The 57,671-nt window shown below is 72.7% G+C and carries 36 protein-coding genes (2 of these 36 cut by a window edge); 13 read left to right on the top strand and 23 right to left on the bottom strand.

Annotated elements, in window-relative coordinates; translation table 11 throughout:
* Together ACFYOB_RS30510 and ACFYOB_RS30505 are read right to left on the bottom strand one after the other, a co-directional pair.
* Positions 1 to 577: the 5' portion of an NAD(P)H-binding protein gene (locus ACFYOB_RS30510; protein ID WP_388565168.1), read on the bottom strand. It extends 326 nt beyond the left edge of the window; 577 of the gene's 903 nt are visible here — the first part of the coding sequence; the start codon lies at positions 575 to 577; its stop codon lies off the left edge, out of view.
* Complete coding sequence (locus tag ACFYOB_RS30505) at positions 571 to 1,206, bottom strand: ScbR family autoregulator-binding transcription factor (RefSeq protein WP_388565165.1); 636 nt, start codon at positions 1,204 to 1,206, stop codon at positions 571 to 573. Before ACFYOB_RS30505 ends, ACFYOB_RS30510 begins: the two co-directional genes overlap by 7 nt.
* A gap of 275 nt (positions 1,207 to 1,481) precedes the next feature.
* Between ACFYOB_RS30505 and ACFYOB_RS30500 the strand changes: the two genes are divergently transcribed.
* From ACFYOB_RS30500 to ACFYOB_RS30490, 3 genes are all read left to right on the top strand, one after another.
* The gene (locus ACFYOB_RS30500) at positions 1,482 to 2,366 is read left to right on the top strand and encodes a ScbA/BarX family gamma-butyrolactone biosynthesis protein (protein ID WP_388565162.1); all 885 of its coding nucleotides are present in this window, start codon (positions 1,482 to 1,484) and stop codon (positions 2,364 to 2,366) included.
* A gap of 492 nt (positions 2,367 to 2,858) precedes the next feature.
* Positions 2,859 to 3,173, top strand: coding sequence for a hypothetical protein (locus ACFYOB_RS30495; protein ID WP_388565159.1), 315 nt, complete (start codon positions 2,859 to 2,861; stop codon positions 3,171 to 3,173).
* Between the two features lie 110 nt (positions 3,174 to 3,283).
* The gene (locus ACFYOB_RS30490) at positions 3,284 to 3,802 is read left to right on the top strand and encodes a hypothetical protein (RefSeq protein ID WP_360703742.1); all 519 of its coding nucleotides are present in this window, start codon (positions 3,284 to 3,286) and stop codon (positions 3,800 to 3,802) included.
* Positions 3,803 to 3,931: 129 nt separating this feature from the next.
* Here ACFYOB_RS30490 and ACFYOB_RS30485 read toward each other — a convergent pair whose 3' ends face one another.
* The gene (locus tag ACFYOB_RS30485) at positions 3,932 to 4,537 is read right to left on the bottom strand and encodes a TetR/AcrR family transcriptional regulator (RefSeq protein WP_388565156.1); all 606 of its coding nucleotides are present in this window, start codon (positions 4,535 to 4,537) and stop codon (positions 3,932 to 3,934) included.
* A 236-nt stretch (positions 4,538 to 4,773) separates the two neighbouring features.
* Between ACFYOB_RS30485 and ACFYOB_RS30480 the strand changes: the two genes are divergently transcribed.
* From ACFYOB_RS30480 to ACFYOB_RS30470, 3 genes are all read left to right on the top strand, one after another.
* On the top strand, positions 4,774 to 5,943 hold the full coding sequence (locus ACFYOB_RS30480; RefSeq protein ID WP_388565153.1) for an FAD-dependent oxidoreductase: 1,170 nt from the start codon (positions 4,774 to 4,776) through the stop codon (positions 5,941 to 5,943).
* Positions 5,944 to 6,175: 232 nt separating this feature from the next.
* Positions 6,176 to 6,568 (top strand): tyrosinase cofactor, encoded by a 393-nt coding sequence (locus ACFYOB_RS30475; RefSeq protein ID WP_388565151.1) that lies wholly within the window; start codon positions 6,176 to 6,178, stop codon positions 6,566 to 6,568.
* Positions 6,565 to 7,407 (top strand): tyrosinase family protein, encoded by an 843-nt coding sequence (locus ACFYOB_RS30470; RefSeq protein ID WP_388565148.1) that lies wholly within the window; start codon positions 6,565 to 6,567, stop codon positions 7,405 to 7,407. The genes ACFYOB_RS30475 and ACFYOB_RS30470 overlap by 4 nt, the downstream gene beginning before the upstream one ends.
* Here ACFYOB_RS30470 and ACFYOB_RS30465 read toward each other — a convergent pair.
* The gene (locus ACFYOB_RS30465) at positions 7,404 to 7,562 is read right to left on the bottom strand and encodes a hypothetical protein (protein WP_388565146.1); all 159 of its coding nucleotides are present in this window, start codon (positions 7,560 to 7,562) and stop codon (positions 7,404 to 7,406) included. The genes ACFYOB_RS30470 and ACFYOB_RS30465 overlap by 4 nt on opposite strands.
* Positions 7,559 to 8,464 carry an MBL fold metallo-hydrolase gene (locus ACFYOB_RS30460; protein WP_388565143.1) on the bottom strand — a complete coding sequence of 302 codons (906 nt, stop codon included), beginning with the start codon at positions 8,462 to 8,464 and terminating at the stop codon, positions 7,559 to 7,561. Before ACFYOB_RS30460 ends, ACFYOB_RS30465 begins: the two co-directional genes overlap by 4 nt.
* An 86-nt stretch (positions 8,465 to 8,550) precedes the next feature.
* Here ACFYOB_RS30460 and ACFYOB_RS30455 point away from each other — a divergent pair, with 86 nt between their 5' ends.
* Positions 8,551 to 9,462 (top strand): AraC family transcriptional regulator, encoded by a 912-nt coding sequence (locus ACFYOB_RS30455; RefSeq protein ID WP_388565140.1) that lies wholly within the window; start codon positions 8,551 to 8,553, stop codon positions 9,460 to 9,462.
* 20 nt (positions 9,463 to 9,482) lie between these two features.
* A complete protein-coding gene (locus ACFYOB_RS30450; RefSeq protein ID WP_388565138.1) occupies positions 9,483 to 10,223 on the top strand; it encodes an ABC transporter ATP-binding protein in 741 nt (246 codons plus the stop codon).
* A gap of 33 nt (positions 10,224 to 10,256) precedes the next feature.
* Here the strand turns inward: ACFYOB_RS30450 and ACFYOB_RS30445 are convergent, their stop codons facing one another.
* Together ACFYOB_RS30445 and ACFYOB_RS30440 are read right to left on the bottom strand one after the other, a co-directional pair.
* On the bottom strand, positions 10,257 to 11,123 hold the full coding sequence (locus ACFYOB_RS30445) for an isocitrate lyase/phosphoenolpyruvate mutase family protein (protein ID WP_388565135.1): 867 nt from the start codon (positions 11,121 to 11,123) through the stop codon (positions 10,257 to 10,259).
* A 108-nt stretch (positions 11,124 to 11,231) separates the two neighbouring features.
* Complete coding sequence (locus tag ACFYOB_RS30440) at positions 11,232 to 12,773, bottom strand: tryptophan 7-halogenase (protein ID WP_388565133.1); 1,542 nt, start codon at positions 12,771 to 12,773, stop codon at positions 11,232 to 11,234.
* A gap of 145 nt (positions 12,774 to 12,918) precedes the next feature.
* Between ACFYOB_RS30440 and ACFYOB_RS30435 the strand changes: the two genes are divergently transcribed.
* Positions 12,919 to 13,146, top strand: a complete 228-nt coding sequence (locus ACFYOB_RS30435) for a DUF6269 family protein (protein WP_388565130.1) — start codon at positions 12,919 to 12,921, stop codon at positions 13,144 to 13,146.
* Between the two features lie 59 nt (positions 13,147 to 13,205).
* On the opposite strand, the gene ACFYOB_RS30430 is transcribed toward ACFYOB_RS30435, so the two are convergent.
* Positions 13,206 to 15,083, bottom strand: coding sequence for a BTAD domain-containing putative transcriptional regulator (locus tag ACFYOB_RS30430; protein ID WP_388565116.1), 1,878 nt, complete (start codon positions 15,081 to 15,083; stop codon positions 13,206 to 13,208).
* A gap of 206 nt (positions 15,084 to 15,289) precedes the next feature.
* Between ACFYOB_RS30430 and ACFYOB_RS30425 the strand changes: the two genes are divergently transcribed.
* Complete coding sequence (locus ACFYOB_RS30425) at positions 15,290 to 15,493, top strand: hypothetical protein (RefSeq protein ID WP_388565114.1); 204 nt, start codon at positions 15,290 to 15,292, stop codon at positions 15,491 to 15,493.
* Positions 15,494 to 15,517: 24 nt separating this feature from the next.
* Here the strand turns inward: ACFYOB_RS30425 and ACFYOB_RS30420 are convergent, their stop codons facing one another.
* The 4 genes from ACFYOB_RS30420 to ACFYOB_RS30405 form a co-directional block, all read right to left on the bottom strand.
* Positions 15,518 to 18,505, bottom strand: coding sequence for a BTAD domain-containing putative transcriptional regulator (locus tag ACFYOB_RS30420; protein ID WP_388565112.1), 2,988 nt, complete (start codon positions 18,503 to 18,505; stop codon positions 15,518 to 15,520).
* A gap of 128 nt (positions 18,506 to 18,633) precedes the next feature.
* A complete protein-coding gene (locus ACFYOB_RS30415; protein ID WP_388565110.1) occupies positions 18,634 to 18,864 on the bottom strand; it encodes an acyl-CoA carboxylase epsilon subunit in 231 nt (76 codons plus the stop codon).
* Positions 18,865 to 18,875: 11 nt separating this feature from the next.
* The gene (locus tag ACFYOB_RS30410; protein ID WP_388565275.1) at positions 18,876 to 20,417 is read right to left on the bottom strand and encodes an acyl-CoA carboxylase subunit beta; all 1,542 of its coding nucleotides are present in this window, start codon (positions 20,415 to 20,417) and stop codon (positions 18,876 to 18,878) included.
* A gap of 33 nt (positions 20,418 to 20,450) precedes the next feature.
* Positions 20,451 to 21,503 (bottom strand): polyprenyl synthetase family protein, encoded by a 1,053-nt coding sequence (locus ACFYOB_RS30405; protein ID WP_388565106.1) that lies wholly within the window; start codon positions 21,501 to 21,503, stop codon positions 20,451 to 20,453.
* 237 nt (positions 21,504 to 21,740) lie between these two features.
* Between ACFYOB_RS30405 and ACFYOB_RS30400 the strand changes: the two genes are divergently transcribed.
* From ACFYOB_RS30400 to ACFYOB_RS30390, 3 genes are all read left to right on the top strand, one after another.
* Positions 21,741 to 22,427: a hypothetical protein gene (locus ACFYOB_RS30400; protein WP_388565103.1), complete on the top strand. Its 687-nt coding sequence runs from the start codon at positions 21,741 to 21,743 to the stop codon at positions 22,425 to 22,427.
* 115 nt (positions 22,428 to 22,542) lie between these two features.
* The gene (locus ACFYOB_RS30395; protein ID WP_388565100.1) at positions 22,543 to 24,717 is read left to right on the top strand and encodes an MMPL family transporter; all 2,175 of its coding nucleotides are present in this window, start codon (positions 22,543 to 22,545) and stop codon (positions 24,715 to 24,717) included.
* A gap of 78 nt (positions 24,718 to 24,795) precedes the next feature.
* On the top strand, positions 24,796 to 26,769 hold the full coding sequence (locus ACFYOB_RS30390; RefSeq protein WP_388565097.1) for an ABC1 kinase family protein: 1,974 nt from the start codon (positions 24,796 to 24,798) through the stop codon (positions 26,767 to 26,769).
* Between the two features lie 19 nt (positions 26,770 to 26,788).
* On the opposite strand, the gene ACFYOB_RS30385 is transcribed toward ACFYOB_RS30390, so the two are convergent.
* The 11 genes from ACFYOB_RS30385 to ACFYOB_RS30335 all read right to left on the bottom strand — a co-directional run.
* Positions 26,789 to 28,033 carry a cytochrome P450 gene (locus tag ACFYOB_RS30385; RefSeq protein ID WP_388565093.1) on the bottom strand — a complete coding sequence of 415 codons (1,245 nt, stop codon included), beginning with the start codon at positions 28,031 to 28,033 and terminating at the stop codon, positions 26,789 to 26,791.
* A gap of 60 nt (positions 28,034 to 28,093) precedes the next feature.
* A complete protein-coding gene (locus tag ACFYOB_RS30380; protein ID WP_388565090.1) occupies positions 28,094 to 28,687 on the bottom strand; it encodes a hypothetical protein in 594 nt (197 codons plus the stop codon).
* A gap of 1 nt (position 28,688) precedes the next feature.
* On the bottom strand, positions 28,689 to 29,228 hold the full coding sequence (locus ACFYOB_RS30375; RefSeq protein ID WP_388565087.1) for a DUF3995 domain-containing protein: 540 nt from the start codon (positions 29,226 to 29,228) through the stop codon (positions 28,689 to 28,691).
* A gap of 24 nt (positions 29,229 to 29,252) precedes the next feature.
* Positions 29,253 to 30,125 (bottom strand): tryptophan 2,3-dioxygenase family protein, encoded by an 873-nt coding sequence (locus tag ACFYOB_RS30370; RefSeq protein WP_388565084.1) that lies wholly within the window; start codon positions 30,123 to 30,125, stop codon positions 29,253 to 29,255.
* Between the two features lie 28 nt (positions 30,126 to 30,153).
* Complete coding sequence (locus tag ACFYOB_RS30365; RefSeq protein WP_388565081.1) at positions 30,154 to 30,978, bottom strand: ABC transporter permease; 825 nt, start codon at positions 30,976 to 30,978, stop codon at positions 30,154 to 30,156.
* Positions 30,975 to 32,003: an ATP-binding cassette domain-containing protein gene (locus tag ACFYOB_RS30360; RefSeq protein ID WP_388565078.1), complete on the bottom strand. Its 1,029-nt coding sequence runs from the start codon at positions 32,001 to 32,003 to the stop codon at positions 30,975 to 30,977. Before ACFYOB_RS30360 ends, ACFYOB_RS30365 begins: the two co-directional genes overlap by 4 nt.
* 10 nt (positions 32,004 to 32,013) lie before the next feature.
* A complete protein-coding gene (locus ACFYOB_RS30355) occupies positions 32,014 to 39,063 on the bottom strand; it encodes an amino acid adenylation domain-containing protein (RefSeq protein WP_388565075.1) in 7,050 nt (2,349 codons plus the stop codon).
* A complete protein-coding gene (locus ACFYOB_RS30350) occupies positions 39,060 to 46,955 on the bottom strand; it encodes an amino acid adenylation domain-containing protein (RefSeq protein ID WP_388565072.1) in 7,896 nt (2,631 codons plus the stop codon). The genes ACFYOB_RS30355 and ACFYOB_RS30350 overlap by 4 nt, the downstream gene beginning before the upstream one ends.
* Positions 46,952 to 53,314 (bottom strand): amino acid adenylation domain-containing protein, encoded by a 6,363-nt coding sequence (locus tag ACFYOB_RS30345; RefSeq protein WP_388565069.1) that lies wholly within the window; start codon positions 53,312 to 53,314, stop codon positions 46,952 to 46,954. Before ACFYOB_RS30345 ends, ACFYOB_RS30350 begins: the two co-directional genes overlap by 4 nt.
* A gap of 34 nt (positions 53,315 to 53,348) precedes the next feature.
* Positions 53,349 to 57,287, bottom strand: coding sequence for an amino acid adenylation domain-containing protein (locus ACFYOB_RS30340; RefSeq protein ID WP_388565067.1), 3,939 nt, complete (start codon positions 57,285 to 57,287; stop codon positions 53,349 to 53,351).
* Positions 57,288 to 57,548: 261 nt separating this feature from the next.
* On the bottom strand, positions 57,549 to 57,671 hold the 3' portion of the coding sequence (locus tag ACFYOB_RS30335; protein ID WP_388565064.1) for an MbtH family protein. The gene runs 90 nt beyond the window's last position; 123 of the gene's 213 nt are visible here — the last part of the coding sequence; its start codon lies beyond the right edge, outside the window; the stop codon is at positions 57,549 to 57,551.

Here is a 57,671-nt window from a genome sequence, read left to right as displayed (position 1 = left end):
TCAGGACCGCAGCGGCCGCCTCGGCCACGTCCAGGGGATCGACGCAGGCGTTGCGCGATGTTCCGTACAGCGCCCGCACCGCGCCGTCGCGCCGGACGCCCGGCGCCCAGCCGAGCGCGTTGGACATGAACGCGCGCGGGCGCAGCAGGGTCCAGTCCATGCCCGAAGTACGCACCATCTCCTCGCACTCGCGCTGCCGCCGCGTCATCGCGTCCGTGGCCCGCGGGTCGGTGACGGCGAGCGCGGACAGTTTGACGACGTGGCGTACGCCGGCGGTGCGCGCCGCCGCCAGGAGGTTCTCGTCGTGGGACAGGCGGAGCGGATCGCCGGTGATCACGAACAGGGCGTCCGCTCCCGCGCAGGCCCGGACGAGACCCGGGCGGTCGTCGTTGTCGGCGCCCACGATCCGGCCCGCCAGGCCCGCCCGCGCCGCCCGGACCGGATCCCTCGTCAGCGCCGAGACCTCGTGGCGGGCGGCCAGCAGGCGGACGGTCCGTCTTCCGACGGTTCCTGTCGCGCCCGCCACCACGATGCGCCGGCGTCTGTCGCCGCCGGTGGCGGCGCCGGCGCTCAGCACGCGATCGACTCCCCCTTCCCACGGTTCGGGTCGAGGTCGATGGAGGCCGCGACCGCGGCAGGGGCCAGGCCCGGGAGCAGGAACCGCCACATCCTGACCACGCGGTCGGTGAGGTCCGCCCTCCCGCACATCAGCTGCGAGTGCAACTGGGTGCCGGTGCACGTACCGACGATGAACTGGGCCACTTCGGCCGGGTCGATCCCGTCCAGGAGCTCGCCGGCTGCCTGAGCGTCCTTCAGGCAGGCCTCCATGATCTCCTCCCAGTCGCGGAACGAGGTGTCGTCCTGAACGCCGAGGGCCCGCTGCTCGACGGCGAGCTGGACGCCGGCGCGCAGGAGCAGGTCCGTCCGAAGGCGCCAGGACCACACCAGCGTGATGTCGACCAGGCGCTGGAGGCCGGCGGATCCCAGGTACGGCACGATCGTGTCGGGCTGCGCGTTGATGACGGCACGCGCGAGCTCTTCCTTGTTGGGGAAGTGGAAGTAGACGGCTCCCAACGTGACTCCGGCCTGCTGGGCCAGCGCCCGCATCGAGGTGCCGCGGTACCCGTACTCCTCGATCAGAGTTGCTGCTGCTCGCAGGATCTGCTCCCGCGTCCTGGCTGCGCGTTCCTGCTTCGGTTCGTGCACAGGCCCTCAACTCCCTCGACAAATAAAAAGAACACGCGTTATGTTACGGCCCTCGGTCCCCCCACCGCCAGCGACTGAGGTCACTACGAGGCTTGCTCGGCCGTATCTGGAGTGAATCGATGATCAGCATCCAGTCTGCGCATGTCCGTTCCAGTGCCTTACCTGACCGGCTCGACCGTCCCGCCCTTCCTCTACGTCCCCTCCGTCCTCTCCGTCCTGCCATTCCTGAACAGCAGTCACGTCGAGTCGCCTCGGCGGACCTGCTCCAACTGCTCGTGCACAAGCGGAGACCGGCGGAGGTACTCCTGACCGGCTGGGAGCGACGCGGTTCGAACACCTTCACCGTGAGCGCCCACTGGCCCGTGGCACACACCTTCTACGAGCCGCGCTGCGGCGTCTTCGATCCGCTGCTGTTCGCGGAGACCGTGCGGCAGAGCATCCCGCTGCTCTCGCACGCCGCCTACGAGGTCCCGCTCGGACACCAGCTGATCTGGGAGTACTTCACGTACGCGGTCGATCCGGCGGCGATGCGGGTCCAGCACCGCCCGGCCGTCGTCGAACTGCGCATCACCTGCTCGGACATCGTGCGGCGCGCAGCCCGCATGGCCGCGATCACCATGGACGTCGAGGCTTTCGCGAACGGCGCGCCGATCGGTACGGCCCGCGCCCGCTTCACCAGCAACCCGCCCGCGATCTACAAGCGGCTGCGCGCCGGCTACGCGGACCCCGTGGCCGCGATGGCCGCGGCCGGGCGGGCTGCCCCGCCGATACCGGCAGCCGTCGTGGCGCGCGAGCGGCACACGGACGTGGTGCTGTCCGCCGGCGACGGACCCGCCCGCTGGCTGCTGCGCACCGACACCTCGCACCCGGTCCTCTTCGACCACCCGGTGGACCACGTACCGGGCATGCTGCTGCTGGAAGCCGCCCGCCAGTCTGCGCTGGCCCGGGTTTCCCCGGCCCACGCGAGGGCGGTCGGCTTCGACTCGACGTTCTTCCAGTACGTCGAGTTCGACGCCCCGTGCTCGATCGCGGCGGAGCCTACGCTGCCCGACGAACAGGGCCGGCCGCGCGTGGACGTGGTCGCGCTGCAGCGGGGGACGGTCGCCTTTTCCTGCATCGTGACCCTTGAGACGCACGACCACTCACCGGCAGCCGCGTGACCTCCGGCCTCGGCTCCCCTGGCACCAGCGCCCCAAGGGGCAATTCGGTGAATTTTCCTCATACACCATAAATACGACGCGCAGAACGGGGCCCTGGGCGTCCGATCACGGAGCTTCCGGTACGGCGGGCGCATTCACCCGCTCCGAGGCGCCCAGCTGGCCACACAGCGATTCCGGCCCTCCCGCCGCGGAGTCCGGTACCCCGCGCGGCACCCGTCGCAGGAGTGGTTGAGACTGAGCGGCCGAGTTGGCCCCTTAGCGCTGAGTTGGCCCCGCTGAGCGTTGTTGTTGGCACGCAGAGTAGCGGTTGGCGCGCTGACCTGCTGTCCAGCTGGCCGGTGCACCCGCTGACGCAGCACGCCCCCGGATCCGGTAGCTTGAACGCGTTCAGGTCATCGGGTCCGGGGGTTGGTCATGCAGGCCGCTGCGCGAGCGAGCGTTCATCCATGGCAGCTCGGCCTCGTGCTGTGCGCCGTGGTCACCCCCCTACCGGTGCTGATCGTATGGTTCGCGGGTTCCGCCATCCCGGCGCTCGCCTTCGCGACCGCCGCGGTGGTCTCCGTGCCGTTGTTCCTGTACGCCCGGCCGTCCGGCTTCGTCTACGTCGCGGGCACCATCGCGGCGCTGCTGGTGCTGTGGTCGTTCATCGGCGCCATGGCCGGGATGTTCCTGTTCTTCCCCTCGGCGCTGCAGCTCCTGCTGGCCACCGGGGCGGACCCGCGCGAACGCCCGACGGCCGCCAAGGTGATGGCCGGTGCCGGACTCCTGCTGTCGGCGGCGGTCGTGGTGCAGTCGTTGAGGCGCTGAGCGCTCCCAGGGGGTGTCCGGCTAGCGGGTGCGCGGCTGGTTGAAGCGGAGCATGTTGCCAGCGGGCTCCGCCTACTTGTGATGTCGTACTCCGCTTCTATGCTCCTGCGATGACGTCTTACGAAGGCACGCATCCCACCGTTCTTGTCCGGGTGGGCAACCTCCACGCCCAGATCGACGAGCAGCTCGCACCAGCTATCCAGGCGATCTGGGAGTGTGGCATCGACACGTTCACCTGCTGCCAGGACTTGGCCGAGAGCAACGCGGATTGGCCAGCGAAGTTGCCGCACATGGCGGAGTGGGTGGAGTCCCGCCGCGGCTGGATGCTCATCGACTTCCCGGTCGACAGCGGACTCTCCTTCCTCTCGGCCGTAGCAAATGCCGGACCGCGGGATGCCTTCTACGTGCGGATGACGCACTGGGCCGCCCCCGACGCCTGGGACGTGAAGATCAAGCCGATGGACGCGGCAATGTTTCAGGGCGACCAGCCGTCGGACTTCGCCCTGCGCCTCCTGCAGGTCAGCTTCCCTGCCTACGATCTGCCAGAACTGACCCGGCGCCTCCGCGAACACATCGCAGGCCGTACGGTGCCGCCTGCCCCCGCTGACTGGAGCACGGTGGGTCGCTAGCTTCCGACCGGATGGCTCTGGATGCGGGCTCCAGCTGAGCGCTCTGATTGGCCAGACGGGCCAAGTCGAGCGCTCAGTCACACAGTGGTTCATTCGGCGAGAGCGTTGCGACCTTTGGAGAGGTCGCGGTCACCCGTTCCGACGCGGGCGGTCTTCCTGTTGTGCCAGGGGGGTGGCGGCCCAGCCATGTTCCAGCAGGGTGAACAGGTCGCGCATGGTCCTGGCCGGGTCTTCGCTTGCACGGGCGATGCCGGGAGTTTGCAGGGCGAAGCGTGCCAGGCCGGTGACGGCGGGGGCGTCGGGGGCGAGCCCGGTGGCCTCGGCGAGGGTGGTGGCCAGCGTGTTCTCGTGGCGCGACCACATGCGTCGGGCGTAGTCGCGCAGCGCGGGGGTGGATTCGACGAGGACGAAAGTCGGGTCGTCGGTCCGCACGGCGGTTCGGGTGTGCACCATGTGGTCGCGCAGGGCGTGCAGCACGGGCTGGCCGGGGGCTCGGTCGCGAACGGCGGCGACCAGGGCGCCCTCGATGTCCGCGTCCAGGTCGAAGACCAGGGCTTCCTTGCTGGGGAAGTGCTTGAAGAGCGTACTCAGCGAGACGTCGGCCGCCTCCGCCACCTCGCGTACGCCGACGTTGTCGAAGCCGTGCTCGGTGAACAGCCGCAATGCGGCATCCGCCAGGGCCTGCCTCGTCTGGGCCTTCTTGCGTTCGCGGCGTCCTGTCGTTGTCTCGGTCACGCCCCCACCTTACCTCCTTGAGGAGATTCGATCACAAAGGAGGTCGAGTAGAAAATCGGAGCAGTTGTACTTTTAGATCTGCTGTGCTTCTGTGAGTGGGGACGCCTGACCAGCACCCAACTGCCGGAACCCCAGCACGCGTTCCCGCACCGGAACGAGTGATCCGCCTGCCTGAAGCAGGGCGCCACCACAAGACACCGGCCCTCTCCTCAACCGTCGAACGGAGCGTGACCCTCATGTCCACCGCACCTCGCATCGCGATCGCCGGCGCCGGCCTAGGCGGCCTCGTCTGCGCTCGTGTCCTGCAGCAGCACGGCGTGCCGGTCACGGTCTTCGAGCGTGAGACCGACCCCCACTCCCGCTCGCAGGGCGGCACTCTCGACATCCACGAAGACACAGGCCAGGCAGCCCTGCACGCAGCCGGACTGTTCGACCAGTTCCTCGCCCTGTCCCGGCCTGAAGGCCAGGAGTGGCGCCTGTACGACCGCCACGCGACCCTGATACGCCACGACCAGGCCGACGACGACGATCTGAGCAGGCCTGAGATCGACCGGGGACAGCTTCGCGCGCTGCTGCTGGACTCTCTCGCCCCCGACACGGTCCGCTGGGGCCACTCCGTAAGGGCCGTCACCCCACTGCCCCGTGGCACCGCCCGCCTGCACCACCATGACCGCACGGGAGAAGACTTCGACCTGGTCATCGGCGCCGATGGTGCCTGGTCCCGAGTGCGCCCCGCGCTCTCCGACGCCCAACCCTTCTACGTCGGTGTCACGTTGGTGGAAGCCCACTTCGACGACGTCGACCACCGTCACCCCGACATCGCTCACCTGGTCGGTCGCGGCACCATGTCGGCCAAGGCAGGCCGCCGCAGCCTGGTGCTGCAGCGCAACAACAATGGACACGTCCGCGCTTACATCAACTTCCGCGGCCCCCGCGACTGGCATGCCGGCCTCGACCTCGCAGACACCCACGCAGTACGCGCGCGCCTCCTCGCCCAGTACCAGGGCTGGCACGAGAGCCTGCTGGACATCGTGCGCGACAACGATGGCGGTTTCGTCAACCGGCCCGTGTTCGTCCTTCCCGTTCCCCACTCCTGGCAGCGCGTCCCCGGCATCACCCTGCTCGGCGATGCCGCCCACCTGATGCCGCCCGTCGGCGTCGGCGCCAACCTTGCCCTGCTCGACGGCGCCGAGCTCGCCCAAGCCGTCATTGCCCACTCCAGCATCGACGAGGCCCTCGACGCCTACGAGAGCGTTATGCTGCCCCGCGCCGCCGACCACGCGAAGACCGCCCAGCAGATGCTCACCACCCTCATGCCTGACAGCGACTCCGACGATGCCGCCTTCCCCGACAGCCTCTGGCCGGCCAGCACCCTCCCTGACTCGCGCCCCGCTCACACCAGCTGAGCTCGGCCGACAAGACACCCCCGACCTCCGCCAACGGGACAGCTGCCAGGAGTGATCTCAGAGACGGCCGAGTGGTTCGCGTGAGCGCTTCAGCCGGCGAAGCCCGCCAGGTGAAGCGCTCAGTCGCAGGTGTCGCGCGGCCGGGGCCGACCGGCGTCCCGCGAGCGGGCCGATCCGTGGAAGTCCGGGGCGCTGATCAGCCGTTCACGGGCTTCTGATACCACTTCAAGCCATGAAGAAGATCACTCGCCGTCATGCCTTGGGCATCACTGCCGGCGCAGCCACCGCCTTGGGGCTGACCGCCTGCTCGTCGTCGGCCGCCGACCCGGCGGCGGGCGCCTCCGGGTCCCCCGCTTCCATACCCACCGGCACCATCGACGAGGTCTACGAAGGCCGCCGTATCCAGATCACCCTCGGCGCGGGCGGCCACCACGGCGTCGGCACGCCCGTCATCAAGATCGACGGCAACGAGCTGCACCTGATGGCCAACGCCGACAAGAGCTGGGTCACCGTCGTCAACCACTACGAGACGTTTCCGGACCCCATCTCGGCCGCCCGCGCCGCCATCCGCGACCTGCAGGGCGCCGCCCTCGTCCCGTTCACGCCGAAGGGTGACACGCTGTGACCGTCCGCAAGAATCAGGCCAAGCTCACCGCCGAGGAGAAGCGCGCCTTCACCAACGCGGTGCTCGAACTCAAGCGGACGGGCGTCTACGACCGGTACGTCAACGCCCACAACGCCTTCCTCATGAGCGATTCAGACTTCGGCGACCGGGTCGGCCACCGCGCCCCCTCCTTCCTCCCCTGGCACCGCCGCTTCCTGCTGGACTTCGAAGCGGCCTTGCAGAAGGTGGATCCGAAGGTCTCGCTCCCGTACTGGGACTGGACCGTCGACCGGACCCCTGGCTCCTCCCTCTGGGCCGCGGACTTCATGGGCGGCACCAGCCGCGCCCGGGACGGGCAGGTACTGGACGGGCCGTTCGCCTACCCGGCGGGCAAGTGGGCCATCACCGTAGGGGTGGACCAGCGCCAGTACCTGCGGCGCACCCTCGGCACGGGCACACCCGAGCTGCCGACGAAGGCCGAGGTGAACGCCGTCCTCGCCATGCCCGAGTACGACATGGCCCCCTGGAACAGCTCCTCCGGCGGCTTCCGCAACCACCTGGAAGGGTGGCGCGGGGCCAACCTCCACAACCGCGTCCACGTGTGGATCGGCGGCCACATGGCCACCGCGGCGTCTCCCAACGACCCGGTCTTCTGGATGCACCACGCCTTCATCGACATGCTCTGGGCCGAGTGGCAGGTCCGGCACCCGCAGTCCACCTACCTGCCCGCCACCCCGACGCCGAACGTGGTCGACCTGCGCGGCACCATGCGGCCGTGGAACAACGTGACCCCGGCCGACATGCTGGACCACCGCAAGTTCTACACCTTCGACACCGAAGGGGCCCCCGCCGCCCGTTAGGCGGTGGGCGCGGGCATGGTGACGGGGGTGCCTTCGGCGCGCAGGCGCTCCACCTCGGCTTCGCGGCCGGTGACCGTGAGGGCGAGGACCGGGCCGGCTGCCTCCCGGTCGCGCTGGGCGGCGGGGAGGACGGCCCACGTCTTCGGGCTGCTCACCACCGGTCTCGACGGGTGACGGCGAAGGCCTCGCCCGCCTTCCGGACTTCCACCGCGCCCGCCCCGCCGAAGTGCGCGGGGACCACCAACTCGCGGGTGTCCGCGGCCCGTTCGAGGATCCGTCGGCGGGTGGCCACCGCCTGATCCGCGTCCAGGCAGAAGCAGCTGTTGCAGGAGGGCCGCAGGATCTGTACGGGGCTGTGCAGGATGTCGCCGACGAAGACCGCCCGGTCGTCGCCGGAGTCGAGGCGCAGGACGCTGGAGCCGGGGGTGTGGCCGGGTGCGGACTCCAGGGTGAGGTGTTCGTCGATGCGGTGCGTGCCCTCCCAGAGCACGGCCTGCCCGGAGCGGTGGACGGGCGCGATGCTGTCCTCGTAGATGAGCCGGTCGTCCTGGCGCAGCCCCTTGCCGTACGCGTTGCCGGGGCCGAAGTGGAAATCGTCGGCCGCCGGGATGAGGTACTGGGCGCCCGGGAACGTCGGTGTCCACTGCCCGTCGACGTCGTGGGTGTTCCAGCCGACGTGGTCGCCGTGGAGGTGGGTGTTGACGACGGTGTCGACGTCCTGCGGGCGGATCCCGGCCTGGGCCAGTCGTCCCAGGAAGTCGCCCTGCCAGTGGTGGAACTGCGGCGAGCCGGGGCGTTCGCGCCCGTTGCCCACCGCGGTGTCGACGAGGACCGTCCGTCCGGCGCTGCGCAGGACCCAGGTCTGCAGGGCCACCACCGCCAGGTCCTCGTCCGGTCGCCAGTGGTCCGGGGCCAGCCAGTCCTCGTTGTCCTTCCACACGTCCGTCCCGGACTGCGGGACGAGGGCGCGGGCGGGTACGAACGGACCCGCCCATTCGACGATCCGGATGACCTCTACGTCTCCCAGCACGGTGCGCTGTACGTTCTCGCTGTTCATGGCTTCGACCCTAGAAAGAGCCGGTGAGGCTCTCAATGCTCGCTGGGCTCACCGGAATACGAGGGCGTCTCATCTAATCTGGCCCGATGGACGTGGTGAGCGATGCGATCTCGGCCGTGCGGATCGGGCGGCCCTCCTCGGACCGGGTGCGGGTGGGGGGCCGCTGGTGCACGCGGCTCGCACCGTACGACGGCGCCGGCTTCCACGTCGTACTGGAGGGAAGCTGCTGGCTGCTGCCCGACGGGGGTTCCCCCGTCGTGCTGGGCCCCGGTGACGCGGTGCTGCTGCCGCACGGGAGCGGGCACGTGATGGCCGACGGACCCGCGGACGCGGCGGCAGTGGAACGGGCCGTGCCCTTCGAGCGGTTGGCCGCCGGGGCGGCGGCGCGGCCGCAGGACGGCTCCGGTGCGGTGGAGGTGCTGTGCGGGAAGTACCGGCTCGACCGCAGCCGGGTGCACCCGCTGATGGCGGAGCTGCCGGAGGTCGTGCACCTGCCGAACCGGGCGGGCACCCATCCCGAACTCCGCGCCGCCATCGGCCTGCTGGGCCGGGAGCTGGACGGGCGGCGGCCGGGCGCCTGCATCGCGGTGCCCAGCCTGCTCGACCTCCTGCTCGTCTACATGATCCGCTCCTGGATGGACGAGGGCCGCACCGGGGCGTGGCCGGCCGTACTGGGCGATCCGGTGGCGGCCGCCGCCCTGCGCGCGCTGCACTCGGACCCGGCGGCCCCGTGGACCAACCAGCGCCTGGCGGCCGAGGCGGGGGTGTCGCGGCCGACCCTGGCCCGGCGGTTCACCGCGCTGGTCGGCCGTCCGCCGATGGCGTACCTCACCTGGTGGCGGCTGAACCTCGCCGCCACCTTGCTCAGGGACACCGGGGACCCGCTGTCGGCGGTGGCCCGCCGGGTCGGGTACGGCACCTCGTACGCACTGTCGCACGCCTTCAGCCGCGAGTTCGGCATCACTCCGGGGCGGTACCGGGCGCAGGCGGCGGCCTAGGTGTGTTGTAGGTGTTGGGCATGCAAGACAACCAGGTAGTCAGGCTCGAAGGCGTCAGCCGGTGTTTCGCGGCCGGGTCGTCGGCGCAGGTGCGCGCCCTCGACGGGATCTCCGTGAGCTTCGAACACAGCACCTTCACCGCCGTGATGGGCCCCTCGGGCTCGGGCAAGAGCACCCTGCTGCAGTGCGCGGCGGGGATCGACCGGCCCGACTCGGGCCGGGTCGTCGTGGACGACGTCGATCTGGGCCCGCTCGGTGAGAAGGCACTGACCGAACTGCGCCGGGACCGGATCGGATTCATCTTCCAGGCGTTCAACCTGATCGGCGCGCTCACCGCGGAGCAGAACGTGGGGCTGCCGCTGCGGCTGGCCGGCCGCCGGCCGGACCCCGCCGAGGTACGGGCCGCGCTCGCGCAGGTCGGGCTCGGCGAGCGGGGCGGCCACCTGCCCTCCCAGCTGTCCGGCGGCCAGCAGCAGCGTGTGGCCATCGCCCGGGCCCTGATCAGCCGCCCGAAGGTGCTGTTCGCCGACGAACCGACCGGGGCCCTGGACAGAGGCTCCAGCCGGACCGTGCTGAGGCTGCTGCGCGGTCTGGTCGACGAGCAGGGGCAGACCACGATCATGGTCACTCACGACCCGGTGGCGGCCTCGTACGCGGACCGCGTCATCTTCCTCGTCGACGGCCGCGTCACCGACGAGATGCACGGGCCGACCGCGCAGCGGGTGGCCGAGCACCTGGCGCAGCTGGAGGCCGAGCTGTAGCGCCCGCGCGCCCCTGGCTCTGGCCTGCGCCCGTCAGTGGGACCGGTGGTGGTCGGCGGTGGCCGTCCCCTCGGCGAGCAGCGCGTTGGCCTCGGCGTAGGGCAGGGCGTCCGCCCCGAAGCCGAAGGTGCCGTACTCGGTGATCTCACGAGCGGCCCGGGTGAGGGCGCCGAGCGCCGCTCGGGACAGGGCCGATCCGGTGCTGATCCGGCGCACCCCGAGGGCGCCGAGCTCGGTGACGGACAGCTTGAGGGCGCCGCCCATCAGGACGTTGACGGGCCGGGTCACCGAGGAGCAGACGGCCCGGACGGCGTCGGCGTCGGGCAGGGCAGGGGCGTAGAGCACGTGGGCGCCGGCCGCCTCGTACGCCTGGAGGCGGCGGATGGTGTCGTCGAGGTCGGGCCGGCCCAGGAAGAAGTTCTCGGCGCGGGCCGTGACGGTGAACGGGAAGCCGAGGCGCTCGGCGGCCTCCACGGCCGCGGCCACCCGCTCCACGGCTTCGGCGAGCGGGCGCACCGGGTCCTCGTCGCGTCCGGTGGAGTCCTCGATCGAGCCGCCGACCAGTCCCGCGTCGGCGGCGAGGCGGATGGTCTCGGCGACGTCCTCGGGCTTGTCCCCGAAGCCGCTCTCCAGGTCGGCGGTGACGGGCAGGCCGCAGGCCTCGACGATCTGGCGGGCGTTGTCGAGGATCTCGGCGCGGCCGACCCGGCCGTCGGGGCGGCCGAGGGCGTGGGCGAGGCCGGCGCCGGTGGTGGCGAGGGCGGCGAAGCCGAAGCCGGCCAGGATGCGCGCGCTGCCCGCGTCCCAGGGGTTGGGGACGACGAAGGGCCGGGGGCCGTGGTGCAGGTCCCGGAAGGCGACGCCCTGCCGGTGGCGGGCGTCGGTGGTGCGGTGGTCCATGGGTTCCTCGCTGCGGTCCGTCGGCCCCGGCTCCGGCTCCGGCCGGGGCCGCTCGGCTCAACGTACTCATCTGCGGCCGGTTTCACCCCACTTGGCGCGGTGGACCCGTCAGACCGTCGCGAGCGAGTCGTCGCCCTGAGGGATCCGGCCGTGGAGGCGGTCCAGGTAGGTGTGGGCCGGGGGCAGGGTTTCCAGAAGGATCCGCTGCTGCCGCTTGATCCGGGTGAAGTGGTCTTCGGCCGTACGAACGGCGTGGGGGTGGTGGGAGAGGGCCGGGGGCGGGGACGCGGTGTGCGGGGTGAGGGCGGTCAGGAGGGCGCGCAGCGGAGCCTCCCCGGGTGTGACGGACAGGCCGGCCCGGTGTGCTTCCACGGTGGCGTGCAGGGCGTCGGAGAGGGGCAGGGTGCGCTGCTGAGCCCAGAACGGGCCGTCCGTGCGCGGTGAGGCCGCGTAGCGGAGCTGGGCGAGGTCGAGGGCGTCGCGGTAGTGGGCGGCGGCCGCCCGGTTGAAGCGCGGCGCGGGGACTTCACGGGTATCGAGGGACGGGAGGTCCCGGATCAGGCGGTCGAGCAGGTCGAGCGTGGCGCGCTGGTCGTCGGCCAAGGGGTCGGTGGACCAGGCGGCCGCACCGAGGGCCACGCAGTTCTTGACCCAGGCGCGCCTGGTACGGCCGGCGCGGAGGGGGGTGTGGGTGAGCTCCGTGGGCTCGCGGGGCAGGCCCAGTGTCCTGCGCAGGCTCCGGGCGGCTTCGTCCGGGGTGGTCAGGGCGCTCGCGTAGACGAGGCCCGCGCCGTAGCGGCCGAGCAGGGGGCGGCGCCAGGTCCAGCCGTGCGCGAGGGCGGTGGCCGTGGTGTACGGCTCGACGCCGTGCAGGCCGCTGTCGTCCGGGACGGTGAGCGACAGCATGCTGTCGGCGAGGAGGTGGTCGGCCGCGCTGAGGAAGGGTTCGCCGAGGAGGCCGGCCAGCAGTCCGCTCTCGTGGCCGGTGCAGTCCAGGAAGAAGTCGCCCGTCAGGTCTCCGCGGGTGGTGTGCAGGGCCGTCAGCATGCCGCTCGCGTCGCGGTGGGCGCCGAGGAGCTCGCCGGTCACCATGCGCACGCCGCAGGTCTCCATCGCCTTTCTGCGCAGGAAATGGGTCAGCATGGTGGTGTCCGCGTGCCAGCCGTACGGAATCGCCGCCCGGCCGTCCAGCCAGCGGGGGGATTTCCGGGCGTCCATGAGCGGCGGTTCACGGAAGCAGGCGTAGTCGGGGGGTTCGACCGTCCGGCCGGTCCGTCGGCGGAGGAGCCAGAAATCGGACAGGGGAAATCCCTCGCAGTCCGGCGGCGTCCCGTCCTGCGGAATGTAGAAATGGTGTTCCCCACCGCCCCAGTTCGAATATTTGACGGCCGCGCTGAAGGACGCCGAACTCGCGCGCATCCATTCGTTCTCGGGAATTCCCAGGCGGTCGAAGAGATCGCGCTGCACCGTGGGCGCGAGGGCGGGGACGCGGTGTGCGGGGCGGTGCGGGGTTTCGAGAACCGTGACACGAACCGTCCCGCGGCAGGCGGAGGCCAGTCTGGCGGCGGCGATCCAGGCGGTGAGGGTGCCGCCGGCGATCACCGCTTCCCTGATTTCGGTGGGTGCGGCCGCGACCGTGTTCGTGTCCATGGGAGGAATTTCGGGGCCACCTCTGTACTGGATGTGTACGACGTCTGTATCGAGGGATACGGGTGGACCGGAGAACGCGTACAGGGGGCGAGCCGAATCTGTTGGTGCGGGACCTGAACGGGGCCCGACACCCACAGGAGGAATGATGTTCGAGAAGCCCCTGGTCCAGCACCCCCTGGAAATTCTGACGGAGATCGAGCGCAGTGCGGCAGTGGATCAGGAACTGCTGCTGCGGGACAGCGGAACGCCGTGGGCGGAGATTCTCGCGGATTATGTCGACGCGTTGAACGAACTGGCCACGCGGGGCACCGCGGACAACGGGTACATCGCCACCTACGGCCTGGACGAGGGGCACGCCGGCGGCTGCGGGTGAGTCCGCGCATGGGGAAGCGGCCCGGTGGGGGAACCACCGGGCCGCCGGGGAGCGGGAGTTCAGACCGCCGTGAGGACGCGGGTCCGGCTGAACAGCCTGACCAGCGGCATCAGGCGGAACTGCGGGACGATGTTGTCGGCGGGCCGGGGTTCCAGGAGGCGGGCGTCGGCCAGCCGGTCCAGGACGTCCTCGGCCTCGTGGAGCGGCAGGTCGAGGAGGGCGGCCGCGTCCGGGGGTGTGAAGGTGGGGAGGTCCGTGGCGGTGAGGACGGCGAACGCCGTGGCGGTGGACGGGTCGAGGGCGGTCAGGGCGTGCCGCAGTCCGGTGGTGACGTCGAGGCTGCCGATGCGCAGTTCGCCGAGCCGGCGGTCCTCGGCGGCGAGGCGGGCGGCGAGGTGGGCGGCCGGCCGGTCGGGGCGGTCGGCGAGGCGGGCCGCCGCGATGCGCAGGGCGAGCGGGAGCCGGTCGCAGTATTCGGCGATGCGGGCGACCGCTTCGGGGTCGGCGGCCAGCCGGTCGGGGCCGGCGATCCGGGCGAGGAGACCGGTCGCCTCGGCGGGGGTCATGGGGCCCAGTCGGACCAGCCGGGTGCCTTCGAGAGAGGCGAGGCCCGGGCGGATGCCGGTGACGAGGGTGCGGGTGGCGCCGCCGCCGGGAAGCAGGGGGCGTACCTGGGCGTCGTCGGCGGCGTTGTCGAGGACGATCAGCATGCGGCGGCCGGCGAGGAGCGTGCGGTAGAGCTGGGCGCGCTCGTCGAGGCCGTCGGGGATCCGCCCGGGGGCGGCACCCAGGGCGTGCAGGAACCAGCCGAGGACCTGGGCCGGGGTGCGGGGGGTGCCGTCGGGGGTGCGCAGATCGGCGTAGAGCTGTCCGTCGGGGAAGGCGGGGCGGGCCTGTTCGGCGGCCTTCAGGGCGAGTGCGGACTTTCCGGTGCCGTGGGCTCCGGTGATGACGACGTCCTGGTGGCTGTCGAGGGCGTCCAGCACGTCTCGGCTCTGGGCCTGGCGGCCCGTGAAGTCGCCCGGCGCGGCCGGCAGCAGAGCCGGGACCGGGCGGGCGGCGGGGCCGGGGACGGCGGAGGCCTGATCGACCGAAGTCCAACCGACGGGGGCCGGACCGACCGGCGCCCGACCGGCCGGGGCCGGACGCGGCGCGGGCGGCTCGGCGGTGAGGGTGGTCGTCAGGTGTTCGGGGGCGGCGGGGGCCGGCAGGGTAGCGGCGAGGATCTCCTGGTGCAGGGCACGCAGTTCGGGGCCCGGGTCGATGCCGAGTTCGTCGGCGAGGACGCGGCGGCCCTCCTCGTACAGGCAGAGGGCGTCGGCCTGTCGGCCGCAGCGGAACAGTGCGGTCATCAGCTGGCCGCGCAGGCGCTCCCGTACGGGGTGAAGGGTGACCTGCCGGGTGAGACCAGGGACGAGTTCGCCGTGGCGGCCCAGGGCGAGGGCGGCCTCGGTGTGGTGTTCGGTCGCGGCGAGGTGCGCCTCGGTCAGGCGCGGACCCTCGGCGGCGGCGAGCTGTTCGGTGACGTCGCTGAGGGCGGGGCCGCTCCAGAGGGCGAGCGCCTGGCCGAGGCGGCGTTCGGCGTCGGCGTAGCGGCCCGCGAGGAGGTCGGCGCGGCCGGTCTCGGCGAGTGCGCGGAAGCGGTCCCAGTCCAGGGCGGCGGGGGTGATGTCCATGCGGTAGCCGGCGCCGTGGCGTTCCAGGCCGTGGCCCGGTCCCAGCCGGGTGCGCAGCCGCGATACGTAGGTGTAGAGCTGCCTGGTGCTCGTGGCGGGCGGATCCCAGCCCCAGAGCAGGGTGGTGAGCCGCTCGTCGGTGATGACCTGGCCGTGGGCGAGGAGCAGGGCGGCGAGCGCGGTGCGCTGTTTGGAGCCGTCGAGGGGGACCGGGCGGCCGTCGAGCTCGGCGGACACGGGCCCGAGGATCTTGAAGTCCATGGAGTCCCCTCCGTTTCGCGAGCCCGCGTCTGCTCGCGGGCCAACCACCGCGAAACGCTAGTGACCTGCGGTTTTCTATCCCTCTCGGATCGATTTCGGTGATCCGAAAGGGTTTTGAAAGCGCACGAAAACGGGGGCTCCATAGCGTTCAGGGCGTACCGCGGGGCACCGGCCCACGGCGGACGACGAGGGTCCGGGAGGACACCATGAACCGCGCCATTCTCTCCGCTCGCAAGACCGCCCGGACCGCGACGGCTGCTCCGGTGGGCCGGCTGGTGGGGACGGCGGCCCTGCTGCTCGCGGCGGTCGGAGGGATCGCCGCGAACCAGGGTGTGACGCCAGTCGGCGACGACGCGGCCTCGCGGCTGTCCGCCGCCCAGGCCGTCATGGCGGACGACCCGTGGGTGTGAACCCGGTGCCCGGGGGGACCGCCGTCAGGGCTGGTCGCTCGCGAACAGCCGCCGCAGGCCGACCGGTTCGTCTTCCGCGAGCGCCACCAGGAACTGCTCCACACGCTCTTGCCACCCCCGTGCGCCGACCTCGGTGAAGAGGTCCGCCGCACTCTTGAACGCAGTCGCGGCGCCGCTCACATCCGAGCGCAGTGCCTGCGCACATCCGAGCACGACGGCTGCCCGTGCCCGGAGGTAGGCGTCCCTCACCTGTTCCGCGGCCTGAAGGGCGCTGCGGGCGACCGCCTCGGCCTCCTCAAGCTTTCCCTGGCGCCACAGCGCCTCCCCCAGAGCACGCAGCACGTGCGTCTCGCCCCTGCGGTCACCACTGCCGAGCACCAGCTCCAGCGCACGTCGGCAGGCCTCCTCGGCGCGCGCCCCGTCGCCCTGGTGGAGCAGCGCCTTCCCGAGCCGCAGCATGCTCTGCGCCTCACCCCGCACCGACCCGAGCCCTCTGCTCCTGGCCACTGCCTCCGACGACAGCACCAGGCTCGCCTGGGCGTCCCCCCGTTCCAGTTCGATCTGCGCCAGCAGACCCAGTACATGTGCCTCGGCGTAGGGGTCGGCGACCGCGCGGAAAATCTCCAGTGAACGACGGCCCGTCTCCACCGCCCGGCCCGTGTCCCCGCGATGGCGCTCGCACATCGCCAGGTTGCGCAGCACCAGGGCACGTCCCTGGTCCTGGCCCTGCTCCTCGAACAGGGACAGAGCCAGGTTGAGGCGCTCGTACGCGCTGTCGTGCTCGTACTGGATGATCTCCAAGGTACCGAGCGACTGGAGCATGGCCGCCTCACCCAGCCGGTCGCCGGTGCGACGGGCGGCGTCCAGGGCCGCTTCGCCGCATTCCCGCCAGTCCTCCAGGTAGTTGCGGTTCTGGAAGAGGGTGACGCTGGTCATCGTCAGCTCCCACGCGTAGCCGGACTCGCCCTCACGGGCCGCCTGCTGCACGAGCCCCGTGATGGAGGAGCGCTCGGCCTCGAACCACTCCATGGGGTCCTCCACGAGGGATTCCACCAGGTGGGCGGGGAGGTCCCGCAGGGGGGCCAGGCCGGGAACGACGGTGTAGTCGCCGCCGTAGAGCCGCCGGTGTGCCACCTTGGCGAGCCCGAGCCATACCCCGCAGGCGCGCCGCAGGGCGGCCCTCAGTTCTCCTTCTCCGTCCTCGGCAAGCGCGCATTCGCGAGCGAAGAGGCGGAGGAGGTCCTGGAACCGGTACCGGACGTGGCCGGCGCTGGCGCTGAGGGGTTCGAGGAGCTGGGCGTCGACGAGCTGTTCGATGAGGTCCTCGGCGTCGACCGGGCCGATGTCGAGCAGGGCGGCGCCGGCCCATGCGGAGAACTCGCTGACGTTCAGCGAACCGAGCAGCCGGAACATACGGGCGGTGTCGGCCGGCAGGTCGCGGTAGCTCAGCCGCAGACCGGCCCGTACCCCGCGCGCGTCCAGGCTCAGTTCGTCGAGTCTGCGGTGCTGGTCCTCCAGGCGGGTGACGAGCGTGCGCACCGTCCAGTGCGGTTTCGCCGCGAGCCGGGCGGCCGCGATGCGCAGCGCGAGGGGAAGCCGGTCGCACAGTTCGCTGAGCCGGGCGGCGGCCACCGGGTCGCCGGCGAGCCGGTCGTCGCCGGCCACCCGGGAGAGCAGGGTGATCGACTCGTCCTGTTCGAGGGAGCCGAGGTTCAGCGGTACCAGGGCGTAGTCGCCGGCCAGCCGGCTGCTCATGCTGTCTCGGCTGGTGACCAGGACGCAGCAGCCGGACGTGCCGGGCAGGAGGGGCCGTATCTGTTGGAAGGAGCGGGCGTTGTCGAGGACGATCAGCACCCGGCGGCCGTCCAGGACGCTGCGGAAGAGCGCGGTCCGTTCGACCTGGTCGGCGGGGATCTGAGGGCCGGGCACGCCGAGGGCGCGCAGGAAGCGGTCGAGGACGGCGCCGGGCCTGCGGGGTTCCTCCTCCTCGTCGTAGCCGCGCAGGTCGGCGAAGAGCTGCCCGTCGGGGAAGCGGGAGGCGACCTGGTGGGACCAGTGGACGGCGAGCGCGGTCTTGCCGACACCGCCGGTGCCGGTGATGGAGCCGACGGGCGGGGAGGCACCGTCGAGCAGGTCCAGCAGCCGGTCGAGGGTGGACAGGTCCTGGTTGCGGCCGGTGAAGGACGCCGCGGCCGGGGGGAGATGGGCCGGCACCGTGGTGACCTGGGCGGGCAGGGGGCTGCCGGTGGGAAGGGTGAGCTTCGGGGAGTCGGCGAGGATGTCCTCGTGCAGTTCCTGGACCGCGGGCCCGGGGTCGATGCCGAGCTCCTCGGCGAGCAGGCGTGCGCCGTCGCGGTACGCCTCCAGGGCCTCGGCGCGGCGGCCGGAGCGGTAGTGGGCCAGCATCAGCTGGGCGAGGGCCTGTTCGCGCAGCGGGTTCGTCCGCACGAAGCCGGTGAGCTCCCCGATCAGTTCGCGGTGCTGGCCGAGATCCAGGCGCAGGGCGGTGAGCTGTTCGTACACGTCGAGGCGGAGCTCGGTCAGGCGCTCGGCCTCCGCTTCGACCCGTTCGGCGGTGATGCCGGCGAGGGCGGGGCCGCGCCACATCGCGAGGGCTTCCTCGAAGTGGGCACGGGCCTCCTCGGTACGGCCGCGACGGGCGGCCTCGCGCCCTTCGGCGGCCCGCCTCTCGAACTCGACGGCGTCGATGCGGTGTTCGCCCGGGTGCAGCAGGTAGCCGGGGTGGCTGGTGACCAGCAGGTCGTCGATGCCGGTCGCGTTCTTGAGCGTCTTGCGCAGGCCGGAGACGCAGATGGCGATCTGGTTGCGGGCGGTGGCGGGCGGGCTGCCCTGCCAGACGGCGTCGGCGAGGGTGTCGACGGAGACCACCCGGCCGGGCGCCAGCAGCAGCATGGACATGAGGGTGCGCTGGCGGGCGCCCTGGAGGGCGACCGGGCGCCCGTCGGCGCTGATGTCCAGTGGCCCCAGGATCCGGAACACCACCTGAAGCACGGCGCCCTCCTCACAGTTCGACCGCGGTCGTGCCGGAACGACCGATTCGCCGCCCTTCACTCTGAGTTACAGGGGCTGCTCTCGGCCGTGCAACGCGGACGGCAGCAAGCTGCCAGGAGGGCCGCTGATCAGGGGCGGGCCGCCCACGAGGTGGGCGGGAGGATGTCACTGCGGTCCCATCGGGCGGACGGTCCGGGGTCGGCGGGCGCGTCGCGGCCCGCGACGGCCGGGGGCGGGACGAGCGCGGTCAGGAGAGCGGCGACGGCGGCCAGTTCCTCCGGGGTGGGGCGACCGTTGATGATCTTGAACAGGGCCGGCGCCAGGGGGCTTTCGACGGCGGGCAGGGGTGTTCCGGGCATGGCGTCGCTCCTCACATCGGGGGGTTGCCGTGCTTTCGGGCGGGGGTCATGGCGTGCTTGCTGCGGAGCATGGCGAGCGCGGCGATGAGGGTGGCCCGGGTGTCGGCGGGGTCGATGACGTCGTCGACGAGGCCGCGCTCGGCCGCGTAGTACGGGTGCATCAGCTCAGTCCGGTATTCCTTGACCAGTTGCTGCCGGGTGGCCTCCGGGTCCTCGGCCTGGGCGATCTGCCGGCGGAAGACCACGTTGGCGGCGCCCTCGGCGCCCATGACGGCGATCTCGTTGGCCGGCCAGGCGTAGGTGAGGTCGGCGCCGATGGACTGGGAGTCCATGACGATGTACGCGCCGCCGTAGGCCTTGCGCAGGATCAGCGAGATCCGCGGGACGGTGGCGTTGCAGTACGCGTAGAGCAGCTTCGCGCCGTGCCGGATGATGCCGCCGTGCTCCTGGTCGACGCCCGGCAGGAAGCCCGGTACGTCGACCAGCGTCACCAACGGGATCGAGAACGCGTCGCAGAGCTGGACGAAGCGCGCGGCCTTCTCCGAGGCGTGGATGTCCAGCACCCCGGCCAGCGACTGCGGCTGACTGGCGACGATGCCGACGACCTGGCCGCCGAGCCGGGCCAGGGTGGTGATCACGCTGGTGGCCCACCGCTCGTGGACCTCCATGTGCTCGCCGTCGTCGACGATCTCGGTGATGACCTCGCGCATGTCGTACGGGCGGCTCCCGTCGAGCGGGACCAGGTCGAGCAGCCGCGGGCAGGCCCGGTCGAGGGGATCGTCGCCGGGGGCGGCGGGCGGAGCGGCCCGGTTGTTGGAGGGCAGCATCGAGATGAGGTAGCGGACCTCGGAGATGCAGGTCTCCTCGTCGTCGTACGCGAAGTGCGCGACGCCCGAGGTCTCGGCGTGAACGTCCGCGCCGCCGAGGCCGTTCTGGGTGATCTCCTCGCCGGTCACCGCGCGGACCACGTCCGGGCCGGTGATGAACATCTGGGACGTCTCGCGGACCATGAACACGAAGTCGGTCAGGGCCGGGGAGTACGCGGCGCCGCCGGCGCACGGGCCCAGCATCACCGAGATCTGCGGGATCACCCCGGAGGCCCGGGTGTTGCGCTGGAAGATGCCGCCGTAGCCGGCGAGGGCGGAGACGCCCTCCTGGATACGGGCTCCCGCGCCGTCGTTGAGGGAGACCAGCGGAGCGCCGGCCGCGATGGCCATGTCCATGATCTTGTGGATCTTCGTGGCATGGGCCTCGCCCAGGGCGCCGCCGAAGATCCGGAAGTCGTGCGCGTAGACGAAGACCGTGCGGCCCTCGACCGTCCCCCAGCCGGTGATCACACCGTCGGTGTACGGCTTCTTCGCCTCCAGGCCGAACCCGGTCGCGCGGTGGCGGCGCAGCTGCTCGACCTCCTTGAAGGAGCCTTCGTCGAGGAGCAGCGCGATGCGCTCGCGGGCGGTCAGCTTGCCCTTGGCATGCTGCGCCTCGGTGGCGGCGGCGACGCCGTCCTGGATTTCCTGGCGGATGCGGACGAGTTCGCCGACCCGTTCGGCCATGGTCATGGGGACTCCCTTGCCGGTTCGGCCGGCTCAGCTGGTGCGAAGTGCGACGTAGTCGCAGAGTGTGAGCAGGGCGCGGCGGGCCGGCAGCGGAGGCAGCAGCCCGAGGGCGGACCGGGCCCGGTCGAGCCGGCGGTGCATCACGGCCTCGGTCTCGGTGAGCGCGGACGAGCGCGCGAAGAGCTCCAGGGCGCGCGGCACGGCGGCGGCCGGGACGGGGCCGTCAGCGAGCAGGCCGCGCAGTTCGGCGTCGGCCCGGTCGCCGCCCTCCCGGGCGAGCAGGACGGGCAGGCTCTGGACGCCGGCCAACAGGTCCTTGCCGCGCTCCTTGCCGGTGAGTTCGGCCGAGGACCGCAGGTCGAGGAGGTCGTCGGCTATCTGGAAGGCGATGCCGAGCTGTTCGCCGGCCTCGGTGAGGGCGGCCGTGGCGGGCACGGGGGCCGCGGCCTGTACGGCACCGATGCCGAGGGACATGGCGAGCAGCGCCGCCGTCTTGCCGGCCGCCACCTGGAAGTAGTGGGTGACCGGGTCCTCGTCGGGCCCGGGCCCGGTGAGCTCGCGCAGCTGTCCGGCGACCAGGCGGCCGGCGGTCTGCGCGTTCAGGTGCACGGCCGCGGGACCGAGTTCGGCGGCGAGCTGGGCGGCTCGGGCGAGCAGCCAGTCCCCGCCGAGGACGGCGGCCCGCTCGCCCCAGCGGGCGTGCACGCTGGGGACGCCGTGCCGTGTGGCGGCGCCGTCCATCACGTCGTCGTGGTAGAGCGAGGCGATGTGCACGAGTTCGGCGATGGCCGCGGCCTGGGTGACACCGTCCGCCCAGGGGTCTCCGAACTCGGCGCCGAGGAGGACCAGGAGGGGGCGCAGGCGCTTGCCGCCGGCGTCGGCGAGGTGGCCGGTGAGGGCTGCGACGCGCGGGTCGAGGGCGTCGTGGGCACTGGCCTGCAGCCACTTCTCGGCGCGGCTCAGGGCCTCCCGTATACGCGTCTCGAACTCGGGTTCGTCCAGGACGAGTTGCTCCAGAAGAAGGCCTGCCGGGAAATCCGGCGAAACCGATGCCCCGGCCCCGTACATTTGTCCAGCACCCATGGGGAAACCCCTCTGTTCCGAGACGCGGTGAACATTGATGTGATTCACGTTCGTTCGAAACTTTCGACGGACACCGAGTAGCGGGCAACAGTGTTGACATGAAGGTGCCACTACGTCCTCGGCACACCGGCTGAACAGGCGTTTGTCAGCTTCCTGCCAAACTTCCCATCGTCAGGTCCGCCTCGAATTCCCGACCTTTACGCTCCCTCACGAAAACTTCTGAGGAAGGCTGGGGAATTGCGTAACCGATTCACACTCGCCGCTGTACTCGCCGCCGTGCTGGCGCTGACGGCCGTCCCGGCCACCGCCGCCGGGGCGGCCACGACCCCCGCCGGAACCGCGGGGAAGTCCTGCGGAGCGGTACGGCTGTCCGGCTCGCTCCCCGCGCCGCCGGCCGGGATGACCGTCCGGCAGGAGGTGACGATCGGGGCGGACTGCACGCCTCGGTTCGGGGAGGTACGGCTGGTTCCGGCGGCCGTCCCCGACGCCGGGGCGGCCGGGGCCCTGGCCGCCCCGGCGTCGGGGACGGAACACCAGGTGAAGAGCTGGAACGAGATGTTCGACTGCTGCAACATCCGGATGACCGGCGTGTACTCGACCTCCCGGTGGACCACGGACGGCGGCCGGATCACCTCGGCGGCCACCACCGTGACGCAGGGCTGGAACCGGGAGCCGTGGAACGCCGGCTGGTCACTGAAGTCCGCCTCGAAGGAGACCGACTGCCTCGCCGACTGCGCCGTCTCGCACTCGCGGGCGCACGCCGAATTCACCTACAAGGGGATTTTCGACGTCTCCGGGAATGTGTACGCGAACTCCCACGACTCGTACGTCGACCTGAATGCGGACGGAACGGCGACCTGCCGTTTCGACGTCCAGCTGCGCCATAGCTTCATCGGCTGGAACTGGCAGCGCGGCTGCTCCTGACCGGCGACGGCATGCGGGGAGTGTGACAGCAACCGGACATCACCGGGACGGTGGTTCACCCCCGCTGCCTACGCTCCCGGGACATACCCGCGTCTCGTGCTTGTGAAGGAGTCTCATGTTCGGACGGATTGGACGTGCTGTCGTCCTCCGGCCCTGGGTGACCATCTCGCTCTGGTTGATAGCCGCGGTGGCACTGGGCGTCTTCGCGCCCCAGCTGAAGGCCACCAGCGACCAGGCCGACTTCCTGCCCTCCCACTACGAGTCGGTCCAGGCCGCGAAGGCACAGGAGCGTGCGTTTCCCCAGCATGAGGCGCCGGCGGCCATCGCGGTGTTCCAGCGGACCGACAAGGGCAAGCTGACCGAAGCCGACCAGGCGGCGGTCGCCAAGGTCTCCGCCGGCCTGGAGGCACTGCGCCTGGACCACATCAAGCGGGTGGAGACCAACCCGCAGGCCGTCTCCCCCAACGGTGAGATCGCCCTGGCCAACGTCGTGTCCGACCTCAAGGACCCGTACGACCAGGCCCTGTCGGAGTCGGTCAAGAAGCTGCGGACGGAGGCGAAGCAGCTGCTGTCCGGTACGGACCTCCAGCTCGGGATCACCGGCCAGGCCGCCAGCGCGCTGGACTCCCGGGAGGCTTCCGGGGACACCGACTCCATGATCATGTCGGCCACCCTGCTGCTGATCGTGGTCCTGCTGCTGATCATCTTCCGCAGCCCGCTGATCGCCGTACTGCCGGTCCTGATCATCGGCATGGCGTTCGCGGTGGCTACCGGCCTGATCTCCACCGCCTCCGAACTCGGCGGACTGAAGTCCGACGGTTCCATCTCCGCGATCCTGATCGTGGTGCTGTTCGGCGTGGGCACCGACTACATCCTCTTCCTGCTCTTCCGCTACCGCGAGCTGCTGCGCGGCGGGCAGGACCCCAAGCACGCGATGATCAGCGCGGTCGCGCTGGTGGGCGAGACCATCGCCTCGGCGGCCGGCGCCGTCATCGTCGCGTTCCTCGCGCTGCTGCTGTCCACCATGGGGATGCTCCGGTCCATGGGCCCGGCGCTCGCCATCTCGGTGGCGGTGGCGCTGCTGGCCGGGCTCACCCTGGTGCCCGCGGTCTTCTCGCTGCTCGGCGCCAAGGCGTTCTGGCCGTCCAAGGCCTGGCGCGAGGAGCCGAAGAACGCGGTGGCGGGTCGCATCGGCAACCTGGCCGCCAAACGCCCGGCCGGTGTCGCGGCCCTCACCTCCGCGCTGCTCGCGGTGCTCGCCGTCGGCGTGCTGAGCTTCCACGCGGAGTTCGACAGCGAGAGCTCGCTGCCGCAGAACCTGGAGTCCGTGCAGGCCATGAAGGACCTGCAGCGCGGGTTCTCGGCCGGGCAGACCGACCCCACCGCCGTCCTCCTGGAGAAGCAGGACGGATCCGCCCTCGACCAGGCCCAGATGGACGCGTTCGGCGCCGCGCTGAAGAAGGTGGACGGGGTCGGCGACGTCTCCCCCGCCGTCACCGGCGCGAACGGCGCCCTCGCCCAGTACAGCGTCGTGCTCACCCACCGGCCCACCGAGGACAAGGCACTGGCCCTGGTCGACGGGCCGCTGCGGGACGCCGCGCACCGGGCCGCGCCGGAGGGCACCAAGGCGCTGGTCGGCGGCACCACCGCGGTGCTCGCGGACATCCGTACGGCGGTCAACCACGACTACAAGGTGGTCTTCCCGGCCGCCGGACTCGCCATCATGATCATCCTGGGACTGCTGCTGCGCAGTGTGGTCGCCCCGCTGTACCTGATGGTCTCGGTCGCTCTCGGCTTCGGCGCGACGCTGGGCGCCACGGTGTGGCTGTTCCAGAACGGGATGGGCAAGAACGGCCTGCTGTTCACCCTGCCGGTGATCGTCTATCTCTTCGTGGTGGCGATCGGCACCGACTACAACATCCTCATGGTGGCCCGGCTCCGGGAGGAGATCGGACAGGGCCGCCCACCGCGCGAGGCGGTTCGCCGAGCGGTCACCGCGTCCGCTCCGACGATCGCCGCGGCCGCGGTCATCCTGGCCGGCACCTTCGGCGTGCTGATGCTCGCCGAGAACTCGATGCTCCAGCAGATGGGCTTCGCGGTGGCCTTCGGCATCATGCTGTCCGCCTTCGTGATGGCCGTCCTGCTGGTGCCCACGCTGACCACCCTGCTGGGCCACCGCGCCTGGTGGCCCGGGCACCGCTCCACCCAGCCGCAGCCCCGGACGGGCGGGGCGGCGGCCGAGCAGGCCGGACCGGCCGCGTCCCGCGCCGACGACCGGACACTCGTATAACCGCGCGATCTGTGCGAGAGGAGGGCGCCGTCCGGACCCCGCCGCTGACCTGCGGCGGGGCCCGGGCGGCGCACAGCCATGGAGTTGACCCTGTTCCTGTTCGTCGCCGCACTCACCCTCGTCGTGGCCGTCGCCGCGCTCTCGGTCGGGGCCCGGCGGCTTCTGGGCCTGCGCATCGGCAAGGTCCGGGCCGCGCTGACCGGCCTGGTGGCCATGGGCGTGAGCGGACTGATCGGAGCCGCGATGGGCGAAGCCCGTCGCGGCGCCCTCATTTCGGTGCAGCTGGGCCTGACCGTGCTCGCCGCTGTGGTCTTCCTCGCGCTCTCCGAGGTACTGGTGCCGTCCGGCTCGCTGGCCGGGATGGTCCGCTGGCCGCAGGCGCTGCGCCGCCGGGTGGCCCGCACCCGCAGGTACGCGCAGCTGAGCCGGATAGCGATGCGCCACGGCCTGGGCGGCGCGCTGCGCGGCCGGGGCCGCGGCGGGCCCGAGGCCGCGCGGGAGCGCACCCAGCTGGCAGCCAGTGTCCGGGTGGCGCTGGAGGAGGCGGGCGCCACCTTCGTCAAGCTCGGCCAGGTCCTCTCCACCAGGTACGACCTGCTGCCCGGCGAGTTCGTGGAGGAGCTGACCAAGCTCCAGCACCAGGTGGCGGCCGACTCCTGGGAGGAGGTGGAGCGGGTGCTCACCGAGGAGCTGGGCAAGGAACCCGCCGCGTTCTTCGCCGAGTTCGACCACGTGCCGCTCGCCGCCGGGTCCATCGCCCAGGTACACCGGGCGCGGCTGGCCACCGGTGAGGACGTGGTGGTCAAGGTGCAGCGGCCCGGTGCCCGTCCGGTGGTCGACCGGGACCTGGACATCCTGTTCCGGATGAGCCGCAAGATGGAGGAGCACACCTCGTGGGGGCGGGACTTCGGCGCCCTGGACCTCGCCGAGGGGTTCGCGACCTCGCTCAACGAGGAGCTGGACTTCCGGATCGAGGCCCGGAACATGGCCACCATCAGGGCGGCGGCCGGCCGGGCCGAGGCGGTGTCCACGGTGAAGATGCCGCTGGTGTACGAGGAGCTGAGCAGCCGCCGGGTGCTGGTACTGGAGTGCCTGACCGGTGTGCCGCTGAACGCGGCGGCCGGGGCCGCCATCGACGAGCGCGGCCTGGACCGCACCGAGCTGGCCCGCCAGCTGCTGGAGTGCGTGCTGGAGCAGATCATGATCGGCGGGGTGTTCCACGCCGATCCGCACCCCGGAAACATCATGCTGCTCGACGACGGCGGCCTCGGCCTGATCGACTTCGGGTCGGTGGGCCGGATCGACCGGGTTCTGCGGGCGGCGCTGCGCAATCTGCTGCTCGCCATCCACCGCAGCGATCCGGTGGCGCTCTCGGACGCGTTGCTGGAACTGGTCGACCGGCGCGAGGAGATCGACGAGATCCGGCTGGAGCGGGCGCTGGGCCGGTTCATGGCGCGCCACCTCACCCCCGGAGTGCGGCCGGACCGGGAGATGTTCGCGGACCTGTTCCTGCTGGTGGCGCGGCACGGGCTGACCGTGCCGCCGGAGATCGCCGCCACCTTCCGCGCGCTGGCGACGCTGGAGGGGGCGATGGAGCAGCTCGTCCCGGGCTTCGACATCGTGGCCGAGGCCCGCTCCTTCGCCGCCGCGCAGCTGGAGCGCAAGCTGAGCCCCAAATCGATCGGCCAGGTGCTCTCGGAGGAGGCGCTGGCGCTCGCCCCGATGCTACGCCGGCTGCCGCGCCGGGTGGAGCGGATCACCAACGCGCTGGAGCACGGCCGGCTCGGGGTGCAGGTACGGCTGCTGGCCGACGAGCGGGACCGCCGGTTCGTGCGCTCGCTGGTGCACGACGTGCTGCTGACGTTCCTGGGCGGGGTCACCGGTCTGATCGGGGTGCTGCTGCTCGGTACGGACCACGGCCCGGCGCTGAACGAGTCCCTGACACTGTTCCAGCTGATCGGCTACAACCTGCTGGTGGTCAGCTGTGTGCTGGTCATCCGCGTGGTCTTCGGGATCTTCAAGGCGCAGCGCAGGCCCCCGGGCCGCTGGTAGCGGCCCGGGGGAGCCCCGCTCAGGCCGCCCGGAAGGCCACCGGCAGGCTGCTGTAGCCGTAGAGGAAGTTGGAGTACACGCGCCTGGCCTCGCCCCGGGGCTCGATGGCGCCGACCATGTCCCGCAGCGCCGCGAGGAGCGCCTTGAGCTCCTCGCGGCCGAGGAAGGCGCCCAGGCAGAAGTGCGGGCCGAAGCCGAAGGTGACGTGCTTGTTGGGTGTGCGGGCCAGGTCGTAGCGGAGGGGGTCCGCGAACACGCTCTCGTCGAAGTTGGCTGAGGTGTTCCACAGGGTGACGATGTCGCCGGCCGGTATGGTCCGGCCGCCGATCTCCACGTCGACCAGGGCCCGGCGGCCGAAGTGCATGGCGGGCGTGGTCCAGCGCAGCACTTCCTCGGTGGCACTCTCCACGCTCACCTCGCCGGAGGCGAACGCCTGCCACTGGTCCGGGTGTTCGATGAACCCGAGGACGGCGCCGATGGACGCCATCCGGCTGGACTCGTCGCCGCCGATGATCAGGCTGTAGCAGTTGAAGACGATCTCTTCCTCGGTGAGCGGCCGGCCCTCGATCTGCCCGGTCGCGAGCGCGCTGATCACGTCGTCGCCGGGGTTCTTGCGGCGGCTGCGGGCGAGGTCGGAGAAGTAGAGCAGGATCTCGTTGCGGGCGAGCCAGGCCTCGTCGGCGGTGCCGTCGCTGCTGTCCGCGCTGAGCACCTGCTTGTTCCACTCGAGGAGCGGCTGGCGGTCCTGCGGGGGCACCGCCATCAGGTCGCAGATCGTGCCCATGGGGATGTGCTCGGCCATCGCCTCGGCGTAGTCGAAGGCGCCCCGGTCGAGCACCTGGGAGAGCAGGTCGCGGGTGCGGCCCTGCACCTGCTCCACCACGTGGTGCAGCGCCCGCGGCGAGAAGGACTTGAGCATCAGGTTGCGAATGGCGCGGTGCCGGGCGCCGTCGCTGACGGCGAGCATCTTGCCGGCCGCCGAGTCGCCGCCCTGGAGCAGGGTGGACAGGACGTTGCCGCGCTCGGAGGTGAACCGGCCGGCGTCCTTGTAGACGGCCAGCACGTCGTCGTACCGGGTGAGCGCCCAGAAGCCGGGCAGGGCGGAGGTGGCCGGGTGGTGGTGGACGGGCCGCTCGGTGCGGAACCGCTGCCACAGCTCGTGCAGTTCGGCGGGGTCGCCGGTGGCGAAGGTCCTGGGGTCGGTGAGGTCCACGGCGTCCAGGTCACCGTGGCGGCCGTGGACGGTCTCGGTCGTTGTCGTCATGTCCGCTCTCAGTCGGTAGTCGCGTCCAGGGGCTGTCAGCCCTGTTCCGCCGAAGCCCCCTCAGGGGGTGTGGCCCGCCGGGGACTCGGCGCGGCGGCGGATGCCGTGGAGCCACTCACGGCGGATGAGGCCGCTGGGCAGCCGGATGAGCAGCCAGTAGCGGTTGAAGCTGCGCCGGGTGGCGTCGTCCGTGCTGAGCACCCGTGTCTCGGTGGCCAGCCGGCCCTTGTCGTAGTGGAAGTTGAAGGCCACCTTGTAGTGGCCGGGGCGGTCGAAGGCCGCGAAGGACCCGCCCACGGGGTCGGCGAGGGCGGCCGGACCCTTGGGGTCCCGGGTGGCCACCACAGCGCCGACCACCAGTTCGCGCGGGCCGCGGTACAGCTCGGTGAAGCCGCCGCCGGTCATGGAGCCGAGGAAGGGCTCCTCGGCCTTGTCCCGCTTGGTGCCGAGCGAGCCGACCAGCAGCAGCGAGTGGAACAGGGGCAGGTCGCGCCAGCGGGTCTCGTCGACCGCGCGCAGCACCCTCTCGCGGGGCAGGGCCAAAGCGAGCGAATGCCGCTCGCGATGGTCCCAGGCCGGCATCAGCCGGTCGAGCGCCGTGTCCGGGAGCTGCCCGGCCCCCTCCGCCCGGCCCGCCGGGTCCGCCCGCTCCATGTCAGGCCCCCTGGGCCGCGGTGCGGCGGGTGCGCCGCTGGAAGGCCAGCGCCATGACGGTGAACAGCAAGCCGCCGAGCATCCAGTAGGGCTCGTAGAGCAGGACGCTGAACCGGTCCATGCCCTCCAGCGGAGTCCCGCGCCGTCCGGCCAGGTAGACCGCGAGGTCGACCATGGCGGGCAGCGCGTGGAAGACCATCAGCAGGGCGCAGCCCCAGGCCCCGCACAGCACCAGCCAGCGCGGGAAGAACAGGCCCCAGCGCTGCACCAGGGCGAGCGCCAGGGCGGCCCCGCCCAGGTTCATCGGGATGGCGATCAGGTCAATGATGAACAGGGGCGTGTTGTCGACCAGCGACTCGCCCGGCGGCAGCCCGAACGTGCCGCCGAGGGCCCAGTAGGCGTGGAAGGCCGCGAAGACGACCATCCAGACGCATGCGGCGCTGCCCGTCGTTCTCTGCCAGGCGGTGGCGGCCGGGTAGCGGTCCGCGCGGGCCGCTAAGCGGCTGGTGGTACGGCTGGCGTTGGCGGGTGCGGTGCGCATGGAGTTCCAATCGCAGGCGGAGTATCAGGCGGAAAGGTCCGAGCCGTAGCCCATCGGGCAGCCGTAGACGACGTTGCCGTCTCCCTCGGGTGACGCTTCGCCGGCCGGCGCCGCGTGCACCTGGCTGCGGGCTTCGTGAAGTTCGGGGAAGAACCACTTGTCCAGCGTAGTGCGCAGGAATTCCGAGCCGGCGCTGCCTCCGCTGCCGGGGCGGGCGCCGAGGGCGCGGACCACCAGCATCCAGTGCTGGTAGCGCCACTGGTGGAACAGCGCGTCGTAGGCGAGCAGGTCCTCGGCGGTGTCGCGCAGCTCCTCGGCGGCTCGGCCGGGGGCGAAGAGCTTCTCCGGCGAGAGGCCGCGGCGCTCCAACAGGTCCATGAAGGCGTCGTTCAGGGTCGGTTCGTGGAACCTGCGCAGCAGCCGCTCGCGCTCGGCGACCGAGGCGCCCGGCAGGTTGAGGTAGCGGCGGTCGCGCAGGCCGGAGATCATCTCCAGCTCGCGGAACTGGACGGACTGGAAGCCGCTGGACTCCCCGAGCGCGCCGCGGAACTCGTTGAACCCGGCCGGGGTCATGGTGGCGAGGACGTCGAGGTGGCCCAGCCACAGGGAGGTCACGCGGGTGAGCCGGCGCAGGCCCCAGCGGGCCTGGCCGAGCAGTTCGCGGTCCAGGGAGGTGCGGACCTGTTCCAGCTCGTGCAGGGCGCAGGAGAACCACAGCTCGATGGCCTGGTGGGTGATGATGAAGAGCATCTCGTCGTGCGCGTCGGTGCGCGGGCGCTGGAGCTCCAGGAGCCCGGGAACCTCCAGGTAGGAGCCGTACGAGAGCGGTTCGGCCGGGGTGGCCGCGCTCGGGGCGAAGGCGGGCGGGGTGAACGACTCGGCGATGGTGTCCGTCATGGCGTGGGTTTCCCCCTCTGTGCGCCGCTCAACGAGCGACGGCGGTGCGGTACTTACGGATGGCCAGCGGCGCGGAGAGCGCGAGGATCAGCGCCATCCATGCCAGGCTGAGCGAGATGGGATGGTCGGTCGGGAAGGAGTGTCCGGTGGTCGCCTGCGGGTTGCCCCACAGCTCGCGGCAGGCACCCACCACGGAGCTCAGCGGGTTCCACTCCGCCGCCACCCGCAGCCAGTCGGGCAGACCGGTGAGCGGGATGAAGGCGTTGGACAGGAACATCACCGGCATCAGGAGCAGCGAGGGCACGGAGGAGGCGGTCGCGGGGTCGCCCACGGCGAGCCCGATCAGCGCTCCCAGCCAGGCCACGGTGAAGCCGAACAGCAGCAGGATGCCGAAGCCGGCGGCCACGCTCAGGACGCCGGTGTGGGTGCGCCAGCCGATGGCGAGGCCCACGACGGCCATCGCCGCACAGCTGACGGCGCGCAGCGCGGTGTCGCCGACGGTACGGCCGATCAGCACGGCCGCGCCCGACATGGGCAGCGAGCGGAATCGGTCCACCAGCCCGTTGCGCAGGTCCTCGACGGCGCCGACCGAGGTGTCGGGTACTGCGGTCAGCACGCCCTGGGTGAAGATGCCGGCCATGATGAACTCGGCGTAGCCGCCGTCGGGGACGTCGATGACGCTGCCGAACAGCACGCCGAAGAGCAGGACGAACACCATCGGCAGCAGGACGGCGTTGACCAGCCGGCCGGGGGCCCGGCGCAGGTGACGCAGATGCCGTTCGACGCAGATCACTCCGTCGTTCAGCGCGGCGCCGAGGCCGTCGCCGCGGGTCGCTCCGGTCAAGGCGCTCATGCCGCGCTCCGTTCTTCGACGCGTACGCCGGCCGGCTCGGTGGCCTGTCCGCCGTCGGGGTCCTCGGCGGGTGCGCCGGCAGGATCGGCCGGCGCGTGGCCGGTGAGGCTGAGGAAGACGTCGTCGAGGGAGGGGCGGCGGACCGCGAACTCGGTCACCGCCACCCCGCACGCCCGCAGTGCCACCGCGGCGTCGGCGATGTCGTTGAGGCCGGCGGTGAGCTGCACCCGCAGCAGGCCGCCGGTGTCGTCGGCGAGCGGTACCGCGCCGAGGGCGCGGCTGAGCGCCGCGGCGGCGGCGCCGCGCTGGGCCGGATCGGCCAGCCCCACCTCCAGACGTTCGCCGCCCACCGTCCGCTTGAGCTCGTCCGGGCTTCCCTCGGCGATCACCCGGCCGGAGTCGACCACCGCGATCCGGTCGGCCAGCTGGTCTGCCTCCTCCAGGTACTGGGTGGTCAGCAGGACCGTGACGCCCGCGGCGACCTGCTCGCGGATCATCGCCCACAGGTCGATGCGACTGGCCGGGTCGAGGCCGGTGGTCGGCTCGTCGAGGAAGAGGACGGACGGCCCGGCGACCAGGCTGACCGCGAGGTCGAGGCGGCGCCGCATGCCGCCGGAGTACGTCCCGGCCGGCTTGTCCGCGGCGTCGGTCAGCCGGAACCGCTCCAGCAGTTCGGCGGCCCGCTGCTTGGCCCGGGGCCGGGTGAGGCGCTGGAGCATGCCCACCATGCGCAGGTTCTCGGAGCCGGTGAGCTGCTCGTCGACGGCCGCGTACTGGCCGGTGAGGCCGATCGCCCGCTGCACCTCCTTGCGCTGGCGGACCACGTCGTACCCGGCCACCCGGGCACTGCCCGCGTCCGGTTCGAGGAGGGTCGCCAGGATGCGGACCGTCGTCGTCTTGCCCGCCCCGTTCGGTCCCAGTACCCCGAGCACGGAGCCCGTGGGGACCGCGAGGTCGACGCCGCTCAGCGCCTCGTGATCGCCGTACCGCTTGCGGAGTCCCTCCGCCTGGATTGCCAGCTCCACTGTCAGCTCCTCATTCCCCGCGGATCCGGTCCGCGATCAGTCGCCCGATCTCGGCGATCGGTCCGGGCAGAGTCATCTCGTCGTGGGCGCAGGGGAGGTCGTGGACCTCGATCCGCCCGGACACGTGCGGCTCCCACGAGGCGACCGCCGGCGCGTCCGCGCCGCGGCCCTCGGTGGCGAAGAAGTACTGGACGTCGCCCTGGTAGCGGCCGAGCTCCGAGCTCTGTCCGAGGAGCCGGTCGTTGTTGGCCGCGACCCGTTCGACGGCCGCCAGGTGGCGCTCCTCCAGGCCGCCGAAGGCACCGGCGCCGTCCTCGGCACCCGCTCCGCCGTCCAGGGCCCCGGCCAGCTCGCGGCGGAACTCCTCGGTGGTGACCTCCGCCCGCGTGGTGCCGGCGGCGTACGCGTCGAGCAGGGCGAGCAGCGCGACCTCCTCGCCCGCCTCCTGGAGCCGCGTTGCCACCAGGTGGGCCACCACCCCGCCGAAGGACCAGCCGAGCAGGTGGTACGGGCCGGACGGCTGGACCTCGCGGATCCGCGCGGCGTAGTCGTCCGCCATCTCCCCCAGCGTGGCCGGGAGCCCGGCTCCCCCGGTGAGTCCGCGCGCCTGGAGGGCGTAGACGGGCCGGTCTTCCTCCAGGGCCGGGACGAGCCCGGAGTAGACCCAGCCGATGCCGAGGCCCGGGTGGACGCAGAACACCGGCGGCAGCGAGCCCCGGGAACGCAGCGGCAGTACGACGTCCAGCGCGTCGTCCAGGGTGTCGGTGCCGAGCCGCCCGGCGAGCTGGGCGACGGTCGGCGCCTCGAACATGGTGCGGATGGTCAGTTCGGCGCCGAAGACGTCCCGGATCCGGCTGGCCAGCCGGATGATCAGCAGCGAGTGGCCGCCCAGGTGGAAGAAGTTGTCGTCGATGCCCACCCGGGGCAGGTCGAGCACCTCGGCGAAGAGGGCGCAGAGCTGCTCCTCGCGCGGGGTGCGCGGGGCCCGTTCGCCGACGGCGGCGCCGAGGTCGGGGGCCGGCAGGGCCTTGCGGTCCAGCTTGCCGTTGGCGGTCACCGGGAGCCCGTCAAGAGCGACGAAGGCGGCCGGAACCATGTGCTCCGGCAGCCGCCCCGCCAGGTGCGCGCGCAGCTCGTCGGCGGATGCGACCGCGCCCGCCTCCGCGACGGTGTACGCCACCAGGACCTTGTCGCCGGGCCGGTCCTCGCGGGCCAGTACGGCGGCGCTCGCGATGGCGTCGTGGCGGGTCAGGGCCGCCTCGATCTCGCCGAGTTCGATGCGGAAGCCGCGGATCTTCACCTGGTCGTCGGTCCGGCCGAGGTACTCCAGCACCCCGTCCGCGGTCCAGCGCGCCAGGTCACCGGTGCGGTACATCCGCGCTCCGGCCGGGCCGTACGGGTCAGCGGTGAACCGCTCTGCGGTCAGGGCCGGACGGCCCAGGTAGCCGCGGGCCAGCTGGCGCCCGGCGAGGTAGAGCTCGCCCGGCGCGCCCGGCGCGACGGGGCGCAGGGCGGCGTCCAGGACGTAGGCGCGGGTGTTCCACACCGGGCGGCCGATCGGCACCGGGCCGGGGTCGCCGGCGCACTCCCACGCGGTCACGTCGACGGACGCCTCGGTGGGGCCGTACAGGTTGTGCAGCCCGACGCCCGGCAGCAGGGCCAGGAACTGCCTCTGCAACTCCTCCGGGAGCGCCTCGCCGCTGCAGATCACGCGGCGCAGGCCGGTGCAGTCGGCCGCGGCCGGCTCCTGTACGAAGACCTGGAGCATGGACGGCACGAAGTGGGCGGTCGTCACGCCCTCGGCGCGGATCAGCTCGGCCAGGTAGGCCGGGTCCTTGTGGCCGTCGGGGCGGGCCACCACCAGGGTGGCGCCCTGGATCAGCGGCCAGAAGAACTCCCAGACCGAGACGTCGAATCCGGACGGGGTCTTCTGCAGCACCCGGTCGTCGCGGGTCAGGCCGTACTGGTGCTGCATCCACAGCAGCCGGTTGACGATGCCGCGGTGCGGGACCTGGACGCCCTTGGGCCGCCCGGTGGAGCCGGAGGTGTAGATGACGTAGGCGGGGTGGTCGGCGGACAGCGGCGCCGGCGGGCCGGTGGGGGCGGGCTCGTCCGGCTGCTCGCGGTCGACCAGCAGCCGGGGTACGTCCGGGCCGCCGGCCGTGAGCCGGTCCGCGGTGTCCGCGGTCGTCAGCAGCAGGACGGGGGCCGCGTCGGCCAGCATGAACGCGATCCGCTCGGCCGGGTAGTCGGGGTCCACCGGGAGGTAGGCGCCGCCCGCCTTGAGCACCGCCAGCAGCGCGACCACCAGGTCGGGCGAGCGCGGTACCGCGAGGGCGACCACGCTCTCCGGTCCCACTCCGCGGTTGCGGAGCACCCGGGCGAGCGCCTCGGCGCGGGTGTGGAGTTCACCGTAGGAGACGGACTCGCCCTCGAAGGCCACGGCGACGGCGTCCGGGGTGCGGGCCGCCTGCGCGTCGAGCAGGGAGGTCAGGGTGGCCGTCGGCGGGACCTCGGCCGCCGTGGCGTTCCACTCCTCGAGCACCCGCTGCCGCTCTTCGGCGCTGAGCACGTCGGCCCGGCTGATCGGCTCGTCGGGGCGGTCCGTCACCGCGGTCAGCAGCCGGATCAGCCGCGTCACCAGGAGCTCGACGGTGGCCCGGTCGTAGAGGTCGGTGTGGTACTGGAGCACACCGTCGATGCCGGCGGGCGAGCCCGCGGCGTCGAACCGCTCCCCCAGGTGCCCCTCCAGGTCGAACTTGGCGACGGTCTGCTCGGCCGGGTAGGCGTCGGCCGTCAGGCCCGGCATCCGCAGCTCGGCCTCGGCGTTGTTGTGCACCGACAGCAGGACCTGGAAGAGCGGGTGGCGGGCCAGCGACCGGGCCGGGTTGAGCACCTCGACCAGCCGCTCGAAGGGCAGGTCCTGGTGGGCGTAGGCGGCCAGGTCGGCCTCCCGGACGCGGGCCACCAGCTCGCGGAAGGTGGGGTCGCCGGAGGTGTCCGTGCGCAGGACCAGGGTGTTGACGAAGAACCCGACGAGGTCGTCGAGGGCGTCGTCGGTACGGCCCGCGATGGGCGTGCCGACGGGGATGTCCGTACCCGCGCCGAGGGCGCCGAACAGGGCGGCGAGACCGGCCTGGAGCACCATGAACATGCTGGCCCGGCCGTCGTGCGCGAGGCGGGCCAGGCGCGCGTGCAACTGGGCGTCGAGGCTGAAGGAGACGCCGGCGCCACCGTTGCCGAGGACCGCCGGGCGGGGCCGGTCGGTGGGCAGCGCCAGCTGGTCGGGCAGCCCGTCCAGGGTCCGGCGCCAGAAGGCCAGCTGTTGGGCGGCGACGCTCTTCGGGTCGTCCTCGCTGCCGAGCACCTTGTGCTGCCACAACGCGTAGTCGGCGTACTGCACCGGCAGCGGCTGGTAGGCGGGGGCCGCGCCGGCCGTGCGGGACGCGTAGGCGGTGGCCAGGTCGCGGGCCAGCGGCGCCATCGACCAGCCGTCGGTGGCGATGTGGTGCAGCACCAGGAGCATCACGTGTTCCTCCGTGCCGGTGCTGAACAGGCTCGCGCGCAGCGGGACGTCGGTCGCCAGGTCGAAGCCGCGGGCGGCCTCGGCGGCGAGGAGCGGACCCACTTCGTCCTCGGCGGCCGTGGTGAAGGTGAACGCGGTCCGGGTCCGGTCGGCGGCCAGCACCTGCTGTCGGGGCTCGCCGTCGGGCGCGGGGAAGACGGTGCGCAGGCTCTCGTGGCGCTCCACGAGGTCGGCGAGCGCGGCGTCGAGGGCGGCGTGGTCGACGGTGCCCCGGAGGCGTACCGCGAGCGGAATGTTGTACGTCGCGCTCGGGCCCTCCATCCGGTTGAGGAACCAGAGCCGGCGCTGGGCGAAGGAGAGCGGCACCGTCCGGGGGCGGGCGGCGGCCCGCAGCGGGGGCCGGGCGCCGCCGGCCGCGGCGACCCGCTCGGCGAGCTCGGCGGGGGTGGGCGCCTCGAACAGAGCGCGGATGGCGAGTTCGACGCCGAGGTCGGAGCGGACCCGGCTGACGAGGCGGGTGGCGAGCAGGGAGTGGCCGCCGAGGGCGAAGAAACTATCGTCGACGCCGATCCGCTCGATCCCGAGGACCTCGGCGAAGAGTGCGCAGAGCGCCTCTTCCTCGGGGGTCCGCGGGGCGCGTCCGGTGGAGGAGCCGGCCAGTTCGGGGGCGGGAAGCGCCTTGCGGTCGACCTTGCCGTTGGGGGTCAGCGGGAACTCGTCCAGGACGACGGTGGCGGAGGGGACCATGAACTCGGGCAGCGAGGCGCCGATGTGCTCGCGCAGCGCCTCCGGTTCGGCTCGGTGCCCCTCGGCCGCGACCACGTAGGCCACCACCCGCTTGTCGCCGGGCTCGTCCTCGCGGACGATCACCGCGGCGTGGCCGACGCTCTCGTGTCCGCTGAGCACCGACTCGATCTCGCCGAGCTCGATGCGGAAGCCGCGGACCTTGACCTGGTTGTCGGCGCGGCCGGCGAATTCCAGCTGCCCGTCGGCCCGCCATCGCCCGAGGTCCCCGGAGCGGTAGAGCCGGGTGCCGGGCGCGCCGAAGGGGTTGGCGACGAAGCGTTCCGCGGTGAGTGCGGGCCGGTCCAGGTAGCCGCGGGCCAGGCCCGGGCCCTCGATGTACATCTCGCCGACGGCACCGGGCGGCACCGGCCGCAGCCAGCGGTCCAGGACGTACACCCGCGTGTTGACGAAGGGACGGCCGATCGGCGGGGTGCCGCCGATGCCGAGCGGGCCGCTCATGGTGGCGCCCACGGTGGTCTCGGTGGGGCCGTAGCCGTTGAGCAGGCGGCGGCCGGGGGCCCAGCGGGCCACGAGCTCGGGGGTGCAGGCGTCGCCGGTGGAGACCAGGGTGGCGCCGTCGAGGACCTCGCGGCCCGCCGGGAGGGAGGCGAGCGCCACCGGCGGCAGCGTGGCGTGGGTGACCCGGTGCCTGGCCACCAGGGCGGCCAGCGGGTCGCCGGGCAGCAGGTCGTCGGCGGGGCCGAGGACCAGCGCGGCTCCGGAGAGCAGGCCCATGGAGATGTCCCAGAAGCCGGCGTCGAAACTCACCGACGCGAACTGGAGCACCCGGCTGCCGGGGCCCGCCTGGACGGCGTCGGCCTGGGTCGCGACCAGGCTGGCCAGACCGTGGTGGGGCACCACGACACCCTTGGGGCGGCCGGTGGAGCCGGAGGTGTAGATCACGTACATCGGGTGTGCGGTGGTCAGGGGGGCGAGCCGCTCGGAGTCGGTGATGTCGCCGCCGTCGTACGCGGGGAGCGCGGAAACGGTCAGCGGGTCGTCCAGGACCAGCCGGGGCACGTCGCCCGCGGTGTCCCCGAGCAGTCCGGCCGTGGCCTCGGTGGTGATCAGCAGGGTGGGCCGGGCGTCCTCGACCATGAAGGCGAGGCGGTCGACGGGGTACTCGGGGTCGAGCGGCAGGTAACCGGCGCCGGCCTTGATCACCGCCCACAGCGCGGTGATCAGCTCCACCGAGCGGGGCACGGAGACGGCGACGAACTGCTCGGGGCCGACGCCCAGCTCGATCAGGCGGCGGGCCAGCCGGTTGGCACGGGCGTCGAGTTCGCCGTAGGAGACGGTGGTGTCCTGGAAGAGCAGGGCCGGGGCGTCGGGGTCCTGGGCGACCCTGGCCCGGAACAGCTCGGGCAGGGTGGCCGGGGTGATCTCGCGGGTGCTGTCGTTCCACTCGCCGAGGATCCGTCGGCGCTCGGCCGGGGAGAGCACGTCGAGCCGGCCGACGGGCTTGTCCGGGTCGGCGACGACGGCCGTGAGCAGCCGGACCAGGCGGTCGAGGACGGTCCTGGCATCCGACTCGTCGAACAGGTCGGGGGCGTAGCACAGCCGCAGGTGCAGGTCCTCGCCCATGAGACCGGCGGCGAGGTTGAGCGGGTAGTGGGCGCCGTCGCGGCCGTCGACTCCGCTGAACCGGACGCCGTCCACGACCAGTTCCTCGGTGGTCGGGTCGACGGGGTAGTTCTGGTAGACGAGCGTGGTGTCGAACAGCTCCTGGTGTCCGGAGAGCTGTTGTACGTCCGTGAGCCGGACGTGCTGGTGGGCGAGGAGCTCGGACTGTTCGGCCTGGAGCCGGGTGAGGGCGTCCAGCAGCGACTCGTCGGGGCGGAACCGCACCCGGACCGGCAGGGTGTTGATGAAGAGGCCCACCATGGTGTCCACGGCGGCGATCTCCGGCGGCCGGCCGGAGACGATGGCGCCGAAGACGACGTCGTCGCGGCCTGTGAGGGTGGACAGGAGCAGTCCCCAAACGCCCTGGACGACGGTGTTGACGGTCAGCGAGCGGCTGCGGGCGAAGGCGAGGAGGCCGTTGGTGATCTCCACCGGCACCTCGTGCCGGAGCCAGCCCGGCCGGACCAGGCCGCGGCCGCGGCTGACCGGGGCGACCAGGGTGGGCTCGTCGATGTCGGCGAGGGCGGTGCGCCACGCTTCGCGGGCCGTGTCGGCGTCCTGGGCGGCGATCCAGGCGAGGTAGTCGCGGTACGGGGTGACGGGGCGCAGCACGGACGGGTCGCCCTTGCTGCCGTACAGCTCGAACAGCTCGCGCACCAGGACCGGCACCGACCAGCCGTCCATGAGGATGTGGTGCTTGGTCAGCATCAGCCGGAATCGGTCGGGGCCGAGCCGGAACACGGTGAAGCGCAGCAGCGGCGGCCGCGTCAGGTCGAACCCGCGGGCCCGGTCCTCGTCGGCGTGCCGGGCGAGTTCGGCCTGCCGCTTGTCCTCGTCCAGGGCGCTCAGGTCGATCTGCTCCCACGGCACGGCGACCTTGGCGTGCACCAGTTGGACGGGCTCGGTGGAGCGGTCGTGGCGGAAGCCGACGCGCAGGTTGGCGTGCCGCTTGAGCAGGGCTCGGGCGGCGAGCCGCAGCGCCCGGGTGTCCAGGGGACCCTCGAGGTCGAGGAGCAGCTGGTGGACGTAGAGGTCCGGGCCCTCCTCGTCGTACAGGGCCTGGAACAGCATGCCCTCCTGCAGCGGTGACAGCGGAAGGACGTCCTCAATCGCGGACCTGCTCACTTGGCCATCTCCCATTCGTCCGTGAAGTCGTCCTCGTCTTCGTCGTCCCAGTCGTCCGGGCCGACCGGCTCCGTGCCCGAGGTGAAGGCATCGAGCTCGTCCTGGCTGAGCCGGACCAGCGAGAGGTCCGACGGGGTGAGTCCGCCGATGCCGGCGTGCGCAGCGTGTGCGGCCAGGGCCCGCACGGCGCGCGAGAAGCAGGTGCTCAGCTCGGCCACGTCCTGTTCGCGCAGCAGGGTCTGCGGCCAGGACCAGACGAGCAGCAGGCGCGGCCCGTCCGGGTGGTCCTCGGTCATCGCATTGACGCCGAGGGCGTGGGTGAGCGGGGTCTGCGGGTCGGGCCGGCCGCCTTCGAGGTCGGCGCCGCCGACCATCTCGGGGTCCGCGACCGGCGTCCAGGGCGCGCTCGCGCCACTGCCCGCCGGGGTGGACCGGCCCAGGTAGTTGAAGCTGATCTGCGGTCCGGGAAGGTCCCTGAGGACGTCCCGGGTCTGGTGGTTGAGGTGGCGCAGCAATCCGAAGCCGAGGCCGTGGTCGGGCAGCGCGCGCAGTTGCTCCTTGACCCGCTTGAGGGCCTCGCCGACGGCCGGGCCGCCGGCGTCGAGCTCGGCCGGGTCCTGTGCGCCGGGATCGAGCCTCACCGGGTGCAGGCTGGTGAACCAGCCGACGGTGCGGGAGAGGTCGACGCCGTCGACGACGTCGGCGCGGCCGTGGCCCTCGAGGTCGACGAGGACCGCGTGCTCGTCCTCCTCGCCCCGCCGGGCCCGCCAGTCGGCGACGGCGAGCGCGAGCGCGGTCAGCAGCACGTCGTTGACACCCGCGTGGTAGGCGGCGGGAAGCGAGGTCAGCAGCGGGGTGACGTGCTCGGCGGACTCGCTGGTGGTCAGGAAGCGCATGGTGGCGAACACGTCCTGGCCGGGGTCGAGCGGCCGGTCGCCGAGCAGGGCGTCCGGCTCCTCCAGGATGGCTTCCCAGAGCGGGAGTTCAGCGGCCCGCTGCGGCGTGTGGGCGAGCTCCACGAGGTGCTCGGCCCAGCGCCGGAAGGAGGTGCCGGTCGGCTGGAGGGCGGGTTCGCGGCCCTCGGCGAGGGCCTCTCGGGCGGCGGCGAGGTCGGGGACCAGGACCTGCCAGGAGACGTTGTCGACGACCAGGTGGTGGGCGACGAGCAGCAGCCTGCCCGCCTGTGCGGGGCCGGCGTCGAACCAGACGGCCTGGAGCATCACCCCGGCGTCCGGGTCGATCCGGCCCCAGGCGCTCTCGCTCTCCTTCGAGGTGAGGGCGCGCAGGGCGGCCGGGTCGAGCCCGGCCGCGTCGACCCGCAGTACCCGGCCGGCCGCGTCGACGGCGCCGCGCTCCAGCACCTCCAGCCGCCACTGCCCGGTGTCCCGGGTCAGCCGGGCGCGCAGCGCGTCGTGGTGGTCGAGCACCGTCTGGAGGGCGCCGGTGAGGTGCTCCTCGGTGAGGTCGGCCGGGGCTTGGAGCAGCATGGACTGGTTGAACCGGCCGATGGGACCGCCGCGTTCGCGCAGCCAGTGGATGGTCGGGGTGAGCGGGACCTCGCCGATGCCCAGGTCGGGGCCTTCGCTGACGACCTGGTCCAGGCTGCCGGCGACGGCGGCGAGGGCGGCGACGGTGCGGTGCTCGAAGACCTGGCGCGGAGTGATGACCAGTCCGGCGGCCCGGGCCCGGCTGACCAGCTGGATGGACATGATGCTGTCGCCGCCGAGGTCGAAGAAGCTGTCGTCGACGCCGACCGAGGACAGGTTGAGCAGGTCGCGGTAGATGTGGCTGAGTGTCTCCTCGCGTGCGGTGCCGGCCTGCCGTCCGCCGGTTCCCGCGGACAGGTCGGGGGCGGGCAGGGCCCTGCGGTCGAGCTTGCCGTTGGGTGTCTGCGGGAACGCGTCCAGGACGACCACGGCGGCAGGAACCATGTAATCGGGCAGCGAACGACCGGTATGGGCACGCAGCTCGGCCGCATCGGCCGTGTGCCCCGGACGCGGAACGACATAGCCGACGAGCTGCTTGACCCCGGGCTGGTCCTCCCGCACCACGACAGCGACCTGACCGGCGTCCTCGTGACGCGCGAGCGCCGCCTCGATCTCACCCAGCTCGATACGGAAACCCCGGATCTTGACCTGGTCATCGGCGCGGCTCACGTACTCCAGCTGACCGTCGGAGCGCCAGCGGGCGAGGTCACCCGTGCGATACATCCGCTCCCCCGGCGCGCCGAAAGGAGCGGCGATGAAACGCTCGGCCGTCAGCGCGGGCCGGCCCAGATAACCACGGGCCAGAGCGGCACCGGCGAGGTAGAGCTCGCCCACGACCCCGGGCGGCACCGGACGCAGCCGCGAATCGAGAACATACAGCCGGCTGTTGGCCACCGGCGTGCCGATCGGAGGAACACTGCCGGCGGCCAGGGCGCCGCTCATCGAGGCGCAGACGGTCGACTCGGTCGGTCCGTAGGCATTGACCAGACTCCGGCCGGCCGACCAACGGGCGACCAGCTCCCCCGAAAGCGCCTCACCGGCCGAAACCAGCGTGCCCCCGGGCAGCAGACCCGGCCCGGCATCCATCGCGGCGAGCACCACCGGCGGCAGCGTCGCATGGGTGACATGGTGACCGGCAAGGGTGTCGGCCAGCGGTGCACCCGGCAACAGCCCGTCCGCACCGGCCACCACCAGAGCCGCACCGGTGAGCAGACCCATGCACAGCTCCCAGAACGCCGCGTCGAAACTCGGCGAGGCGAACTGGAGCACCCGGCTGCCAGGCCCGGCACCCAAACGCTCGCGCTGCGAGGCGAGCAGACTCGCCACACCCGCGTGGGAGACCACCACGCCCTTGGGACGGCCGGTCGAACCGGAGGTGTAGATCACATACGCGGGATGCGCCGGCATCAGACCCGCCGGCGGCGGCGCCGTGTCCGAAAGACCCCCCAGGTCCAGCTCGTCCAGGAGCACCGGACCGGTACCCTCCGGAAGCCGGCCGGCCGTGGCACCGCTCGCCAGCACCAGCACCGGCCGCGCGTCGTCCAGCATGTACGCGATCCGGTCGGCCGGATACGCGGGATCGACCGGCAGGTAAGCGCCCCCTGCCTTCCACACCGCCAGGGCAGCCACGACCAGCTCCACCGACGAACGGGGCAACGCCAGAGCCACCATGCACTCCGGACCGATACCCCGGCCCACCAGGTACGCGGCCAGCCGGTTCGCCCGCGCGTCCAGCTCGGCCGCCGACAGCACCAGCCCCTCACCGATCAACGCGGGAGCCTGCGGATCAGCAGCCACCCGACGCGCGAACAACTCCGGCACCGTAAGCGCTTCGACGGCACGCGCCGAGTCGTTCCAGTCGGTGAGCACCTGGCGGCGCTCGGCCGGCTCCAGTACGTCGACGGCGGTGACGGGTGCGTCCGGCGCGGCGATGACCGCGGCGAACAGACCGATCAGGCGGTCGATCAGCCGGCGGACGGTGGTGTGGTCGAAGAGGTCGCTGCTGTACTCGACCAGGCCGTCCATGCCGCCGCCGGGCCGCTCGGTGAACTCAAGGCCGAGGTCGAACTTCGCGGCTCCCGTGCCGACCGGCAGCGCGGTGGCCCGCAGGCCGTCCAGCGCCACATCGGCCGCGGCGGTGTTCTGGAGGACGAGCATCACCTGGAACAGCGGGTGCCGGGCCTGGGAGCGTTCCGGGGACACCGCGTCCACGACCCGCTCGAAGGGCACGTCCTGGTGCGCGAAGGCCGCCAGGTCCCACTCCCGGACCCGCCCCAGCAGCTCCCGGAACGTGGGATCACCCGAGACGTCGGTGCGCAGCACCAGCGTGTTGACGAAGAAGCCGACGAGCTCGTCCAGCGCCTCGTCCTGACGACCCGCGACCGCCCCGCCGAGCGGAATGTCCTCACCCGCCCCGAGACGGGAGAGCAACGCGGCCAGGCCCGCCTGGAGCACCATGAACAGGGTGGCGCGTGACTCCCGGGCCAGGGACTTCATGCCCTGGTGGAGTGCGGGATCGACGGTGAAGGTGAGCATGCCGCCGCGGTGGCCGGCCACGGCCGGGCGCGGCCGGTCGGTGGGCAGCTCCAGCAGGTCCGGGGAGCCCGCCAGGGCCTTCCTCCAGTACGCCAGCTGCGTACCGGCCAGGCTCTCGGGGTCGCCGCCGTCGCCGAGCAGCTCGTGCTGCCAGAGGCTGTAGTCCGCGTACTGCACCGGCAGCGGCCGCCACTGGGGCGCACGGCCCTGGGCGCGGGCCGCGTAGGCGCGTCCGAGATCGTGCGCCAGCGGGGCCATGGACCAGCCGTCCGCAGCGATGTGGTGCACCGTCAGGAGCAGCACCTGCTCGTCCTCGCCGAGCACGAACAGGTCCGCGCGCAGCGGCAGTTCACCGGCCAGGTCGAAGCCGCGGGCGGCCGCTGCGGCGAGCGCCGCGTCCAGCTCGTCCGCGCGGATGGCGGTGACCGACAGCTCGCACCGGGCGAGCGCCGGGTCGAGGACGTCCTGGTAGGGGACGCCCGCCTCCTCGGGGAAGAGGGTGCGCAGGCTCTCGTGCCGGGCGGCCACGTCGGCCAGCGCCTCCCGGAGCGCGTCCCGGTCGAGGTCGCCGCGCAGGTGCAGGGCGAGCGGGATGTTGTAGGTGGAGCCGGGGCCTTCGAGCCGGTCCAGGAACCAGAGCCGGCGCTGGGCGTAGGACAGCGGGACCCGGTCAGGCCGTACGGCGGGCAGCAGCGGGGGGCGCGCGACGGCGGCCTCCCCGATGCGCTCGGCGAGCGCGGCGACGGTGGGCGCCTCGAAGAGGGTGCGGATGGCGAGTTCCACGCCGAGCGCGGCACGGATCCGGCTGACGAGTCGGGTGGCGAGCAGCGAGTGGCCACCGAGGTCGAAGAAGTGGTCATCGACCGTGACCGCGTCAGCGCCGAGCACCTCGGCGAAGAGCCCGCACAGGATCTCCTCCTGCGCGGTGCGCGGTGCGCGGCCGCCGCCTGAGCCGGCGCCGGTCTCGGGGACGGGCAGCGCCTTGCGGTCCAGCTTGCCGTTGGGGGTGAGCGGCAGCGCCTCCAGCGCCACGAAGGCGGCGGGGACCATGTACTCGGGAAGGTTCTGGGCGGCGTGCGCCCGTACCTGCTGGATGTCGGCGGACGCGCCCGACGGGGGCACCAGGTAGGCGGCGAGCCGCCGGTCGCCGGGCTGGTCCTCGCGGACGACGACGGCCGTCTGGGCCACCGACGGGTGAGAGCCCAGCACGGCCTCGATCTCGCCGAGTTCGATGCGGAAGCCGCGGATCTTGACCTGGTCGTCGGCGCGGCCGACGAACTCCAGGGTGCCGTCCTCGGTCCAGCGCGCCACGTCGCCGGTGCGGTACATACGGGCGCCGGGCTCCCCGAACGGGTCGGCGACGAACCGGCCGGCGGTCAGTTCGGGGCGGCCCCAGTAGCCGCGGGCGAGTCCTTCGCCGGCCACGTACATCTCGCCGGCGACACCGGGAGCGGCGGGCCGCAGTCCGCCGTCGAGTACGTAGATCCGCAGGTCCGGGATGGCGCCGCCGATCATGCTGCCGGGTCCGGCCGCCGCGCTCGGCGCGTCCAGGGCGAGGTGGCTGACGTGCACGGTGGTCTCGGTGATGCCGTACATGTTGACCAGCACCGGGGCCCGGTCGCCGTGCCGCTCGTACCAGTCGGCCAGGCGCCACAGGTCGAGCGCCTCGCCGCCGAACACGACGTGCTCGAGGGCCAGCCGGTCACCGACGGCGGGGTTCTCCCGGTCGGCCTGCATCAGCTGGTAGAAGGCCGAGGGGGTCTGGTTCAGGAAGGTCACCCGCTCGTCCGCGAGCAGCTTCAGGAACTCTTCGGGGGAGCGGCTCACGGCGTGCGGTACGACGACCAGGCGGCCGCCGTGCAGCAGCGGCCCCCACAGCTCCCAGACCGAGAAGTCGAAGGCGTAGGAGTGGAAGAGGGTCCACACGTCGTCGGGACCGAAGTGGAACCAGTGGTCGGTGGCGCCGAAGAGACGGACCACGTTCTGGTGCGGGACCACCACGCCCTTGGGGCGACCGGTGGAGCCGGAGGTGTAGATGACGTAGGCCGGGTGGTGGGGGTGCAGCGCCGGCTCGGGCGCGGTGTCCGGCTCGGCGGCGAGGGCGGCGCCCACGGCCTCCTCGTCGAGGAGCAGCGTCTGGGTGTCCGCGCCGAGCCCGGCGGGCAGGCCCGCGTCGGTCCGGGTCACCAGCAGGGCGGGGCGGGCGTCCTCCACCATGTAGGCGAGCCGGTCCGCCGGGTAGTCCGGGTCCAGCGGCACGTACGCGGCACCCGACTTGAGCACGGCCAGCACCGCGACCACGAGGTCGGCCGAGCGCGGCAGCGCGAGCGCCACGAACCGCTCGGGGCCGGCGCCGCGGCGGGCCAGCAGCCGGGCCAGCCGGTTGGCGCGGGCGTCGAGGTCGGCGTAGGTCAGGCTCTCGCCCTCGTAGGAGACGGCGACGGCGTCGGGGGTGCGGGCGGCCTGGGCGGCGAAGAGGTCGGGAATGGTTCCCTCGGCGACGGGCGCACCCGCGCCGTTCCACTCCTGGAGCACCTGGTGGAGTTCCTCGGGACCGAGGACGTCGATCCGGCCGACCGGCCGGACGGGGTCGGCGGCGAAGGCCTCGAAGATGCGGACCAGACGGTCGCCGATGCGGCGTACGGCCTCGGCGTCGAAGAGGTCGGGGCGGTGGTCCAGCCGCATCCGCAGCCGGTCGTCGGCCACGCTCGCGATGACGCCCAGGGCGTAGTGCGTGGCGTCGGTGGCCTGGAGGTCGGTGAGGGTCAGGCCGCTGCCGTCGGGCTGCAGCCCGGCCATGTCGAGCGGGTAGTTCTCGAAGACCGCGATGGTGTCGAAGAGCGGGCTGTGCCCGGCGATCCGCTGCACCTCGGTGAGGCCGAGGTGCTGGTGGGCCATCAGTCCGGCCTGGCGGGACTGGAGCCGGGCGAGGGCGGTGGCGAGCGGCTCGGCGGCCGGCAGTTCGATCCGCACCGGGAGGGTGTTGATGAACAGGCCGACCATGGTCTCGATGCCTGGGATCTCCGGTGGTCGGCCGGACACGGTCGCGCCGAAGACGATGTCCTCGCGGCCGGTGAGCTTGGACAGGAGCAGCGCCCAGGCGCCCTGGAGCACGGTGTTGAGGGTCAGGCCGTGCCGGCGGGCCTGGTCGCGCAACCGGGTGGTGAGCTCCTCGGTCAGCTCCACGGTGATGTGCCGGGGCGGCGCCGCGGGCGGCGGCGCGTCGGCGGGGGTGAGCAGGCTCGGCTCGCCGAGGCCGGCGAGCGCCTCGGCCCAGGCGGCCTCGGCGGCGGCCTTGTCCTGTCCGTCCAGCCAGGCCAGGTACTGGCGGTACGGGGTGACGCGGGGCAGGGCCGCGTCGTCACCGTGCGAGGCGTACAGCTGGAACAGCTCTCGCACCAGGACCGGCATGGACCAGCCGTCCATCAGGATGTGGTGCTTGGTCATCACGAAGCGGTGCTTGCCGTCGCCGAGCCGGTAGAGCGCGCAGCGCAGCAGCGGCGGGCGGGTCAGGTCGAACTTCTCGGCGCGGTCGGCTGCCAGCAGCTCCGCCAGTTCGGACTCTTGCGCGGCGGGGTCGGTCCGGTCCGACAGGTCGGCCTCCCGCCAGGGCAGGGCGACCTCGTGCGGCACGATCTGAACGGTGCGGCTGAGGCCCTCGTAGCGGAACGCGGCGCGGAGGTTGGGGTGGCGGCGCAGCAGGCCCTCCGCCGCCGCGCGCAGGGCGGCGGCGTCCAGCGGGCCGGCCAGGTCGAAGATCAGCTGCACGGTGTAGACGTCGGCGGCGTGCTCGTCGTACAGCGCGTGGAAGAGCAGTCCTTCCTGCAGCGGCGAGAGCGGCAGTACGTCGGCGAGTCCCGGCTTCGTCATGAGGAGGTTCTCCAGTCGGCTTCCAGCAGGTCGATCTCGGCCTGGGACAGAGAGACGAGGGTCAGATCGGAGGGGGTGTGCCCGCCGGCCTCGGGTGCCCGGGCGTGGTCGGCCAGTACGGCGAGGGCGCGGAACCAGGTATCGGCGAGGTCGGCGACCTCGGCTTCGGAGAACAGCTCTCCGGCGAAGGACCAGGTCGCCAGGAGGCGCGGTCCGTCGGGGTGGTCCTGGGTCAGCGCGTTGAGTTCCAGTTCGTGGGTGAGCGGCATGGCGGGGTCGGCGCCGCCGCCGAGCAGGTCGGCTTCCGGGGCCGCGGTCCACGGCTCGTCGGCGTGGGCGGCGGCCGGGAACCGGCCGAGGTAGTTGAACCCGAGCTGCGGCGCCGGGGGCTGCGGCAGCCTGGGGTCGGCGACCAGGTGGCGGAGCATCCCGTAGCCGATGCCGCTGTCCGGCAGGGCGCGCAGCTGTTCCTTGACCCGTTTCAGGGCCTCGCTGGCGGCGGGGCCGCCGGTGCGCAGCGCGCCGCGACTGCCGGCGCCGGGGTCGAGCCGCACCGGGTAGAGGCTGGTGAACCAGCCGACGGTGCGCGAGAGGTCGGCGCCGGCGACGACGTCCTCCCGGCCGTGGCCCTCCAGGTCCACCAGGACGGCGGTGTCGCCGCCCTTGCCGCGCCGGGTGCGCCAGTCGGCGACGGCGATGGCGAAGGCGGTGAGCAGGACGTCGTTGACGCCCGCGTGGTAGGCGGCGGGTACCTCGGACAGCACGGCGGCGGTGTGCTCGGCGGGCAGGGTACGGACGACCGTGCGCTCGGCGGCGGACAGGTCGCGGGAGAGGTCGAGCCGCCGGCTGCCGAGGACCGGGTCGTCGCCGGTCAGCTGGCGCTGCCAGAGCGAGAGTTCGTCTTCCCGTCCGGGTGCCGCGGCGGCCAGTTCGGTGGACCAGGCCCGCAGCGGGGTGGGCACGGGCGGCGGGGCGGGCTCGGCGCCCTTGGCGAGTGCCTCGCAGGCCGCCGCGAGGTCCGGTACGAGAATGCGCCAGGACACGCCGTCCACGACGAGGTGGTGGACGACGAGCAGCAGCCTGCCTGCCCGTCCGGGGCCGGCGTCGAACCAGACGGCCTGGAGCATGACCCCGGCATCCGGATCGAGCCGGCCCGCCGCCGCGTCGGCCTCGGCGGCGATCTGCGCGCGCAGCGCGTGGGGGGCGTCGTTCGAGGCGGCCTCGGTACGGCGCACCAGCGCGGCCGCGCGGACAGTGCCGGGCTCCGGCACGTCCAGCGCCCACTCCTCGTCCCGCAGCAGCCGGGCGCGCAGCGCGTCGTGGTGGTCGAGGAGGCACTGTACGGCGCTGACCAGGCGCTCCTCGGTGAGGTCGGCCGGAGTGTGCAGGAGCATGGACTGGTGGAACCGGCCGATGGGACCGCCGCGTTCGCGCAGCCAGTGGACGATCGGGGTGGCGGGCACCCGGCCGGTGCCGCTGCCCGCGATGGGCACGGGGGCGGATTCGGTCGTGCCGGCCGCCTGCGCGAGGGCGGCGACCGTCTTGTGGGTGAAGACCTCGCCGGGCGCGATCAGCAGTCCCGCTTGGCGGGCCCGGCTGACCAGCTGGATGGACATGATGCTGTCGCCGCCGAGGTCGAAGAAGCTGTCGTCGACGCCGACGGAGGCGAGGTTCAGCAGGTCCCGGAACAGTCCGCAGAGGATCGCCTCGCGTTCCGTGCCGGCCTGCCGGCCGCCGGAGGCCGCAGAGAGGTCCGGGGCGGGCAGGGCCTTGCGGTCGAGCTTTCCGTTGGGGGTCTGCGGGAAGGCGTCCAGGACGACGACGGCGGCGGGGACCATGTAGTCGGGCAGCGAGAGCCCGACGTGGGCGCGCAGGGTGACGGGGTCGGCGGTGTGGTCGGGGCGCGGGACGACGTAGGCGACGAGCTGCTTGACTCCGGGCTGGTCCTCGCGGACCACGACGGCGACCTGGCCGGTGTCCTCGTGACGGGCCAAGGCCGCCTCGATCTCGCCGAGTTCGATGCGGAACCCGCGGACCTTGACCTGGTCGTCGGCGCGGCCGGCGTACTCCAACTGCCCGTCGGCGCGCCAGCGCGCCAGGTCACCGGTGCGGTACATCCGCTCGCCGGGCGGGCCGTACGGGGAGGCGACGAAGCGCTCGGCGCTCAGGCCCGGCCGGCCCAGGTAACCGCGGGCCAGGGGACCCGCGACGTACAGCTCGCCGAGGACGCCCTGCGGGACGGGGCGCAGGCGGGAGTCGAGTACCCAGAGCCGGCTGCCCACGACGGCGGTGCCGATCGGCGGGGCGACGGGCTCCCGCAGCGGTCCGCCGATCGAGGCGCAGACGGTGGTCTCGGTGGGTCCGTAGGCGTTGAACAGGTTGCGGTCGGCCGACCAGCGGGCGACGAGCTCGCCGGAGAGGGCCTCTCCGGCGGAGACCAGCGTGCCGCCGGGCAGCAGCCGCGGATCGGCCTCCATCGCGGCCAGCACCACCGGCGGCAGGGTCGCGTGGGTGACCCGGTGCGCCGTCAGCGTCGCGGCCAGCGGCTCGCCCGGCAGCAGCCCGTCGGATCCGGCCACGACCAGGGCGGCTCCGGAGAGCAGCCCCATGCACAGCTCCCAGAACGCGGCGTCGAAGCTCGGCGAGGCGAACTGCAGCACCCGCGACCCCGGCCCGGCGCCGAACCGCCCGGCCTGGGTGGCCAGGAGGTTCGCCACGCCCGCGTGGGGTACGACGACGCCCTTGGGGCGGCCGGTGGAACCGGAGGTGTAGATGACGTAGGCGGGGTGGTGGGGCATGACGGCCGCGGCGGGGGCGGCGTCGGCGTAGGACGAGAGGTCCAGCTCGTCCTGGAGGACGGCCGCGGTGTCCTCGGGGAGCCGGTCGGAGGTGGCGAGGGTGGCCAGGACCAGCGCCGGCCGCGCGTCGTCGAGCATGTACGCGATCCGGTCCGCCGGGTACGCCGGGTCGACCGGCAGATAGGCCCCGCCGGCCTTCCACACCGCGAGGGTGGCCACGACGAGCTCCACCGACGAGCGCGGCAGGGCGAGCGCCACCAGGGACTCGGGGCCGATGCCCCGCTCCGCCAAGTGATGGGCCAGCCGGTTCGCCCGCGCGTCCAGCTCGGCCGCCGACAGCACCAGCCCCTCACCGATCAACGCGGGAGCCTGCGGATCAGCAGCCACCCGACGCGCGAACAACTCCGGCACCGTGAGCGCTTCGGCCGTGGCGGTTTCGCCGCTCCACTCCCCCAGCAGCCGCTGGCGCTCGGCCGGCTCCAGGATGTCGAGCGAGCCGACGGGCTCGCCGGGGGCGGCGGTCAGCGCGTCCAGCAGCCGGACCAGGCGGGCGGCGATGCCGGCGACCGTCTCGGCGTCGAAGAGGTCAGTGGCGTACTCGACGAGCCCCTCGATCCCGCCACCGGGGTGTTCGGTCAGCTCGAAGGCAAGGTCGAACTTGGCCGCGCCGGTGTCCACCCGCCGCGTCCGGGTCTCGAAGCCGGGCAGCCGCAGGTCCGCGGCGGCGGTGTTCTGGAGGACGAGCATCACCTGGAACAGCGGGTGCCGAGCCTGGGAGCGTTCCGGGGACACCGCGTCCACGACCCGCTCGAAGGGCACGTCCTGGTGCGCGAAGGCCGCCAGGTCCCACTCCCGGACCCGCCCCAGCAGCTCCCGGAACGTGGGATCACCCGAGACGTCGGTGCGCAGCACCAGCGTGTTGACGAAGAAGCCGACGAGCTCGTCCAGCGCCTCGTCCTGACGACCCGCGACCGCCCCGCCGAGCGGAATGTCCTCACCCGCCCCGAGACGGGAGAGCAGGACGGCGAGGGCCGCCTGGAGCACCATGAAGGGGGTGGAGCGGGTCTCCCGGGCCAGCGCCTGGACGCGCAGGCCCAGCGCGGCCGGGACGGTGAAGGCGTGGGTGGCGCCCCGGTATCCGGCGATCGCCGGCCGCGGCCGGTCGGTGGGCAGCTCCAGCAGGTCCGGGGAGCCTGCCAGGGCCGCCTTCCAGAAGTCCAGCTGGCGGGAGAGGAGGCTCTCGGGGTCGCCGCCGTCGCCGAGCAGCTCGTGCTGCCAGAGGCTGTAGTCCGCGTACTGCACCGGCAGCGGCAGCCACTGGGGCGCACGGCCCTTGGCACGGGCCTCGTACGCCGCCGCGAGGTCCCGGCCGAGCGGGACCATCGACCAGCCGTCCGCAGCGATGTGATGCACCGTCAGGAGCAGCACCTGCTCGTCCTCGCCGAGCACGAACAGGTCCGCGCGCAGCGGCAGGTCACCGGCCAGGTCGAAGCCGCGGGCGGCGGCCGCGGCGAGGGCGGCGGGCAGTTCCGCCGGGGAGGTCCGGGCGACGGTGAGCGCCAGCCGGGCCTCGGCCGGTTCGAGCACCTCCTGGCGGGGCACGCCGTCGGTCTCGGGGAAGAGGGTGCGCAGGCTCTCGTGCCGGGCGGCCAGGTCGGCCAGCGCCTCCCGGAGCGCGTCCCGGTCGAGGTCGCCGCGCAGGTGCAGGGCGTACGGCAGGTGGTAGGTGGCCGCGCTGCTCTCCAGCCGGTCCAGGAACCAGAGCCGGCGCTGGGCGTAGGACAGCGGTACGGCCGCGGGGCGGTCCAGGGGGAGTACCGCGGGCCGGGCCCGGTCCGCCCCGGCGAGCAGCGGCGCGAGTGCGGCGACCGTGGGCGCCTCGAAGACCGTACGGACGGCCAGTTCGGCGCCGAACGCCGAGCGGATCCGGGAGACCAGCCGGGTGGCGAGCAGCGAGTGCCCGCCGAAGTGGAAGAAGTCGTCGTCGATGCCGAGCGAGGGCAGCGCGAGCACCTCGGCGAAGAGGCCGCAGAGCAGCTCCTCGTCGGGGGTGCGCGGCGCCCGGCCGGTGCCGGCGGCGGCGAAGTCGGGGGCGGGCAGCGCCGAGCGGTCCAGCTTGCCGTTGGGCGTGAGGGGGAAGCGGTCCAGGGTGACGAAGGCGGCCGGGACCATGTAGTCGGGCAGTGCCAGGGCGGCCCGGGCGCGCAGGGCCGCCGGGTCGGGGCTCGCGGCGCCGGGAGCGGCGACGACGTAGGCGGCGAGCAGCTTGCTGCCGGGGCGGTCCTCGCGGGCGACGACGGCGACCTGGGCGAGCGCCGGGTCGTCGGCCAGTACGGCCTCGATCTCGCCGAGTTCGATGCGGAAGCCGCGGATCTTGACCTGGTGGTCGACCCGGCCGAGGTAGTCCACGCCTCCGTCGGCGCGCCACCGGGCGAGGTCGCCGGTGCGGTACATGCGGGCGCCGGGCTCCCCGAAGGGGTCGGCGGTGAACCGCTCGGCGGTCAGGGCCGGCCGGCCCAGGTAGCCGCGGGCCAGGCCCTCGCCGCCGATGTAGAGCTCGCCCTCCTCGGCCGGGCGCAGCCGGTCGTCGAGGATGTAGAGGAGGGTGTTCCAGATGGGGTCGCCGATGCCGGGCAGGCTGTCGGCGCCCGTCACATCCATCGCGGTCGACCAGACGGTGGTCTCGGTCGGCCCGTAGACGTTGGTGACCTGGGCGCCGAGGGCGGTCATCGCGTCGGCCAGGGCGGGCGGCAGCGCCTCGCCGCCGACCAGCATCCGCAGGCCGCGGACTGCGTCGGGCTGTTCCGCCGTCATGGCGTGGAACAGCGACGGGGTGGCCTGGAGGAAGGTGGCGGCGCTCGCGGTGGCGAGCGCGCCGAGCCGGGCAGGGTCGATGACCGTCTCGCGGGGTGCGATCACCACGGCGGCGCCGGCCAGCAGGGGCAGGTACATCTCCACGACGGCGATGTCGAAGGCGATGGTGGTGACCGCGAGCAGGCGGTCGCCGGCGGTCAGCGGGAAGCGGTCCGCCATGAAGGACAGGAAGTTGACCACGTTCCGGCGGGTGATCAGGACGCCCTTGGGGCGGCCGGTGGAGCCGGAGGTGTAGATCGTGTAGGCGGGGTGGGCGGGGAGGAGCGGCGCCGGGCGGTCGGCGTCGGTGAGGTCGTGGGCGGGCATGGCCGCCGCGGCGGCCTCCGCCTCGGCGAACGCGCCGGCGTCCAGGAGCAGCGCGGGCGCGGAGTCCTCGAGGATGTACGCGACGCGCTCCGCCGGGTACTCGGGGTCGAGGGGCACGTACCCGGCGCCTGCCTTGAGTACGGCGAGCAGGGCGACCAGCAGCTCGGTGGAGCGCGGCAGGGCGAGCGCCACCAGGCTTTCGGGTCCGGCGCCGCGTGCCGCGAGCACCCGGGCGAGCCGGTTGGCGCGGGCGTTCAGCCCGGCGTAGGTGGTCTCGGCCCCCTCGAACACCACGGCGGTGGCGTGCGGAGTGCGGGCGGCCTGGGCCTCGATCAGCTGCGTGAGGTCGGCGTCCGGCACGGCGCGCACGGTGTCCTCCATCGTGTTCTCCACCCTTGAATGGCTTGCGGTTTCCTCAGACACCGGCCGCGTCCGGGACGGCGGCGGCCGGGGCGGCCGCTTCGATGCGGAGCAGCTCGGCGGCGACGATCCGCCCGATCTCGGCCAGGGCCGCGGGCTTCATCAGGTCGTTGTGGTTGCGCTCCAGGTGGTGCACGGTGATCTCGCCCGCCACGTACGGCCGCCAGGTCTCCGGGGTCGGGGAGATGTCGACCTTGTCGAGGGACGCGACCAGGACGGTCACGTCCCCGCCGTAGCGGCTGGGCACGAACTCGTGGACGAGGGTGCGCCCGTTGGCGTAGACCCGGCCGATGGCCTCGATGTGATGCTGCTCCAGGCTGGCCAGCGAGCTGCCGAGCTTGCGCAGGATCTCAATGACCTTCTCGTGCTTGAGCGGCTTCTTGCCGAGGTAGCGGCGGTCGTAGCCGACCCAGCGCAGCAGGTCGGCCAGGATCTCCTGTTCGCCGAGCTCGGCGAGGGTCTGGCCGGGGTAGGTGTCGAGGATGGCGAGCAGCCCCACCTCTTCGCCGGCCCGCTCCAGCTGGGAGGCGATGACGTGGGCGGCGATGCCGCCGGAGGAGTAGCCCAGCAGGTGGTACGGGCCGTGCGGCTGGATCTTACGGATCTGCTCGACGTAGTCGGCGGCCATCTCCTCGAAGGTGGCGGGGAGTTCGCCGGTGCCGGCCAGGCCGCGGGCTTGGAGGGCGTAGACCGGGGTGTCCTGCCCGAGGTGCTTGATGATGCCCGCGTAGCACCAGCCGAGACCGCCGGCCGGGTGCACGCAGAAGACCGCCGGACGGCTGCCGTGCGGGCGCAGCGGCAGGACCACGTCGAGCGGGTCCTCGGCGCGGTCGCCGTCGGCGATCCGGGCGTCGAGGAGAGCCGGGGTGGGGGCCTCGAAGATGCTGCGGATGGTGAGTTCGGTGCCGAAGGTGGCGCGGACCCGGGACACCAGCCGGGTGGCGAGCAGGGAGTGCCCGCCCAGGTTGAAGAAGTTGTCGTCCATGCCGATCCGGGGCAGCCCGAGCACCTCGGCGAAGAGGCCGCAGACGATCTCCTCGCGCGGGTTGCCCGGGGCCCGCCCGGCGGCGGCCACGGCGAGGTCGGGGGCGGGCAGCGTCTTGCGGTCCAGCTTGCCGTTGGGGGTCAGGGGGAGCTCGGGGAGGGTGACGAATGCGGCCGGGACCATGTGCGCGGGCAGTTCCCCGGCCAGTTCGCGGCGCAGTTCGTCGGGGCCGGGGGCACCGGTCGGTGCCGGAACCAGGTAGGCCACGAGGCGCTTGTCGCCCGGGGTGTCCTCACGGGCGACGACGGCGGCGTGGGCGATGCCCGGGTGCCGGGCGAGGGCCGCCTCGATCTCGCCGAGCTCGATGCGGAAGCCGCGGATCTTGACCTGGTCGTCGGTGCGGCCGAGGTAGACCAGGGCGCCGTCGGGGGTCCAGCGGGCCAGGTCGCCGGTGCGGTACATGCGGGCGCCGGGCGGCCCGTACGGGTCGGCGACGAAGCGCTCCGAGGTCAGTCCGGGGCGGCCGAGGTAGCCGCGGGCGAGCTGGACGCCGGCGAGGTACAGCTCGCCGGGGGCGCCGGGTCCGGCCGGGCGCAGGGCCGCGTCCAGGACGTAGGTGCGGGTGTTCCAGACGGGACGGCCGATCGGGACGGCGCCGTCGCCGGGGGCGCATTCCCAGGCGGTGACGTCGACGGCGGCCTCGGTGGGGCCGTACAGGTTGTAGAGGCCGACCCGGGGCAGCACCCGGAAGAACTGGTTCTGGAGCTCTCCGGGAAGTGCCTCGCCGCTGCAGACGACCCGGCGGAGCACGGAGCAGCCGGCCGCGGCCGGCTCCTGGACGAAGACCTGGAGCATGGACGGCACGAAGTGCGCGGTGGTGATCCGCTCGGTGCGGATCAGTTCGGCGAGGTACGCCGGGTCCTTGTGGCCCTCGGGGCGGGCGACGACCAGGGTGGCGCCGCTGATGAGCGGCCAGAAGAACTCCCAGACGGAGACGTCGAACCCTGAGGGGGTCTTCTGCAGTACGCGGTCGTCGGCGCCCAGTCCGTAGCGGTGCTGCATCCACAGCAGCCGGTTGGCGATCGCCCGGTGGGATACGAGCACACCCTTGGGCCGGCCGGTGGAGCCCGAGGTGTAGATGACGTACGCCGGGTGGTCGCCCGTCGGGGCAGGGCCGTCGGCGGGGCCGGGGGGCTGGGCGGCGAGCAGGTCGGCGGTGTCGTCGATGTCGAGGACGAGCAGCGGGGCGTCCAGTCCGGCCGGCAGGCGCACGGCCGTCTCGGCGGTCATGAGCAGCAGCGCGGGCCGGGCGTCGGCGAGCATGTACCGGATGCGCTCGGCCGGGTAGTCCGGGTCGACCGGGACGTAGGCGGCGCCGGTCTTGAGGACCGCGAGCAGGCCGGTGACGAGGTCCGCGGAGCGGGGCACGGCCAGCGCCACCATGCTCTCCGGGCCGACGCCGCGGGCGCGGAGCACGTGGGCGAGGCGGTCTGCACGGTCGTGCAGTTCGCGGTAGGTCAGGGAGCTGCCCTCGAAGCGGAGCGCCTCGGCGTCCGGCGTGCGCAGGGCCTGGGCCTCCAGGAGCGCGGTCAGGGTCGTCTCGGGGACCTGGTGCGCGGTGTCGTTGTGGCGGCGTACCACCAGGTCGTCCTCGGCGGCGTCCAGCAGGTCGATGCGGCCGACCGGGGAATGGGGGTCGGCGGCGGCCAGCTGGTGCAGGAAGCCGAGGAAGCGGTGCTGGTGGGCGGCGATCTCCTCGGGCGAGTAGAGCGCGGGGTTGGCGTCGAAGTCGACTTGGAGGCCACGGCCGTCGGAGCGCTCGTAGACGATCAGCGACAGGTCGTCGGAAGGGCCGATGGAGAGGTTGTTGACGAGCGCGGGGAACTCGCCGAAGGCCAGCTTGTAGTCGAACATCATGATGTTGATCTCGGGGCCGGCCAGGCGGCCGCCGCCACCCAGCAGGTTGCGGTCGCGCACCAGGTCCTCGTACCGGTAGTGCTGGTGCTTGACCGCGGCGCGCAGCTCGGCCGAGACCTGGGCGAGCAGGCCGGCCAGGGTCATGTCCTGGGTGACCGGGACGCGCAGCGGGACGACGTTGGAGACCATGCCCGGTACGGCGCGGGCGGCCTTGCCGAGCCGGCAGGAGACCGGGACGCCGAGAACGACCTCGTCGGCGCCGGTGGAGCGCTGGAGGTAGAGGGCGGCGGCGGTCATCATCGCGGCGGGCCAGGTCACGCCGACCTCGCGGGCGGTGTCGCGCAGCGCCTCCAGGCTGTCCGCGGGGAGGAAGGCGGTACGGCGCACCAAGCCCTGGGGCATGACGGGCTTGCGGTCGGAGAGGCTGACCGGCTCGGGGCAGCCGGTCAGCCTCTCCCGCCAGAACTCCCGGTCCGCGGCGAAGCGTTCGGAGGCGCGGTAGGCGGTGTCGGCGTCGACCAGGTCGGCGACGGTGGCGAAGCCGCTCGGCTCGGGCTCCCGGCCTTCGGCGAGCGCGGTGTAGAGCTCGGCGGCGCGCCGGGTGAGCAGCGCGACGGCGAAACCGTCCACGGTGACGTGGTGGTAGCGGTAGAACCAGAAGGTACGGTCGTCGGCCACCCGCAGCAGGGCGAAGCGGAAGAGCAGGTCCCGGCGCGGGTCGACGGGCTCGGCGAGCGTCTGGCGCATCCACCGCTCGGCGGCCGCTTCCGGTTCCGCCTCGTGCCGCAGGTCCAGCTCGTCGAGCGCCCACTCGGGGTCCGGGTCGGCGCTCTGCGACAAGCCCTCGTCGTCCTCGACGATGCGCATCCGCAGCGCCTCGGACTCCCGGACGAGGCGGCGCAGCGCCATCTCGAAAATCCCGTGATCCACCGCGCCCCGGATATCGAGATATTCGGCCGCATTGTAGATCGGGTTTTCCGGGTCCAGCTGCTGGGCGAACCAGATTCCGGCCTGCGCCGCGGTAAGTGACATACCGTCTCCACCGAGCATGATTCTCATCCACCCCTAGCAGACAACGTGTGGCCGAAATCTCAAGCCGCGATTTTGTGGAACGAATTCCACTCTCGCATCCGCCCGAAATCACCGACAACGGCCACTGCATCAACCTGCCAACAGGCCCCGGCAACGGAGAACGGGCGTTGCAGATACCTGCCAACGCCCGTCCGTGGCGCGGCCGCGCCGCGTCCCGCCCGTGTGCCCGGATGCGCTCCGGTGTTCTCCCGTGTTCCCGGGTCAGGCCGCCATGGCCTGGACCAGGCTGGTCGGCCGCATGTCCGTCCAGTTCGCGGTGATGTGGTCGAGGCACTCCTGGCGGCCCGCCGCGCCGTGGCGGACGGTCCAGCCCGCCGGCACCTC

It is taken from the genome of Streptomyces sp. NPDC006463 (assembly GCF_042870715.1).
Taxonomy (GTDB): Bacteria; Actinomycetota; Actinomycetes; order Streptomycetales; family Streptomycetaceae; genus Streptomyces.
This window is presented reverse-complemented; position numbering and strand designations above follow the sequence as displayed.

What these genes read in the sequence shown, in the direction of transcription:
- ACFYOB_RS30460 (WP_388565143.1), bottom strand. Translation starts at nt 8,464, where the DNA reads ATGAACAGCGAGAACGTACAGCGCACCGTGCTGGGAGACGTAGAGGTC.
- ACFYOB_RS30490 (WP_360703742.1), top strand. Translation starts at nt 3,284, where the DNA reads ATGACGTCTTACGAAGGCACGCATCCCACCGTTCTTGTCCGGGTGGGC.
- ACFYOB_RS30450 (WP_388565138.1), top strand. Translation starts at nt 9,483, where the DNA reads ATGCAAGACAACCAGGTAGTCAGGCTCGAAGGCGTCAGCCGGTGTTTC.
- ACFYOB_RS30480 (WP_388565153.1), top strand. Translation starts at nt 4,774, where the DNA reads ATGTCCACCGCACCTCGCATCGCGATCGCCGGCGCCGGCCTAGGCGGC.
- ACFYOB_RS30350 (WP_388565072.1), bottom strand. Translation starts at nt 46,955, where the DNA reads ATGACGAAGCCGGGACTCGCCGACGTACTGCCGCTCTCGCCGCTGCAG.
- ACFYOB_RS30390 (WP_388565097.1), top strand. Translation starts at nt 24,796, where the DNA reads ATGGAGTTGACCCTGTTCCTGTTCGTCGCCGCACTCACCCTCGTCGTG.
- ACFYOB_RS30410 (WP_388565275.1), bottom strand. Translation starts at nt 20,417, where the DNA reads ATGGCCGAACGGGTCGGCGAACTCGTCCGCATCCGCCAGGAAATCCAG.
- ACFYOB_RS30370 (WP_388565084.1), bottom strand. Translation starts at nt 30,125, where the DNA reads ATGACGGACACCATCGCCGAGTCGTTCACCCCGCCCGCCTTCGCCCCG.
- ACFYOB_RS30455 (WP_388565140.1), top strand. Translation starts at nt 8,551, where the DNA reads ATGGACGTGGTGAGCGATGCGATCTCGGCCGTGCGGATCGGGCGGCCC.
- ACFYOB_RS30440 (WP_388565133.1), bottom strand. Translation starts at nt 12,773, where the DNA reads ATGGACACGAACACGGTCGCGGCCGCACCCACCGAAATCAGGGAAGCG.
- ACFYOB_RS30430 (WP_388565116.1), bottom strand. Translation starts at nt 15,083, where the DNA reads ATGGACTTCAAGATCCTCGGGCCCGTGTCCGCCGAGCTCGACGGCCGC.
- ACFYOB_RS30395 (WP_388565100.1), top strand. Translation starts at nt 22,543, where the DNA reads ATGTTCGGACGGATTGGACGTGCTGTCGTCCTCCGGCCCTGGGTGACC.
- ACFYOB_RS30345 (WP_388565069.1), bottom strand. Translation starts at nt 53,314, where the DNA reads ATGGAGGACACCGTGCGCGCCGTGCCGGACGCCGACCTCACGCAGCTG.
- ACFYOB_RS30445 (WP_388565135.1), bottom strand. Translation starts at nt 11,123, where the DNA reads ATGGACCACCGCACCACCGACGCCCGCCACCGGCAGGGCGTCGCCTTC.
- ACFYOB_RS30375 (WP_388565087.1), bottom strand. Translation starts at nt 29,228, where the DNA reads ATGCGCACCGCACCCGCCAACGCCAGCCGTACCACCAGCCGCTTAGCG.
- ACFYOB_RS30415 (WP_388565110.1), bottom strand. Translation starts at nt 18,864, where the DNA reads ATGCCCGGAACACCCCTGCCCGCCGTCGAAAGCCCCCTGGCGCCGGCC.
- ACFYOB_RS30425 (WP_388565114.1), top strand. Translation starts at nt 15,290, where the DNA reads ATGAACCGCGCCATTCTCTCCGCTCGCAAGACCGCCCGGACCGCGACG.
- ACFYOB_RS30435 (WP_388565130.1), top strand. Translation starts at nt 12,919, where the DNA reads ATGTTCGAGAAGCCCCTGGTCCAGCACCCCCTGGAAATTCTGACGGAG.
- ACFYOB_RS30385 (WP_388565093.1), bottom strand. Translation starts at nt 28,033, where the DNA reads ATGACGACAACGACCGAGACCGTCCACGGCCGCCACGGTGACCTGGAC.
- ACFYOB_RS30380 (WP_388565090.1), bottom strand. Translation starts at nt 28,687, where the DNA reads ATGGAGCGGGCGGACCCGGCGGGCCGGGCGGAGGGGGCCGGGCAGCTC.
- ACFYOB_RS30405 (WP_388565106.1), bottom strand. Translation starts at nt 21,503, where the DNA reads ATGGGTGCTGGACAAATGTACGGGGCCGGGGCATCGGTTTCGCCGGAT.
- ACFYOB_RS30340 (WP_388565067.1), bottom strand. Translation starts at nt 57,287, where the DNA reads ATGTCACTTACCGCGGCGCAGGCCGGAATCTGGTTCGCCCAGCAGCTG.
- ACFYOB_RS30475 (WP_388565151.1), top strand. Translation starts at nt 6,176, where the DNA reads ATGAAGAAGATCACTCGCCGTCATGCCTTGGGCATCACTGCCGGCGCA.
- ACFYOB_RS30365 (WP_388565081.1), bottom strand. Translation starts at nt 30,978, where the DNA reads ATGAGCGCCTTGACCGGAGCGACCCGCGGCGACGGCCTCGGCGCCGCG.